Genomic DNA, 55,675 nt, shown 5'->3' on the forward strand with positions numbered 1-55,675 from the left:
TCCTGCGCGTGGTCGTGGGCCTCGACGCCAAGACCGCCGCCGAGACCCTCGGCAAGCGCGCCGGCGCCGTCCGCACGGCCGCCCACCGCGGTCTGAAGCGGCTCGCGGAGCTGATCGGCGCGGATCCGGAATCGGCGGGCGGACTCCAGGCGCTGCCGCCCCAGCGAGAACCGCGCGGACGCGCGGTGACGTCCGGCACTGTGACGCATACGCGGGCGCGGACGCAGAAGGACATGTGATGGCCGACGAGCACTACAGGTGGCTGAACCGCCGAACGGCGGAGCGTCTACTGCGCGGTGAGCCGCTCGAAGCCGTCGACCCCGCCGCCCGCGAGCGGGCAGAACGGCTCGCCGAGGCCCTCGGCGCCCTGTCCGCCGAGGCGGCGCGGGACGAAACGGAACTCCCCGGCGAGGAAGCCGCGCTGGCCGCCTTCCGCAAGGCGCGCGAGGCCCGTGCGGACGCCGCCGCGCAGCTCGCCGCCGGTCACGCGGCCGACGGGTCCGCCGACGTCGGGCTGGTCCGCATCGGCGCCCGGTCCCACGCCGTACGCCGCCCCGGCTGGATCCGCCCCGCGCGCTTGGCGGTCACCGCCGCGCTGGCCGCGGGCGCCCTCGGCGGGGTCGCCATGGCCGCGGGCAGCGGGGTGCTGCCGACGCCGTTCCGCGACCACACCCCCGGCCCCGGCCCCGGTGCCTCGGTGTCGGCCGACCCGAGCCCGCGGGGCCCGGCGGCCTCGCCCTCCCGGGAGGAGACCGGGGACGGAACGAGCGGGCTGCTGCCGCCGGGCGGCGGTGCGAGCGGCACCCCCGGCGGCACCTCCTCGCCCGGGGCGGAACCCGAGAAGTCCGCGGGCGGTGCCACCGGCTCGCCGAACGCGTCCCACGGCGCCGGGACCGTGTGGAGCGGAGCCCCCTCGGCCTGCCGCGACATCCGGGCCGGCAAGGAACTGACGCCCGGCCGCAAGCGCGCCCTGGACGGGGTGGCGGGCGGCTCCGCGCTCGTGTGGAAGTACTGCAAGGGCGTCCTCGGGGCGGCCGGGAACACGAGCGGCGGCGAGGACGGCCACGGCAGGGCCGACCACGGCACCCGCGACGGCGGGGACGGGAAGAAGGGCAACGGCGGTCAGGGCGGTGACGACGACGGCCACGGAGGCCGGGGCGGCGACCACCACCGCGACGGCGGCCTCGGCACGCCCACCCCGCCGACCTTCGCCCCGCTGGTGCCGCAGCACACGGCGGCCACTCCGCTCCCGTCGCCGAGCCCGACGTACACCGCGCTCTGACTCGCTCCGGCGATCACACGCCGCTGACCTGCGCTTTCGTAGGTGGAGAAACTTTTTTGCGGTAACGCGTAACGTTTTCGGGCCCGGGTACGCAGAAGAGAGTGAGCCGACTGGTCATCGGCCGTCGCACTGAGCCGGGGTTCCCCCCGTACCCACGGCTCGTGCACCTGGCGCGGGCGGGACACGTTCCCCCGGTCCCGCCCGCGCCCCGCAACTTCCCACTGCCGCCAGCGCCCCCCTCGCGCTCACCAGTAGACGACGACCTTGTCGCCGTTCCGCACCTGCGCGAACAGAGCCGCGATCGCCGCCTCGTCCCGCACGTTGACGCAGCCGTGGGAGCCGCCGGCGTAGCCGCGCGCGGCGAAGTCGTACGAGTAGTGCACCGCCTGGCCCCCGCTGAAGAACATCGCGTAGGGCATGGGGGAGTCGTAGAGCGTCGACACATGGTGCCGTGACTTCCAGTAGACGTGGTACACCCCCTCCCTCGTGGGGGTGCGCTGCGAGCCGAACCGCACCGCCATCGTGGACACCGTCCGCCCGTCGATCATCCAGCGCAGCGTCCGGCTGGTCTTGCTGATGCACAGCACCCGGCCGGTCAGACAGCGCGGATCGGGTGCGGCGGCCGGCTGACCGCCCATCAGGTACAGCTCCCACTGGCCCGGTTGGCGCGTCATGCCGAGCAGCCGCCGCCAGGTGGCGGCGTCGGTCTCGCCGGTCTGCGGCAGCCCGCGCTTGCGCTGGAAGCCCTTGACCGCCTGCTCGGTCAGGTCGTCGTACGTTCCCGTGGGCCCGTCGAAGAGCCAGCCGATCTGCCGCAGCCGGGCCTGCAGCTCGCGGACCCCCGTACCGCTGTCGCCGCGGGACCACAGGGCCTGGGGCGGTACTGCGGGGGCGGGGCCCGACCCGGGGGCGCGCGGGGTGTCCGAGGCGGGCGTCCGGCTGCCGGGGAGCTCGATGTGCACCGGCGAGCGCTGCTTGCCGTCGGTGTCCGGGACCTGCGCCGTGCAGCCGCAGAGGAGGGCGAGTGCGACGGCGGGGACGAGTGCGGCGGTGACGCGTCCGATGCGACTCATGCCGGAGATGCTTCCCAGCGTGACCGCCGCCGAACAACGGGGCATGGTGAGGAGTACCGAACGCAACTCGGAAGGCACACACCATGGCGCGTGAGTCGGAGTCGGGACTGCCGATCGAGCCGGTCTACGGGCCGGGTGACCTGGCCGGCTGGGACCCCGCCCGGAAACTGGGCGACCCCGGCGCATACCCCTTCACCCGGGGCGTGTACCCCAGCATGTACACCGGCCGGCCCTGGACGATGCGCCAGTACGCGGGTTTCGGCACGGCGGCCGAGTCCAACGCCCGCTACCGCCGGTTGATCGAACACGGCACCACGGGTCTGTCCGTCGCCTTCGACCTGCCGACCCAGATGGGCCACGACTCCGACGCGCCCCTCGCCCACGGCGAGGTCGGCAAGGTGGGCGTGGCCGTCGACTCGATCGACGACATGCGGGTGCTGTTCGGCGGGATCCCGCTGGACCAGGTCTCGACCTCGATGACGATCAACGCGCCGGCGGCGCTGCTGCTGCTCCTCTACCAGCTGGTGGCGGAGGAACAGGGCGTGTCCCCCGGACAGCTCACCGGCACGATCCAGAACGACGTGCTGAAGGAGTACATCGCGCGCGGGACGTACATCTTCCCGCCGAAGCCCTCCCTGCGTCTGACCGCGGACATCTTCCGGTACTGCAAGGCCGAGATGCCCCGGTGGAACACCATCTCGATCTCCGGCTACCACATGGCCGAGGCGGGTGCCTCACCCGCGCAGGAGATCGCCTTCACCCTCGCCGACGGCATCGAGTACGTCCGTACGGCGGTCGCGGCCGGCATGGACGTCGACGACTTCGCGCCCCGGCTGTCCTTCTTCTTCGTCGCCCGTACGACCCTCCTGGAGGAGGTCGCCAAGTTCCGTGCCGCGCGCCGGATCTGGGCGCGGGTGATGCGGGAGGAGTTCGGCGCGCGGGACCCCAAGTCGCTGATGCTGCGCTTCCACACCCAGACGGCGGGGGTCCAGCTGACGGCCCAGCAGCCCGAGGTGAACCTGGTCCGGGTCGCCGTGCAGGCCCTGGCGGCGGTGCTCGGCGGCACGCAGTCCCTGCACACCAACTCCTTCGACGAGGCGATCGCCCTGCCCACGGACAAGTCCGCCCGGCTCGCCCTGCGCACCCAGCAGGTGCTCGCCCATGAGACGGACGTGACCGCGACCGTCGACCCCTTCGCCGGCTCCTACGCGGTGGAGCGGATGACGGACGACGTGGAGACGGCGGCCCTCGACCTGATGCGGAGGGTCGAGGACCTCGGCGGCGCGGTCGCGGCGATCGAGCGGGGCTTCCAGAAGGAGGAGATCGAGCGCAACGCCTACCGCATCGCCCAGGAGACCGACGCGGGCGAACGGGTCGTCGTCGGCGTCAACCGCTTCCAGCTCGACGAGGAGGAACCGTACGAGCCGCTCCGCGTGGACCCGGCGATCGAGGCCCGGCAGGCGCAGCGGCTCGCCCGGCTGCGGGCGGAACGGGACCAGGGCGCGGTGGACTCGGCGCTGGCCGCGCTGAAGAAGGCCGCCGAGGGGGAGGACAACGTGCTGTACCCGATGAAGGAGGCGCTGCGGGGGCGGGCGACGGTGGGGGAGGTGTGCGACGCCCTCCGGGGGGTTTGGGGGAGTTATGTGCCGAGCGATGTGTTCTGAGCTGGGCGGTTACCTCATTTGAGTGATCAGGAGCGGAAATCGTCCGCTCGCGGTTAGTCTCGTGAAGAGTGGCCCCGAAAAGGAGGACGCCATGGCCGTACTGCAGCAAGAACTGCAGCAGGAGCTGACTGTCGGCGAAGTTGCCGACATGCTTGCCCGTGCACTGCCCGGCCGCCGCGTAGAGATCCTCCAGGGGAGGCTCATCGTGACACCGCCGCCGGACGGTTCGCATGCACTGTCGTTGACCTGGCTGGTTGAAGCATTCGGAGGGGCCGGGGCCAGAAAGGTCGGGCTCCGCTACGTTCAAGGCATTGGACTGTGGCTGCCTGCGCTGCCGGACGATTTCGCAGTCCCGGACTTCTCGGTCGTGGACGAGGACTTCCGAGATGCCCTTGTCCGAAAGAACTCCTACGCCCCGAATGTCTTTCGCATGGTCGTGGAGGTCACCTCCCCCTCGAACTGGTCCGATGACCTTCACACCAAGGTCGAGTGCTACGCCCAGGCTGGCATCCCCGCGTATCTCATCGTCAACCGCAAACACGACGAGGTCCTGCTCTACGCCGATCCGGCCGACGGCAAGTACGCCGCCCCCACCCGCTACAAGCGAGGCCAGACCGTCCCCGTCCCCGAGTCCGTAGGCGTCACCCTCGACCTCTCCGTCGACATCCTCCTCGACGGCGACGACTAGCTACCGGCACCCCACCCCCGCCAGGTACTCCCCGACCCCCACCTCAGAATCCCCCGCCCACCCCACGTAACCGTCCGGCCGGACCAGGAACACCCCCGGGCCGTACGACTTCGGGGCCGCCGGGAGCGCCCGCACCCCCGCCACAGGCGCCGCCTCCGCACCGAGCAGGGTCCAGTGCGGCCCCCGGAACGCGTCGAACAGCCGCACCCCGCCCACCGTGCCGTCCGGCGCCCGGTCGCCCGCGCGTACACCGGACGGGGTGGCCCGCCTCTCCTCGCTCAGTGACGACTCCGGGTAGCCCAGCCCGAGCTGGACCGTCGCCTTCCCCCGGCGCACCTCGCCGCGGTGCACGCCCGTCGACAGGCCCAGCATGGCCGCGGCATTGGGGCGGCGCTCCTCCTCGTAGGTGTCCAGCAGTGCCTCGGACGCCCCGTCCCGCAGCACCGCGCCCAGCTTCCAGCCCAGGTTGTAGGCGTCCTGGACGCTGGTGTTCAGTCCCTGCCCGCCCGCCGGCGAGTGCACGTGCGCCGCGTCGCCCGCGAGGAACACGCGGCCCACCCGGAAACGGTCCGCGAGCCCCGTCCGGGGCCGGAACTCCGAGGCCCAGCGCAGCTCGGTGACGTCCCCGGCGTCCAGGTGGGTGTATCCGGCGACCAGCTCGCGGATGCCGTCCAGGGACAGCTCGGGCTCGGTACCCTGCGGCAACCGCCCCGACAGCTGGAAGTCGTCCGTGCCGGCCAGCGGGCACAGCGCGAGGCCGGTGCCGTCGGGCCCGGGGAACGTGTGCCAGTAGTCCCTGTCGAGCCCCTTCAGCCGCACGTCGGCCACCAGGAACGGATGCGGGTCGACCGTCTCGCCGGCCATCCCCACACCCACCGCCCGCCGTACCGCCGAACGTCCGCCGTCGGCCGCGACGACGTACCGCGCGCGCAGGGCCGTACCGTCGGCGAACCGCACGCCCACGCCTTCGGCGTCCTGCTCCAGCCCCGTCACCTCGCGCCCGAAGGCCACCTGCCCGCCCAGCTCCACCAGCCGCGCGTACAGGACCTCCTGGGTGCGCCACTGCGGAACCATCCACGGCTCGGTGTACGGCGCACCCTCCTCCGCCTCCAGCGCCTCGAACAGCGACTCCTCGCCGACCCGTGCACCGTCCTTCCAGACCGTCCGCTCCGGGTAGGGGCCGCCCGCCGCGCGGATCGCGTCGAGGACGCCGAGGTCCTCGAAGACCTCCTGGGTGCGCGGCTGGATCCCCTTCCCGCGCGATCCCGGGAACAGCCGGTCCCCGCGCTCCACGACCAGTGCGTCCACCCCGCGCCGGACCAGGTCGATGCCCAGCGCCAGCCCGGTGGGACCCGCCCCCACGATCAGAACATCCATCACCCATCTCCTTAACACCGTTAAGTGCCGTCGCCGGCAAGAGTGCCCTTAACGCTGTTAAGCTGTCAAGCGTGAGTACGGAACGACGCGCGCCCCTGGACCGCCGACGGGTCGCGGACACGGCGCTGCGGCTGCTGAACGAGGTCGGCCTCGACGGTCTGACCCTGCGGGCCATCGCCAAGGAGCTGGACGTCAAGGCGCCCGCGCTCTACTGGCACTTCAAGGACAAGCAGGCGCTGCTGGACGAGATGGCGACGCAGATGTACCGCCGGATGGCCGCCGGTACCGCGCTCGACCCCGCCGACACCTGGCAGGAGCGGCTGCTCAAGGAGAACCGGGGGCTGCGCACCGCCCTGCTCGGCTACCGCGACGGCGCCAAGGTCTTCAGCGGCTCACGTTTCACCGGCGCCGACCACGGGCGCGAGATGGAGGCGGCCCTGCGCGTCCTCACGTCCGCCGGCTTCACCCTGGCGCAGGCGGTGCGGGCGGCGCGGACCGCGAACGCGTACACCATCGGCTTCGTCACCGAGGAGCAGGGCGTGCGGCCCCTCCCGGGCGAACGCCGGGAGGGCTACGACATCGGGGAGCGCGCCCGCCGCCTGGCCGACTACCCGCTGGCGGCCGAGGCCGGGAAGCTGCTCTTCGACGACTACGACGAGCAGTTCGAGGAAGGCCTGGCCCTGGTCGTGGCGGGAATCGAGGCCCGCTACGGCATCACGTGAGGGCCTCACCGGACACTCCGGGCCTGGCGCAGCGCCCGGGTGAGGACCGGCGGCAGCAGGTCCGCGGCGATGCGGCGGGCGTGGCGCCCGCGCGGTGGGGCGGCGTGGGCGGCCGGCCGGGGCTGCGCGGGGACCGCGGCCGCGGCGGGGGCGGGCTCCTCGGCGTGGTGCCGGGAGAGCGGCAGCACCGGAGCCCGCATGCCCTTGGACTTGAGGCGGACGATGCGGTGCCCGGCGGCCTCCTGCACGCTGAGGTGGCAGTCCGTGCGGGCCCGGACCATGGCCAGCAGCTCCTCCTGCACCGGGCCGGGGTCGCCCCAGGTGCCGTACAGCTTCTGGGTGCTCAGGCAGATCGGCCGCAGTCCCCTGTTGAGCACCGCCTCCCAGGCGGCTATGGAGACGCCCGGCGTGTGCTCGGAGCGGAAGTCGTCCAGGACCACCAGCCCGCCGTCCACCAGCAGATCGCGGGCGGCGCCGATGTCGCCGTACACGTGCTCGTACAGGTGCGAGGCGTCCACGTGCACGAACCGGCAGGAGCGCGGCGCCACCTCGGCCGGCACCAGGGAGCTCGGGCCGTGCAGGACGCGGGGCAGCTCGTCGTGGAAGGCGAGGTAGTTCTCCTCGAAGGCCCGCCGGGTCAGGGTGCCGTACGACTTCGTCGACTCCGCCCGGTTGGCGTCGTCCGGCGCGTCGCCCTCGAAGAGGTCGCACACGGTGAACCGCTCGCCCTCGCGCAGCCGGCGCCCGGTGAAGATCGCGCTCTTGCCGAGGTACACCCCGATCTCCACCAGGTCGCCCCGCAACCCGGTGCGCTCCTGCCGGTCGAGGAACCAGTCGAAGAGCACCTGGTCGAGAACGGGGAACCAGCCGGGGACGTCGTCGAACGTGCGGGGCGGTCGGACCGGTCGTGAGGTGGCGGGCATGGGCACTCCCTGGTTGAGCCGTGAACTGCCACACGCCTGCCCAAGGAGGGATTTCCATGCCCGGCCCCCGGTGAATTCGGGGCCAATTCCAGCGGTGTTCGCGGTTAATGCCGGACCGGCGGACGGGACAGCGCCGCACGTATGCGCGGGGTCAGCGGCTTCTCCACGTACCGATTCAGCAGCCAGGCGAGGACCAGCATGAAGAGGACCGTCAGCAGGAAGGTCCCGTAGGAGGGGATGTGCAGGTTCCGGTGCAGGACCTTGATGACCACCCAGCCCAGGTGCTCGTGCACCAGGTAGAAGGGGTACGTCAGGGCCCCGGCCACCGTCAGCCAGCGCCAGTTCGCCCACCCCAGCCAGCCGAGCGCTATCGCCGCGACCGCGATGAAGCCCAGCGTCACCACCAGGATGATGCCGAACGAGGTGCGGTGGGCGAAGGCGTGCGGGTTCGCGGCGTTCCACAGGCTCTTCACCGCGTAGTGCTGCCCGATCAGCCAGCTCACCGCCACGATGCCCCACGCGTAGACGTCACGCCGGTCGCGGTGGACCAGGTAGAGCCCGACGCCGCCCACGAAGAACGGCGCGTACTCCGGCATCAGCACGATGTCCAGCAGCGGCTGGTGCGCGCCCTGTGCGATCGCCGCCGCCAGCGTCCAGCCCGCGCAGAAGAGGATGACGCGCCGGCGGCTCGCGCCGGGCAGCACGATCAGCAGCGCGAACAGCGCGTAGAAGCGGACCTCCGCCCACAGCGTCCAGCACACGCCCAGCACCCGCTCCGCGCCCAGCGGCTGCTGCAGCATGGTCAGGTTCACCAGGAAGTCGCTCGGCGACACCGTCTTGTAGGCGACCGCGGGCAGTGCGAACACGCCCGTGACGAGGATGACCGCCACCCAGTAGGCGGGCAGCAGCCGGGACGCGCGGGAGGCGAAGAACGACTTGAGGGGCCGCCCCCAGCCGCTCATGCAGATCACGAATCCGCTGATCACGAAAAAGACCTGGACACCGAGGCAGCCGTACGCGAAATACGTGTGCAGGGCGGGGAACTGGTGCTGCGGGCTGCTTCCCCAGGCCTTGGTGACATCGCCGTCCCGGCCGCCGTAGTGGTACGCGGCCACCATCAGCGCAGCGACCAGCCGCAACCCGTCCAGGGCCCGTAGCCGGCCTCCGCCGGCCGGCACCACCGGGGGTGGTCCGGGCGGAGTGCCTTCCTGAACGGGTGCTGCCGAGGCGGGTTGCGACCTCGCCGTCGTCACGACCGTTTCGGTCATGCTGGTATCCCTCGCAATGCACTGAGGATCGTCAATCAAGACCATATGAGTTCACCCTGTGGTCCTCTGTTCGACCGCCACACACTTCGCTGAGCGGTCGCCAGCGGTTCACCTGGGCGTCGCATTGGTTTCCTTCCGTTCGCCCGCGCGGCCGTCGCCGCACCAGGCCTGTCTCACCCGGACCGCGGCAACCGGGCCGAGCGATCGGCGAGTTCGTGAGCGTGCTCGTCGAGTCCGGCGGAGCTGCAGAAACAGAAAAGCTCCTCGCCGTCGTGCGGTGCTGAGCACTTCACACAACGGCAAGGAGCTTCTCCGCCGGGATCCGGTGGCTGTGCGTTCTCCCTGCCCTCAGCGGCGTACCGCCTTCTGCAGGGCCTTCGCCCGGCGTACCACCCGGCGGGCCGTGGCGTTGCGGGGGATGAAGGCCAGCCGGTCGGGGATGCCGCCGGGCAGGCCGAGGGCGGTGAGGCGCCTGCGCTTGAAGTAACGCTTGGTGCGCGGGCCGAGGTGCGTCGACAGGTAGCGTTCCGCCGCCGGTCGCAGCCCCGGGTAGATCTGCGGCTGCATGGCGAAGGAGACCGCGGTGACCAGGGCGCCCAGGGTGTCGGCGGCGACCGGTGCCTCGCCCTTGCCGCCCGACAGGTCCGGCACCAGCGCGTCGGCGAGGACCGCGGGCACCCGGTTGCTGTTCTGGTAGGGCGCGAGACGGTCCAGCAGCCGCTCGGTGCCGAGGCGGGCGACGGGCAGGCCGTAGAACGCGGAAGCGGTGAACAGCGCGGTGGAGAAGCAGCCGACGACCAGTGCGGGCGGGGTCCGCTCGAACAGCACCTCGGCGAGCACGGGCACGTCCAGCACGGTGAGGTCCACGCCCAGCTTCGCGGCCTCGTCCTCCAGGGCACGGCTGTAACGGGCCGGCGCGGTCGGGTGCGGCTTGAAGACGATGCTGCGGTGGCCGCGCTCGACCGCCCCGCGCATCATCCGCACATGCAGGTCCTCCTCCTCGTCGGGGGTGAGGATGTCCAGCGCGGACAGGTACTGGCCGAGCAGCAGCGCCGCGCCCTCGGGCAGCGCGGGCAGGTCCGTGACCGTCGCCGCGAGCTCGCCCATCACCTTCAGGAACGCGGCCGTCGGCACGACCTGCGCGCGCACGTCGAACTCGGTGAGCAGCATGGGCGTCAGCCCCGGCACCAGGTCCAGGTGCAGCAGGCGGCGCACCCGCGTGCCGACCAGGGGGTCGATCTTGTTGCGGGTGGGGCCGTAGCTCATCAGACCGTCGGCGTAGACGTCGACGACGGCCTCGGTGAACAGCTGGGCCACGGTCAGCGCGGGGGTGACCTGGATGGACTCCAGGACCAGTTCCACGTCGTCGTCGCCGAGGTCCCACAGCAGCCGCAGATAACGCTCGAACAGGGGGATGTCGTCCGAGCGCGGCGTCCAGCCGCCGGGATGGAAGGGGCGGATGGCCTCGTTCCAGGACAGCACCGCGTCGAAGTGGTCGCGCAGCGGCTCGAAGCCCGGCATGGCGTCGACCGCCGGGGTGATCTCCGGGGTCGTGGAGTTGTTGAAGACCAGCAGGAGGCTGCGGTCCACCTCCTCGAAGCAGCCCGAGTCGAGCGCGGCGGCCAGGGTGGCGGCGCCGTACAGGGTGGAGACGCAGAAGATGCGGGTGGTACGGGGCATCAGGCAGCCGCCTTCGCTGTGGTGATCCGGCGCCGCAGCCGCCGCAGCTTGGAGGAGCGGTCGAAGTCCATGGTGTCGAGCACGTCGCCGAGCGCGTCCTGGGGCATGCGCTGGATGGCCGCCGCGCTCATCGACCGCAGCTGCCTGGCCACGGCCGGCTCCCACTTGCTCTGGTCGGAGAGGTGGTGGGCGATGATCGCGCAGTAGGTGCGGACCGCCTTCGGCAGCAGCCGGTCGGCGTCCGGGTCCGCGGCCGTCTCCTCGATGACCTGGTCGAACGCGCGGATGAAGTCCAGCTGGCGGACATCACCGATCTGGGTGAGGGAGGATGCGACACCGCGCCGGTAGAACACGCCCAGCAGGCTCACCACCGCGAACGACTCCGCCTCGCGGTGCAGCTTCCAGATCCACGGCCGGTCCTCGGCGGTGCGCAGCCCGTCGGTGAAGTGCAGCAGGCGCTTGTCCAGCAGCCGGCGGTGGTAGATCCCGGCCCAGGCGTAGGCGTAGTCCACCGAGGTCGACCGGTCGGCGGGCAGTATCGCGTCGCGCGGGTTCATGACGTGGCGGCGCCGCCCGTGCGGCACCCGGTGCACCGTCCGTGCGCGGGCCGTGGCCTGGACATGGTCGGTGCGGAGGAAGTCGCACCCCAAATCCTCGATGGCGGCCACCAGCTGGGCGTAGTAGCCCGGGGCCAGCCAGTCGTCGCCGTCCAGGAACGTGAGGTACTCGCCCTGCGCCGCGTCCAGGCCGGTGTTGCGCGCGGTGGCGAGTCCTCCGTTCTTCTCATGGCGGATGTAACGCACCTGCGCCACGTCGGAAAGCTCTTCGGCAGCGCGTTCGAGAATCGCCGGCGTCCCATCCTTCGAATGATCATCCACCAGGACGAACTCGAAGTCGGAACGGGCGTTCAGGCGAAGGCTTCGGAGGGTGTCAAGGGCGTATTGCTGCACGTTGTAGAACGGCACGATCACGGAAAGCTTTGGCACTCGCGAAACACTAGAAGGCCGCCCGGCTGAGCAACTTTCGGGTATTCGTACAGAGGGTGAACTCCATGTGTCGGATCGGTGCATCCCGTGTACTTCTCGGGCTCCAGCAGGCCAGTTGGGCCCACGGCGATGTGTTGTTAACTTTTTGTTGAGATGCGGTTGGGCTTTACCTAGGAATTGCTTCCTAGCGTCTTCGTCGTGCCACCAAGTACACCGAAGCCCACGCGAATCGCGGTACTCGCGGACTCCGACACCCGATGGAAATGGGGTGCGCTGACCGCGGCTCGTATCGCGCCGGGCCCGTCCATGGAATCCGCAGCGCACGAGGCCGCGCAAGGGGGCCCCGAGCTCAGCGGGTTCCTGCTGCGCGGCCGGGCGACGCCGACCCCGCGCCAGCTGGCCGAGGTGGGCGTCACCGCCGACTCGCTGCGCGAGGTCACGGCGGTCGAGTTCCTGCGCGCCATGGCCGAGGAGTCGTACGACATCGTCGTGCTCGCCCTCGTCGGTGGCGGTGTGCAGGCGGTGCTGCACGGCCTCAAGCGGGTCTGGGAGGGCCGTTCGAAGCGTCCCGTCGTCGTCACCGGCTACGTCGGTGTCGTCTACGAGAAGCTCGCCGACGGCCTGCTGCTCCGGCACGGCGCGGACCTCGTCCTCGCCAACTCCCGCCAGGACGCGGACCGTTTCCGGGACGTGTACGAGGGCGTGGGCGCCGACGCCTCGGCGGTCACCGAGGTGGCACTGCCGTTCCTCGGCGGCACCCCGTACGAGGGCGAACACGACCTCTCTGCGGAGCAAGGGCGCAGGCCCTACACCGTGGTGTTCGCGGCCCAGCCCTCCGTGCCGGACAGCCGCAGGGACCGTATCTACCTGCTGGAGCGCCTGGTCAAGCACGCGCGCCTGCACCCCAACCGCGAAGTGCTGCTCAAACTGCGCTCCAAGCCGGGCGAGCACACCACGCACATCGAGGAGCTGCCCTACCAGAAGCTGGTGCAGCGGCTGGACCCGCCCGCCAACTTCCGCCTCGTGTACGGGAACATGGGCGAGGTCCTCGACCGCACCGACCTGCTGGTGACGATCAGCTCCACCGCCGCGCTGGAGTCCCTGCACCGCCGTATCCCGACCGTCGTCCTCACCGACCTCGGCGTCCGCGAGACCCTCGGCAACCACCACTTCGTCGGCTCCGGCTGCCTGGCCTCCTGGGACCAGCTCGACGCCGGGCACCGGCCGGCACCCGAGCCCGCATGGGTGGCCCGGCAGGGCGTCGCCGCCGACGGCGACTACGCCACCGCCTTCGACGCGGCGCGCGAGCGGATCGCCAAGCTGCTCGCCCAGCCCGGCGGCCTCGCGCCGCTGACCCCGTACTACACACCCGCGACCGCGCCCGGCTACCTGCCCGGCATCCTCGCCCGCCACCACCTCGGCCCGGACGGCAGCCCGCTGCCCGGCGCGCCCGCCGCCGACAAGGAGCCCGGACCCGTCCGGCAGATCGTCCGCCGGGCGGCGCGCGGCGCCTACCGGCACGGAGTGCAGCGGGTGGCGCCCGTCATCCGGCGGATGGGGGAGCTGTGAGTCCTCAAGGAGAAACACCCATGTCCGACACGTCAGCCGGGGTGCGCCGCGTCCTCGCGGTGATCCCCGCGCGGGGCGGCTCCAAGGGAGTGCCCGCCAAGAACCTGGCCCCCGTCGGCGGCGTCCCGCTCGTCGCCCGGGCCGTCCGCGAGTGCCTGGCCAGCCGCCTCGTCACGGACGTGGTCGTCTCCACCGACGACCAGGCCATCGCCGCCGTGGCACGCGAGGCGGGCGCCGAGGTCGTGCTGCGCCCGGCCGCCATCGCCGGGGACACCGCCACCTCCGAAGCGGCCGTCCTGCACGCGGTGGACGCCCACGAGGCCCTGCACGGCGCCTCCGTCGACGTGGTCCTCCTGGTGCAGTGCACCAGCCCGTTCATCGTCCGCGAGGACATCGACGGGGTGGCGGGCGCGGTCGTGGAGAACGGCGCGGACACCGCGGTGACCGTGGCCCCGTTCCACGGTTTCGTCTGGCGTGAGGCGGCCGGTGAACCCGCCGCGGACGGCGGGACCGGGACCGCCTCAGGCCACGGCGTCAACCACGACAAGTCCTTCCGCCCGCGCCGCCAGGACCGCCCCCAGGACTTCCTGGAGACCGGCGCCGCCTACGCCATGGACGCGGCCGGCTTCCGCGAGCACCAGCACCGCTTCTTCGGCCGCACCGAACTCGTGCGCACCGACCCCGCGCGCGTGCTGGAGATCGACGACCCGCACGACCTGGCCCGCGCCCGCGCGCTGGCCCCCCTCTTCGACGCGGACCGCCCCGGTTCGCTGCCGACCGCCGACGACATCGACGCGGTCGTACTGGACTTCGACGGCACCCAGACCGACGACCGGGTGCTGGTCGACTCCGACGGACGGGAGTTCGTCTCCGTGCACCGCGGCGACGGCCTCGGCATCGCCGCCCTGCGCAGGAGCGGACTGAAGATGCTGATCCTGTCCACGGAACAGAACCCGGTCGTCGCCGCCCGCGCCCGGAAGCTCAAGCTCCCGGTGCTGCACGGCATCGACCGCAAGGACCTCGCCCTCAAGCAGTGGTGCGAGGAGCAGGGCATCGCGCCGGAGCGCGTGCTCTACGTCGGCAACGACGTCAATGACCTCCCGTGCTTCGCCCTCGTCGGCTGGCCCGTGGCGGTCGCGAGCGCCCACGACGTCGTGCGCGGCGCCGCACGCGCGGTCACCACCGTCCCCGGTGGCGACGGCGCGATCCGAGAGATCGCCAGCTGGATCCTCGGCCCCTCTCTCGATTCCCTCACCAAGTAAGGACATCTCCACCATGAGCACCAACTCCCGTATCCGTAACCTCGGTCCGCGTCAGGCCGGCCCCGGCCGCCCCGTCTACATCTGCGGCGAGATCGGCATCAACCACAACGGTGAGCTGGAGAACGCCTTCAAGCTGATCGACGTGGCCGCCGAAGCCGGCTGTGACGCCGTCAAGTTCCAGAAGCGCACCCCGGAGATCTGCACCCCGCGCGACCAGTGGGACATCGAGCGCGACACCCCCTGGGGCCGGATGACCTACATCGACTACCGCCACCGCGTGGAGTTCGGCGAGGACGAGTACCGCAAGATCGACGCGTACTGCAAGGAGAAGGGCATCGCCTGGTTCGCCTCCCCGTGGGACACCGAGGCCGTCGCCTTCCTCGAGAAGTTCGACGTCCCGGCCCACAAGGTGGCCTCCGCCTCCCTGACGGACGACGAGCTGCTGCGGGCCCTGCGCGCCACCGGCCGCACGATCATCCTCTCCACCGGCATGTCGACCCCGAAGCAGATCCGCCACGCCGTCGAGGTCCTGGGCAGCGACAACATCCTGCTCTGCCACGCCACCTCGACCTACCCGGCCAAGGCCGAGGAGCTCAACCTCCGCGTGATCAACACGCTGGAGAAGGAGTACCCGAACGTTCCGATCGGCTACTCCGGCCACGAGACCGGTCTGCAGACCACGCTGGCCGCCGTCGCCCTCGGCGCCGCCTTCGTCGAGCGCCACATCACCCTCGACCGCGCGATGTGGGGCTCCGACCAGGCCGCCTCCGTCGAGCCCCAGGGCCTGCAGCGCCTGGTCCGCGACATCCGCACCATCGAGGCCTCCCTCGGTGACGGCGTCAAGAAGGTCTACGACTCCGAGCTCGGCCCCATGAAGAAGCTGCGCCGTGTCAGCGGCGTCGTCGCCGAGGCGGAGATCGCCGCGGCGGCGGGCGAGCCGGTCACGGTGTGAGAACGGGCCCCACCAGCCCCTTACGACGGGACGGTCGTACGTCGATGAGCCCCCGCGCCGGGAACACCGGCCCCCGCACTCTCGCCTTCGTGGAGAGTCCGGTGCAGTTGCTGAACGTGCTGGAGTGGGCGCATGTCCACGGCCTGCGCGGGACGGACACGTCCGGCGCGGGCCGGGTGGTGCCCCTGCCCGCGCAGGTGCGGCGCCCCGTGGACGGCGAGCAGCCGGCGCAGACGCGGTCCGGCGCGGAGCTCACCGTCGTCGTCCTGTCCCCGACCGACCCCATGACCCGGGGCCAGCTCCGCCGCATGGCCGACCTGGCCCGGGACGAGGGGTACCGGGTCCGCTGGGAGGAGGCCCGGGGCGGCCCGGCCGCACCCTTCCAGACGATCGGCGGACTCACCGGCCGGCTGCGCCGGGCGGACCGGATCGTCATGGGCGACCCCTTCTCCCGCTATGTGCAGCTGCTGCTGACGATCACCCGGGCCAAGGACCTCGTGGTGGTCGACGACGGCACGGCGACGATGGAGTTCGTCGCCCAGCTCGCCCGCGGTGAGCGCCTGGTGCGCTGGCACCGCAAGGGCGGCCGTCCCGGCGCGCGCGACCTGCTGTTCGCGCCGGTGTCCTCCTCCGCGCGGCGCCGGCTGACCCCGAACGCCGACCGCCGGGTGGAGGTCTTCTCCTCCATGCCGGTGCAGGAGAGACCCGACGGGGTGACGGTCACCGCCAACGACTTCGGCTGGACCCGCGCCCGCTTCGGCCCGCCCCGCATCACCGGCGGCGCGGACATGGTCGGCACCTCGCTGGTCGAGACCGGCGTCGTCGACGGGGACCGGTACCTGGAGGCGGTCCGCAACCTGGCCAAGGCCCACGGGGCCACCCGCTACTTCGCCCACCGCCGGGAGAGCGCCGAGAAGCTCCACCGGCTCGCCGCGGAGACCGGCCTGGAGATCGTCCGCCCCGACCTGCCGCTGGAGCTGATCGCCCGGCGCGGTCCGATCGGGCGGACGATCCTGAGCTTCCCCTCGACGGTCGTGCACACCCTGCCCCTGGCCCTGGCGGGTACCGGTGTACGGGTCGCCGTGTGCGACATCGACCCCGGCTGGCTGACGGAACACGCCTCCCCCCGGGCCCAGGGCTTCCTGTCCGGCGTCACCGGCACCGCCCGCGACGTCCACCGGCTGGCGGCGGTGAGCCCGGCCTAGAGGGTCACGTCCCCATGGTCCGCGCTGCCGGTGCTGCCCGGCTTGCGGGCCAGCAGGAAGGCCCGGGGGCGCTTCTCGTCGGCGACGGGTTCGCGGACGGTCGTGGCCACGGGCTCCAGGCCCGCTTCGGCGAGCAGGGCGGAGACGGTGTCCGGTGTGCGCCAGTAGTAGTGCAGGTCGATCTCGTGCCCGAACCGCTCCGTGAGGCGCATCCGGCCGGCGTCGTCGCCCGACTGGAAGCACAGCAGCACGTGCCCGCCCGGGACGAGGGTGCGGTGGAACTCCGCGAACGCCGCCGGCAGGTGGTCGTCCGGGACATGGATGACCGAGTAGAGCGCCATGATCCCGCCCAGTGTGCCGTCCGGCAGGTCCAGCGAGGTCATGGAGCCCACGTGGAACCGCAGGTGCGGATGCGCCTCGCGGGCCAGCGTGACCATCCGGGGGGAGAGGTCGACCCCGAAGACCGGCACCCCGAGCCCGTGCAGATGGGCGGTGACATGACCGGGCCCGCTGCCGAGGTCGGCGACCGGCGCCGAGCCGCCCGCCCTGACCAGCTCGGCGAAGGCGGCGATCAGGGCCAGGTCCACGGGGCCGATGTCCAGATCGGCGGGGAAGCGCTCCGCGTACTCCTTGGCGATCGCGTCGTAGGACGAGCGGGTGGCGGCCATGAAGTCCGCGTTGAGGTCCGTGCCGAGGTCCGCGTTGAGGTCCGCGTTGAGGTCCGCGTTCGGTTGGCTCACGGGGGCGCAGATTACCCTGCTCCGCCCGCACCGCTCCGACCTGCGGCTTTCCTTCCGGCGGTTCCGGTACGTGGACCGCACCAGCGTGGCTTTGGCGCCGCGTGGTATCCGTGGAGGAAAGGATGGATGGGTGATCCAGATGCGGCGAAACCGCGAAAGTTTACCCATCCGATACATCGGCTATGCGTCGGGCGGTCGGATTTTCTTCCCCTAACAGGTTGAAGTTTTGTTGATCGAGGGTCAGTTGACCGGTCCGGCGTCCTACCCTTCAGAGGGTGAACCAATTGATGTCCCCAGAGTCCGAGGCCGACCTTCCTGGCGATGCCGTGCTCCCCGGCCTGCTGAGCGAGTCGCTGTACGCGGAGCTCGTCGCGTTCCGGCGTGACTTGCACATGCACCCCGAGCTGGGCAACCAGGAGTTCCGTACCACCGCCGCGATCAAGGGGCGGCTCGAGAAGGCGGGGCTCAGGCCCCAGGTCCTCCCCGCCGGGACCGGGCTCGTCTGCGACATCGGGGCGGACCCCGATCAGGGGGCTGGCCGGATGCCCATACTGGCGCTGCGGGCCGACATCGACGGACTGCCCATCCCGGACACGAAGACCGAGTCCCCGTACCGGTCGACCGTGCCGGACCGCGCGCACGCCTGCGGTCACGACGTGCACACGACCGTGGTGCTGGGCGCCGGCCTGGTCCTCGCCGCACTGCACGAGAAGGGGCTGCTGCCCCGTCCCGTGCGGCTGATCTTCCAGCCCGCCGAGGAGGTGCTGCCCGGAGGCGCCGCCGACGTCATCGCGTACGGGGCGCTGGACGGAGTGGGGCGGATCATCGCCGTGCACTGCGACCCCCGGGTGGACGCCGGGAGGATCGGGCTGCGGCACGGGCCCATCACCAGCGCCTGCGACCGGCTGGAGATCGCCCTGGACGGGCCCGGCGGGCACACCGCCCGGCCGCATCTGACCACCGACCTGGTGACCGCCGCGGCCCGGGTCGCCACCGACGTGCCGGCGATCGTCGCCCGGCGGGTGGACAGCCGTAGCGGCCTCGCGGTGACCTGGGGGCGGATCGAGTCGGGGCACGCGCCGAACGTGATCCCGCAGCACGCCGAGCTCTCGGGGACCGTGCGGTGCCTCGACATCGACGCCTGGCGGCTGGCGCCCGACGTGCTGCACGCCGCGATCGACGAGGTCGCCACCCTGCACCGGGCCAAGTCCGAGATCAACTACGTGCGCGGGGTGCCGCCGGTCGTCAACGACCCCGAGGTGACCGAACTGCTGCGGGAGGCCATGGTCGCGCGGCGCGGGATCGAGTCCGTCGAGAGCACCGAGCAGAGCCTCGGCGGGGAGGACTTCTCCTGGTACCTGGAGCACGTGCCGGGGGCCATGGCCCGACTCGGGGTGCGCACCCCGGGTGAGCGCACGGTGCGCGATCTGCACCAGGGCGACTTCGACGCCGACGAGCGGGCCATCACGGTCGGCGTGGAGCTGTTCACCGCCGCGGCACTGCTGGACGCCGTGCAGTAGGGCACGCGTGGGGTCGGGGGAGGGGTGTCCGGTCGGCGCCCCTTCGTCCCCTTGCGTCATCCGGGTGTAACCGGCGGTAGACCGTTGTAACCGGGGGGCGGCACGAATCGGTAACGGCCCGGGAAAACCCCGTTCCCCTCCTCTTCTACGCGCGTTACTGTGCGCCGGAATCGCCACCACCGGCGGCACCCTCGCCACCGGCGGCACATTGGGGAAGAGCGGACCGTGTGACGGGGCCGTGGGGACGAAGGGGTGCTTGCTGTGCGTCTGATCTCTCGGAGGACGAGATTCTCCCAAGCTGCGGTGACCGTCGCGGTCGTCGCCCTCGCGGCCGCCGGGTGCGGCAAGTCCAGCACGGAGTCCACCGGGACGTCCTCCAAGGACGGCAAGTACTCCGGCAAGGGGATCGGCCTGGCGTACGACATCGGTGGGAAGGGTGACCAGTCGTTCAACGACGCCGCCTACGCCGGTCTCCAGAAGGCGGAGGGCGAGTTCAAGATCGGTGGCCGGGATGTCGAGCCGACGGACAACGAGTCGGACGCGGACAAGACGCAGCGTCTGGTGACCCTGGCGAAGGCGGGTTACAACCCGGTCATCGGTGTCGGTTTCGCCTATGCGCCGGCGGTGAAGGAGGCCGCGGCGAAGTTCCCGAAGGTGACCTTCGGCATCATCGATGACGACAAGGTGCAGGCGAAGAACGTCGCCGACATGCTGTTCCACGAGGAGCAGTCCTCGTATCTCGCCGGTGTCGCGGCCGCGAAGGCGACGAAGAAGAACCACATCGGCTTCATCGGCGGCGTGGACGTTCCGCTGATCCACAAGTTCGAGGCGGGCTTCAAGCAGGGTGCCCAGTCGGTCAACCCGAAGATCAAGATCGAGTCGCAGTATCTGACTCAGACGCCTCAGGAGGGCGGCTTCTCCAGCCCCGACAAGGGTGAGAACGCGGCCAACGGTCAGATCGACGCGGGCGCCGACGTGCTCTACGCCGCCGCCGGCCTCTCCGGTCAGGGCGTGATCAAGTCCGCCGCCGAGCACAAGGTGTGGGCCATCGGCGTCGACTCCGACCAGTACAAGCAGGCCGCGCTGGCCAAGTACAAGGACTACATCCTCGGCTCCGCCCTGAAGAACGTCGGTGGCGCCGTCTACGACCTCGTCAAGTCCGTCTACGAGGGCAAGCCGCTCAGCGGCGACGTCCGAGGTGACCTGAAGTCCGGCGCCGTCGGCTTCGCCGACTCCAACCCGAAGTACAAGGCACTGACCGCCGTGGTCTCGGCCGTGGACAAGGCCAAGCAGAACATCATCGACGGCAAGGTCACCGTCAACACGCAGTGAGGGGGCATCGCCCCTGAAGCGTCGTCCCAGGCAGTTGAAGAAGGAGCCCCGGACCGAAATCGATCGGCCGGGGCTCCCTCTTTACGCGCTGTGCGGGGCGCGGCTCGCTCTAGTCGAACGGGTCCGTCTCAACACTGATCCTGTACACCTCGATACCGGTGTGCCCCGGGTCGGTGCTGCAGACGGCCTTCGAAGTCTCACCATCGCGGGTGTTGACCCAGGGGCCGTTGACGTTGTGCGTGTGGCCGGCGGAGTTCATGCAGACGACCTTCACCCGGTGGGTGTCGAAGCGGGTGCCGCCCCCGGTGCACTTGGCGTAGCCGGTCCCCTGGTCGTGGGAGATCCAGGTGGTGCAATTGGCCGAGGCGAGCGCGGGCGTGGCGACGCCGACGACGGTCGCCGACACGGCAAGGCCGACGCCGACTGCCGCGGCGCCGATCCTGGTCAGTTTCATGATCCTCCCCGAAGATCGAAAGAGATGCCGCAGGTTGGTCGGACCTGCGGAGGTTGCACGTCCGGGATTCTGCCGGTGTGGGGCACGAGGAAGATCACCCTCGGGAGGGATCTTGTATTCCCTTCGAACTGATAGGTGTCCCTTGCCACCCGCAAGGGGCACATCGCTGTCCGTAACCTGGAGCCGTGACTGTGGCCACAGCTGGATAACGGACCGGACATTGGGGGTTTTCCGCCAGGTCTACGCGCGTTACGCTGCCGCGGAACCAGCGCCTGGGTTGGGCGCTTGCACAAAGGAGTCACGTTCCATGCGCCGGGTGTCCCGTATCACGATTGCAGGCGTTGCGACCGCAGCGCTCGCCGTCACCGTCTCTGCCTGTGGCAGCTCGTCCACGTCCTCCGCCTCCGGTGGGGGCAAGTCCAAGGGCATCGGCCTGGCGTACGACGTCGGCGGCAAGGGCGACCAGTCCTTCAACGACGCCGCCTACGCCGGCTTCGAGAAGGCCCAGAAGGACTTCGGCGTCAGCGGGCGGGATGTCGAGCCACAGGACGGCGAGTCGGACGCGGACAAGACGCAGCGTCTGGTGACCCTGGCGAAGGCGGGTTACAACCCGGTCATCGGTGTCGGTTTCGCCTATGCGCCGGCGGTGAAGGAGGCCGCGGCGAAGTTCCCGAAGGTGACCTTCGGCATCATCGATGACGACAAGGTGCAGGCGAAGAACGTCGCCGACATGCTGTTCCACGAGGAGCAGTCCTCGTATCTCGCCGGTGTCGCGGCCGCGAAGGCGACGAAGAAGAACCACATCGGCTTCATCGGCGGCGTGGACGTTCCGCTGATCCACAAGTTCGAGGCGGGCTTCAAGCAGGGTGCCCAGTCGGTCAACCCGAAGATCAAGATCGAGTCGCAGTATCTGACTCAGACGCCTCAGGAGGGCGGCTTCTCCAGCCCCGACAAGGGCGAGAACGCGGCCAACGGCCAGATCGACGCGGGCGCCGACGTGCTCTACGCCGCCGCCGGCCTCTCCGGTCAGGGCGTGATCAAGTCCGCCGCCGAGCACAAGGTGTGGGCCATCGGCGTCGACTCCGACCAGTACAAGCAGGCCGCCCTGGCGAAGTACAAGAACTACATCCTGACGTCGGCCCTGAAGAACGTCGAGGGCGCGGTCTATGAGCTCTCCAAGTCCGTCATCAAGGACAAGAAGCCGCTCTCCGGTGACGTCCGCGGCTCGCTGGACAACGGTGGCGTCGGTCTGTCCGACTCCAACCCGGCCTTCAAGAACAACGCCGGCATGCAGGCCGCGATCAAGAAGGCCGAGGCCGGTATCAAGGACGGCAGCATCAAGGTGAAGACCTCCTGACGTTCTCGGTCGGAGGCCTTGGCCGGAAGGCGCTGCAATGGCAGCGTTACGGCCGCGCAACGGGGCACGGGCAGGATGCAGTCCGCGCCCCGTTCGCGCGGCAGAATGCTCGGAACGGATCGGGTACTTGAACAACTTGGACAAGGCCGGTCAGGTCCGAGCACTATTTAAAGCAGGGGCGCTACGCGCGTAGAGTGGCCCCTTTCCCGAGGAGAGTGCGCCATCGACGCGTCCAGCAGCCCTCCGCTCACCGCTCAGTCGACAGTCGCGGTAGAGCTCGCGGGCATCACCAAGCGATTCCCGGGTGTCGTGGCCAACCACGACATCCACCTCACGGTCCGCAAGGGCACCGTGCACGCCCTGGTCGGCGAGAACGGCGCCGGCAAGTCGACCCTGATGAAGATCCTCTACGGCATGCAGAAGCCGGACGAGGGCACCATCGCGGTCGACGGCGAGCAGGTGAGCTTCGCCAGCCCCGCGGACGCCATCGCCCGCGGCATCGGCATGGTCCACCAGCACTTCATGCTGGCCGACAACCTGACCGTGCTGGAGAACGTGGTGCTCGGCAGCGAGAAGCTGCACGGCATCGGCGGCGGCGCACGCAAGAAGATCAAAGAGATCTCCGACCGTTACGGTCTCGGTGTCCGCCCGGACGTCCTCGTGGAGGACCTCGGCGTCGCCGACCGCCAGCGCGTGGAGATCCTCAAGGTCCTCTTCCGCGGCGCACGCACCCTGATCCTCGACGAGCCGACCGCCGTCCTCGTCCCGCAGGAGGTCGACGCGCTCTTCGCCAACCTGCGCGAGCTGAAGTCCGAGGGCCTCTCCGTCATCTTCATCTCCCACAAGCTGGGCGAGGTGCTCTCCGTCGCCGACGACATCACCGTCATCCGGCGCGGTACGACGGTCGGGACCGCGATCCCGTCCGAGACCACCCCGCGCCAGCTGGCCGAGCTGATGGTCGGCAGCGAGCTGCCCACGCCGGAGACCGCCGAGTCCACGGTCACCGACCGGGCCGTGCTGGAGGTCAGGAACCTCACCGTCCACGCCCGCGGCGCCGTCTCCATGGGCACGGAGGAGGAGCCCTCCGCCGGGGGTCTCACCGAGTTCGCGCCCGCCGGCGAGGTCAAGAAGGTCCTCGACGACGTCACCTTCACCATCCACGCCGGCGAGGTCATGGGCATCGCGGGTGTCGAGGGCAACGGCCAGACCGAGCTGATCGACGCGCTGATCGGCACCAAGCACGCCGACTCCGGCTCGATCCACTTCCTCGGCGAGGACATCACCCCCTGGGCCACCCGCAAGCGTCGTGAGCGGGGCGTCGGCTACATCCCCGAGGACCGCCACCGCCAGGGCCTGCTGCTGGAGTCCCCGCTCTGGGAGAACCGCATCCTCGGTCATGTCACCGAGAAGCCCAACGCCAGGGGCTTCTGGCTGGACCCCAAGGGCGCCCAGGCCGACACCCGCCGGATCGTCGAGGAGTACGACGTCCGCACCCCGGGCATCGACGTCACGGCGGCCTCCCTCTCCGGCGGCAACCAGCAGAAGCTGATCGTCGGCCGCGAGATGAGCCACGATCCCAAGTTCCTGATCGCCGCCCACCCCACCCGCGGTGTGGACGTCGGCGCCCAGGCGCAGATCTGGGACCGCATCCGGGAGGCCCGCCGCGAGGGCCTGGCCGTGCTGCTGATCTCCGCCGACCTGGACGAGCTGATCGGTCTGTCGGACACCCTGCGCGTCATCTACGACGGCAGGCTGGTCGCCGACGCAGACCCGGCCACCATCACGCCGGAGGAGCTGGGCTCGGCCATGACGGGTGCCGCGTCCGGTCACCTGGAGCACGAAGAGACCGCCCCCCAGGGCGACGACAACGCCGGTCCGGAGGACGAGGCCCGATGAAGAAGTTCGACAAGGAGCGGGTGCTCGTCGCGGTGGCCGGACCGGTCATCGCACTGGTCCTGGCGATCCTGCTGACCTCCGTGGTCCTGCTCGCCTCGGGCAAGAACCCGATCGAGCCGTACACGCTGATGCTCCAGCAGCTGCCGTACTCGGACATCCAGGTCCTGATCATCAACCAGGCGTCGCTGTACTACATCGCCGCCATCGCGGTCGCCCTCGGCTTCCGCATGAACCTGTTCAACATCGGCGTCGACGGCCAGTACCGCCTGGCCGCGGTGATGACCGCCGTCGTCGGCGCGCACGTGGCGCTGCCTGCCGCGCTGCAGATCCCGCTGCTGCTCCTGGTCGCCATGTGCACCGGTGCCTTCTGGGCCGGCATCGCCGGTGTCCTGAAGGTCACCCGCGGTGTCAGCGAGGTCGTCGCGACGATCATGCTGAACTCGATCGCCACCGCCGTCATCGGCTACGTCACCCTCACCGACGTGTGGGGCGTGCAGGTCGGCGACAACGTGACGACCGGCGTGATGAAGAAGTCCGGCTGGTTCCCTGGCATCGACCTGGGCCCGGACGTCGGCTCGATCTACGGTCTGGTCTTCCTCGCCGTCCTGCTCGGCGTCGGCTACTGGGTCGTCCTCAACCGCACCCGCTTCGGCTTCGACCTGCGCGCCACCGGCGCCTCGGAGACCGCCGCCGCGGCCTCCGGCGTCGACGCCAAGCGCATGGTGCTGACCTCCATGCTCATCTCCGGCGCCATCGCGGGCCTGGCCGGACTGCCGCTGCTGCTCGGCGACACCCACACCTACAGCCTGAGCTTCCCCGCGGGCCTCGGCTTCACCGCCATCGGCATCGCCCTGCTCGGCCGCAACAACCCCGGCGGCATCGCCCTCGCCGCCCTGCTGTGGGCCTTCCTCGACAAGGCCTCGCCCGCCCTCGACTACGCGACCCCCGTGGCGTACGACAAGGAGATCGCCACGATCATGCAGGGCCTGATCGTGTTCGCGGTCGTCATCTCGTACGCGGCCGTCCAGCAGTGGGCCCTGCGCCGCCAGCAGCGCCGGGTCGGCGCCGAGCTGGCCGCGGCCGCCGTCCAGAACACCAAGAAGGAGGTGGCTGCCTGATGTCCACCGCGACCATCGCCAAGCCGCAGGCGAAGCAGCCCCGCAAGGGTGGCCGCCGTATGTCGCTCCCGGTACTCCTGCTGGTCATCGCGGGTGTGCTGGTGCTGACCTCGATCGTCCGGCTGATCACGGGCGCGGACGGCATCACCTCGGTCGGACAGATGTCCACCGCGCTGCAGCTCGCCGTGCCGATCGGTCTCGCGGGCCTCGGCGGCCTGTGGGCCGAGCGCGCGGGCGTCGTCAACATCGGCCTCGAGGGCATGATGATCCTCGGCACCTGGTTCGGTGCCTGGGCCGGCTACCAGTGGGGCCCGTGGACCGGTGTCGTCTTCGGCATCATCGGCGGCGCGCTCGGCGCCGTCCTGCACGCCATCGCCACCGTCACGTTCAACGTCAACCACATCGTCTCCGGTGTGGCGCTGAACATCCTGGCCCTCGGCGTGACCCGCTACCTGTCGAAGTTCACCTTCGCCGACGCCCCGCAGGGCTCCACCAAGCAGTCCCCGCCGATCGACTCCCTCGGCGACTTCAGCATCCCCGGCCTGGCGGACTGGCTGAACACGCTCAACGGGAAGCACTGGTTCCTGGTCTCGGACCTCGCCGGCCTGCTCGGCGGCCTGGTCACCGACCTGTCGCCGCTGACCGTCGTCGCTGTCGCCCTGGTCCCGGCGACCTGGTGGGTGCTGTGGCGGACCGCCTTCGGTCTGCGTCTGCGCTCCTGCGGTGAGAACCCGGTGGCGGCCGAGTCCCTCGGCGTCAACGTGTACAAGTACAAGTACATCGCGGTGATCATCTCCGGCGGCTTCGCCGGCCTCGGCGGCGCGTTCCTGTCGATCGTGGCGTCCAACGTGTACCTCGACGGCCAGACCGCCGGCCGCGGCTACATCGGTCTCGCCGCGATGATCTTCGGCAACTGGATGCCGGGCGGCCTGGCGCTCGGTGCGGGCCTGTTCGGCTACACCGACAGCCTCAACCTGCGCGGCGGCACGGTGAACGTCCACGCGCTGATCCTGCTGCTGGCGATCCTGCTGGTGTTCGGGGCGGCGTACCTGGCGTGGCGCAAGAAGTACGTCCCCGCCGTCGTCACGTTCGTCATCGCGGCCCTGATGTTCGTCTGGTACACCTCCACGAACGAGGTCCCGCGACAGCTGGTGACGGCCACCCCGTACATCGTCACGCTGCTCGTCCTCTCGCTGTCCGCGCAGAAGCTGCGCATGCCGAAGGCGGACGGTCTGCCCTACCGGAAGGGACAGGGCAAGTGACGTCGACCCCGTCGGCCGCCGGCTTCGACTGGGAGCCGCTGCGGGCCGAGGCGCGGGAGGCCATGTCCCACGCCTACGCCCCCTACTCGGGCTACCCGGTCGGGGTCGCCGCCCTGGTCGACGACGGGCGCACGGTCACCGGCTGCAACGTCGAGAACGCCTCCTACGGGCTCGGGCTGTGCGCCGAGTGCGGGCTGGTCTCCCAGCTGCAGCGCACCGGGGGCGGCCGGCTGACGCACTTCACGTGCGTGGACGGCACCGGCGGCCTGCTGGTGCCGTGCGGCCGCTGCCGCCAGCTGCTGTACGAGTTCGGCGGGCCGGACCTGCTCCTGGACACCCCCGCGGGCGTCCTGCCGCTCTCCGAGATGCTGCCCCAGGCCTTCGGCCCGGACCATCTCACCAAGTAAGTCCCGTACGGCCCCCCTCGACGCGTTCAGGGGGGCCGTGCACCTTCGCAACCCCGGAAGGGAAACCCATGGCCATGGACGCCATCTCCGTCATCCGCACCAAGCGGGACCGCGGTGAACTCAGCGACGAGCAGATCGACTGGGTCATCGACGCGTACACGCGCGGGGAGGTCGCCGACGAGCAGATGTCGGCGCTCGCGATGGCCATCCTGCTCAACGGCATGAACCGCCGCGAGATCGCCCGCTGGACCGCCGCGATGATCGCCTCCGGCGAGCGCATGGACTTCTCGGCGCTGTCCCGTCCGACGGCCGACAAGCACTCCACGGGCGGCGTCGGCGACAAGATCACCCTGCCGCTGGCCCCGCTGGTCGCCGCCTGCGGCGCGGCCGTCCCGCAGCTCTCCGGCCGTGGCCTCGGCCACACCGGCGGCACCCTCGACAAGCTGGAGTCGGTCCCCGGCTGGCGCGCGCTGCTCTCCAACGAGGAGATGCTGCACGTCCTGGACACCACCGGCGCGGTGATCTGCGCGGCGGGCGACGGACTGGCCCCGGCGGACAAGAAGCTGTACGCGCTGCGGGACGTGACCGGCACGGTGGAGGCGATCCCGCTGATCGCCTCGTCGATCATGTCGAAGAAGATCGCGGAGGGCACGGGGTCGCTGGTCCTGGACGTGAAGGTGGGCACGGGCGCCTTCATGAAGACCATCGAGGACGCCCGGGAGCTGGCCTCCACGATGGTCGGCCTCGGCACCGACCACGGCGTCAAGACGGTCGCGCTCCTGACCGACATGTCGACCCCGCTCGGCCTGACGGCCGGCAACGCCCTGGAGGTCCGCGAGTCGGTCGAGGTCCTCGCGGGCGGCGGCCCGGCGGACGTGGTCGAGCTGACCGTCGCCCTGGCCCGCGAGATGCTCGACGCGGCCGGTGTCAAGGACGCCGACCCGGCGAAGGCCCTGGCCGACGGTTCGGCCATGGACGTGTGGCGCCGCATGATCGCGGCCCAGGGCGGCGACCCGGACGCTCCGCTCCCCACGTCGAGGGAACAGCACGTGGTCAAGGCCCCGGCCTCCGGCGTCCTCACCCGCCTCGACGCCTACGACATCGGTGTCGCCGCCTGGCGCCTCGGCGCGGGCCGCGCCCGCAAGGAGGACCCGGTGCAGGCGGGCGCGGGCGTCGAGATCCACGCCAAGCCGGGCGAGCCGGTCCGTGCGGGCGAGCCCCTGCTGACCCTGCACACCGACACCCCCGAGCGCTTCGAGTACGCGCTGCAGTCGGTGGAGGGTTCCTTCGACATCGCGCCCGAGGGCACGGAGTTCTCGGCGTCGCCGGTGGTGCTGGAACGTATCGCCTGACCAGGCCATTGCCCTTTCGGGTGAACGGGATCGGTGGACCTTTGCCGGTCCCGTTCGGCATGCTGGGATCGGTGACGCACCGATTGGAGAACGGCCATGAGCGCACTCACCGTGAGCCAGGAGCCCGAGCAGAGCTGGGACGACCTCGTCCGGTTCTGGGAGGAGATGGAATGGCCTGAGGGCAGCACGGTGGAGATCATCGAGGGGATCGTCACCGTGTCGCCTGCTCCCGCCTTTCGCCACAACGTGATCGTGGCGCGCATTCACCGGCGCCTGGTCCCGGTGATTCCCGAAGGCTGCGAGATCTTCCAGACCCAGTCCATTGCCGTGCCCTCGCGCTTCGGCATGTTCACCCCCGACCTCATGGTGGCGCCCGTTCCGGAAGACGACGACATGGCTACGTACATGCCGGCCGGCATGGCGGAGCTGGTCGTTGAAGTCACGTCGAAGTCCAATGCCCGCCACGACCGCGTCAGCAAACTGGCTGGGTATGCGGCTGCTGGTATCCCCCTGTACCTCCTCGTTGACCGCTGGGCCCCCAACGGGCCCACGGTGACGCTATACGGAGAGCCCAAGGACGACGTCTACCGACCGCTGAGCGCCGCAAAGTTCGGCGAGGCCGTCAGGCTTCCCGCTCCGTTCGACCTTGTGATCGACACCAGCGATTTCCCGACCACGTAGGGCCCGGCCTCGACGCCCGATGAATTAGTCCCCCTCGCCGGGTCTACAGCACGTGGACCCCAACACACCCCCCGTACTCGTCCTCCCCGGCCCCGTCACCGGAGGCGACGTGCCGGGGCTCTGCGACGACCTACGGGCGCTGCTGGACGCGACCGGAGGAAGAGTCGTCGTCTGCGATGTCGCCGGGCTAGGGCCTCCCGGACTCGGCGTCGTCGATCTGCTCGCCCGCCTCGCCCTCACCGCCCGCCGGGCCGGAGGCCGCATACGCCTGCGGGACCCCACTCCCGCGCTACGCGCCCTGCTCGACCTGGTCGGCCTCCGCTTCCAGGTGGAGGGGCAGGTCGAAGAGCGGGAACCAGCGCTGGGTGTCGAGGAAGCAGTGGAACCCGGTGATCCGGCCCTCTGATATCTCCAGCACCTGCACCGCCCACGCGGTGAACCCACCGGCTTCCGGGTCCGGCTTGTACTGGGCGAAGCCCGGCAGCCCGTTGACCTGGACCGGCAGCAGCCGGGAGCCCGCGCAGGCCGCGCCGAGGGTCGTCATGAAGCCCGTGATGTCGTCGTGGCCGGTCAGCCACAGGTCGAACGGCGGCATCGTCATGACGGCGTCCTCGTGCAGCAGGGCCGTCAGCGCCGTCATGTCGTACCCCTCGAACGCCTTCACATAGCGCTCCAGGAGCTTCTGCTGCTGCTCGTCCAGCGGATCGGACACCGCCGCCCCGGCGCCCTTGTCGTCCCGCTCGGCGAGCGTGGCCCGCGCCCGCTGCAGCGCGCTGTTGACCGAGGCGACCGTGGTGCCGAGCAGCTCGGCGACCTCGCTCGCCCGCCAGGCCAGCACCTCGCGCAGGATCAGCACGGCCCGCTGCTTGGGCGGAAGCTGCTGCAGCGCCGCCATGAAGGCGAGCCGGACCGACTCCTTGGCGACGGCGGCCTCCGCCGGGTCCTCGACCATCGGCAGCACACGAGCGTCCGGCATCGGCTCCAGCCAGGTGTGGTCCGGGCGGGGGGAAAGGGCCGCCCGGGCGAGCGGCGTGGACTCCGTGAGGTCCATCGGCCGGGCCCGCTTGTTGCCCGCGGACAGCATGTCCAGGCAGACGTTCGTCGCGATCCGGTACAGCCAGGAGCGCAGGCTGGAGCGGCCCTCGAACTTGTCGTAGCTCCGCCAGGCGCGGACCAGGGTGTCCTGTACCGCGTCCTCCGCCTCGAAGGACGAACCCAGCATGCGGTAGCAGTAACCGGTCAGCTCGGTCCGGTGCTTCTCCAGTGCGACGTCGAGGTCCGTCGTCGTCGCGGTGCTGCTGTTTCCCATCGTCCACCCACCCCTGTGCCCGATCCTGTGGCGCGCCTTCACGCCCAGTACTCCGGAAGCTACCGCAGCCCACTGACAACGGCCCCCGGAGCGCTCGAAAGGGCAGGTCAGCGCCATGACGGGGCACGGTCAGAACGGGGCACGGTCAGACGAGTTGCTTCACGGACATCAGCAGATGCCGGTGCGCCTCGAACGGCTCCCCGCCCCCGCCGCCCTCATGACCATCCCCGCCCGAGCTCAGCAGCGCCCGCTGCCCCGTCCCCAGCATCTCCAGCCGCAGCCGCGGCCCCTCGAAGGAGTTCACCGCGTCCACCAGGTACGCCGGGTTGAAGGCCACCGAGGCCTCCGCACCGCCGTTCAGCGAGGCGGGCAGCCGCTGCGCCGCCACGTCGTCCCCGTACCCGGCCCGCACCAGCACCGACCCGCCCCCCTCGGCCGAGAAGTCCAGCCGTACCGGACTGTTCGCCTCCGCCACCACCGCGACCCGCCGCACCGTCTCCGCCAGCGCCTCGCGCTCCACCTCGGCGACCACGGCGCCCGCCATGTCGAACAGCGCCCCGTACCCCGGCAGCCGCCCGTCCAGCCGCCGGACGACCGTCCGCATCCGCGCGCCCTCGAAACCGGCCGACCCCGCGTCCAGCCCGAGGCGTACGGTCCCGGACCGCGCCAGCGACCGGGCGGCGTCGAGCAGCCGCCGCGCGGGCAGCAGCACCGCCACCGCCTCCTCGGCGGCGGCCCCCTCCGGCTTCCACTCCAGCCGGCGTACGGCGTACCGGTAGCGGTCCGACGCGGACAGCGTCATCTCGCCGGCCTCCATGCGCAGTTGGACGCCGGTCAGCACCGGCAGCGTGTCGTCCCGGCCCGCCGCCACGGCCACCTGCCCGACCGCCGTCGCGAACGCCGCCGCGTCCACCCCGCCGTACAGCGGAGGCGGCGCCGGAACCGCCGGGTACTCCTCGCGCGGCAGCGTCGACAACCCGAACCGCGTGCCGCCCGCCTCCACCGTGAACCGCGTGCCCTCCAGCGCGCAGCTCACCGGCCCGTCCGGCAGCACCCGGCAGATGTCCAACAGTCTGCGCCCCAGGACGAGCACCTCACCGGCCGTCTCCGTCTCGGCGTCCACCTCGATGCGCGCCGCGGTCTCGAAGTCGAAGCCCGACACCGTCAGCCGCCCGGCCCCGGCCGCCAGCAGCAGCCCGCCCAGCACCGGTACGGGCGTACGCGCGGGCAGCGCGCGTGCCGCCCACCCGACGGCCTCGGCGAGATCCACGCGCGCGATCCGGAACTCCATACGACGAACCCCCTGCTCGATCCAGCTGACGGGCGGACGCTACTGGCGACCACTGACAACCGGCCCCGAGCAGGGGGTACGCCGTAAGGGCTCAGTGCGCGCCGACCGGCTCCCGCCGGGCCGCGACCCGGGCCGCGTGCGAGCCGAACACCGTGATCGCCACGACGCCGAGGACCGCCAGCAGGCCGACCCCGACCGTGCCGGCCCAGCCGCCCGCGTGGAAGGCCGTCGCGCCGAGCGTGCTGCCCACGCTGGAGCCGATGTAGTACGTCGACTGGTACAGCGCCGCCGCCTGGGCCCGGCCGGTCGTCGCCGTCTTGCTGACCGCCGAGGACGCGACCGCGTGGCCCGCGAAGAACCCCCCGGTGATCAGCACCAGGCCCAGCAGGACCAGGGGGAGCCAGACCGTCAGGGACAGCAGCAGGCCCGTCGCCGTCGTGCCGCCGGCCAGGTACAGCGCGCCGCGTCGGCCGAGGCGGCCCACCAGCCGGCCCGCCGCCGACGCCGAGGCCGTACCGACCAGGTACACCAGGAAGATCGAACCGATGATGCCCTGCGGCAGCCCGAACGGCTCCTCCGTCAGGCGGTAGCCGATCACCGTGTACACGCCGCCGAAGACGGTCATGAAGAGCGCGCCGATCGCGTACAGGCGGCCCAGCAGCGGGTTCGCGAGGTGGTCGCGGACCGCGCGGGCCAGCACCCGCGGGCGCAGCGAGCCCGGGGTGAAGTGCTTCGGGGCCGGCAGCAGCAGCCGGAACGCCACCGCGCAGGCCACCGCGACCGCGCCGACCACGCCGACCGCGACGCGCCAGCCCCACTCCTGGGCCACCCAGCCGGTGATCACCCGGCCGCTCATACCGCCGACGCTGTTGCCCGCGACGAACAGGCCGATCGCCGTGACCAGCGCCCTCGGCCGGACCTCCTCCGCGAGGTACGCCGTCGCGGAGGCGGGCACCCCGGCCACGGCCGCGCCCTGGAGCGCCCGCAGCACCACCAGGACACCCAGTGACGGCGCGAACGGCACCAGCATCCCCACGGTCACCGCCACCGCCAGCGAGGCCGTCATCACCGTACGGCGGCCGAAGCGCTCCGACAGCGCGCTCATCGGCAGCACGAACAGCGCCAGCCCGCCGGTCGCCGCCGCCACCGTCCAGCTGGCCTCGCTCGCCGCCACCCCGAAGTCGTCCGAGATCAGCGGCAGCAGGGCCTGGGTGGAGTACAGCAGGGCGAAGGTCGCGACACCGGCCAGGAAGAGGGCGAGCCTCATCCGGCCGTAGCCGGGGCCGCCGGGGGCCATGCGCGAGTCCGAGGAATCGGAGGAAGAAGACGTTGCGGCGCCCACGACGGTGGACGCCCCGGTATCGGCGGGAGACATGCTTCGAACCTACGGACGAGCCCTTTCATCCGTCCAATGCACGGACTCGCCATAATCGTTCCCATGGTGCATCAGCCGAGGTCACAGGAGCGTCTGTCACGATCCAGTGACACAGAAGACATCGTCACGTTGCTCGCGCCACGCCTGGCGTACTTCGCCGGCGTCGCCCGCACCGAGCACGTGACCCGTGCCGCCCAGGAGATGAGCGTCCCGCAGTCCACGCTTTCGCGGGCCATGGTCCGCCTGGAACAGGACCTGGGCGTCGACCTCTTCGCCCGCCACGGCCGCACCGTGTCCCTCACCCCCGCGGGGCGCACCTTCCTCGGCTCCGTCGAACGCGCCCTCGCCGACATCGGGCGGGCCGCCGAGGAGGTACGCGCCGACGCCGACGCGACCACCGGCAAGGTCGCCTTCGGCTTCCTGCACACCATGGGCGCCGAGACGGTCCCCGGTCTGCTGCAGGCCTTCCGCGCCGACCACCCCCGCGTCCGCTTCAGCCTCGTCCAGAACTACGGCGAGGCCATGCTGGAGCGGCTGCGCGCCGGGGAACTCGACCTCTGCCTGACCTCCCCGGTCCCTGACGCCCCCGACCTGGTCGCCCGCCGCCTCGACGAGCAGAAGCTGCGCCTGGTCGTCCCCGCCGACCACCGCCTCGCCGGCCGCAGGCGCGTCCGGCTCGCCGAGGCCGCCGACGAAACCTTCGTCACCCTGGAACCCGGCTACGGTCTGCGCCGCATCACCGACGACCTCTGCAGCGAGGCGGGCTTCAAACCCCGCGTCGCCTTCGAGGGCGAGGAGGCGGAGACCCTGCGGGGCCTGGTCGCGGCGGGGTTGGGCGTGGCCCTCCTGCCACCGCCGGTGTTCCCCCGGCCGGGCGTGGTGGAACTGACGGTCACCGCACCACGAGCGGCACGCGAGATCGGCGTGGCCTGGCTGGCGGGCCACCCGGACACGCCTCCGGTGGCCGCCTTCAAGAGGTTCCTGCTCTCACGCCGCGGGAATCTGCTGCCCTGAGGGGGCGGCCCCGGTGGGGCCCTGTGCCGGTCCCTGTGCCGGTCCCTGTGCCGGTTCCTGTGCCGGCTCCTGCGTCAGCCCCTGCGGATCGACCGCCCGAACCCCGCGGCCAGCGGCATCCGCAGCCCGATCGGCGGCGGCGCGGCCAACGCGTCCTCCAGCGGGCGGGCCAGCGTGTGCCCGAACAGCGTCCCCATCGTGAAGTCCTCGACCAGTGCCTGCACTTCACTGCGGTACTGGTGCAACCCGTGTCCGTCCGAGTGCACTTCGAACCGGCACACCTCGCGGTTCGCCTTCTTCGCCCGGACCGCCAGCCGGAACGACAGCTCGGGGTCGCTGCGCCCGTCGTTGGTGCCGTGCACGACCAGGACGCGCCGTCCGGCCAGCTGCTTCACCGGTTCCGCGGGGGCGGCCATGTCGTCCTCGGGCAGCCAGGGCGCGACGGCCACCACGGAGTTCACGGCCTCGTGCCCGGCCGCCCGCAGTGCCGCCCGCCCGCCCATCCCGACCCCCACCAGGCAGACCGGGACGTCGCCGTAGCGCCGTACGACCTCGTCCGCCGCCCAGGAGGCGTCGCCCGCCAGATGGGCCGCGCCGCCGTTCCAGCCGCGGTAGCGGTAGTGCACGACATGGGTGGCGAGCCCCTCGTCGCGGCCCGCGCGTGCGAGCCGGCGCCCGAGGGCGCGGACGAAGGCCGTCGCCCAGACGGGGGACGGCCTGCGGTCGGATACCTCCTCGCCGCCGGGCAGCAGCAGGACCGCGCCGCTCACCGCCGACGGCACTGGCCCGACTGCCCTGCCCAGCCGGGCCGTTCGGGCCGGCGTCACTTCCTGTGCCATGACAGAACAGTGTCAGAAGTGCCGGTGTACGCCACCCGTCCGTGCGGTCACTGTTACGTATCGGCGAAAACGTAAACCGGGTGATCTACGCGCGTAGGAGGTAGAGTGCGGAAATGACGAGCCAGAGCACCGCGAACACCCCGACGCCGGACCGGATCCGCCGGGCGCCCAAGGTTCTGCTGCACGACCACCTCGACGGCGGCCTCCGCCCGGGGACGATCGTCCAACTCGCCCGCGAGTCGGGATACTCCCAGCTTCCCGAGACCGATCCCGACAAGCTCGGCACCTGGTTCGCCGAGGCCGCCGACTCCGGTTCCCTGGAGCGGTACCTGGAGACGTTCTCGCACACCGTCGGCGTGATGCAGACCCGCGATGCGCTCGTCCGGGTGGCCCGGGAGTGCGCCGAGGACCTGGCCGAGGACGGGGTGGTGTACGCCGAGGTGCGGTACGCGCCCGAGCAGCACCTGGAGGGCGGACTCGGCCTGGAGGAGGTCGTCGAGGCCGTCAACGAGGGCTTCCGGGAGGGAGAGGCGATCGCCCGCCGCAGCGGTCACCGCATCCGGGTCGGCGCCCTGCTGACCGCCATGCGGCACGCGGCCCGCGCCCTGGAGATCGCCGAACTCGCCAACCGCTACCGCGACCTGGGCGTCGTCGGCTTCGACATCGCGGGCGCCGAGGCCGGCTACCCGCCCACCCGGCACCTGGACGCCTTCGAGTACCTCAAGCGCGAGAACAACCACTTCACCATCCACGCCGGCGAGGCCTTCGGGCTGCCGTCCATCTGGCAGGCGCTGCAGTGGTGCGGCGCCGACCGGCTCGGGCACGGCGTACGGATCATCGACGACATCCAGGTCCACGAGGACGGCTCGGTCGAGCTCGGCCGGCTCGCGTCCTACGTCCGGGACAAGCGCATCCCGCTGGAGCTGTGCCCGAGCTCCAACCTCCAGACCGGGGCCGCCGCCTCCTACGCCGAGCATCCGATCGGGCTGCTGCGGCGCCTGCATTTCAGGGCCACCGTGAACACGGACAACCGTCTCATGTCCCACACCAGCATGAGCCGGGAATTCGAGCATCTCGTCGACGCGTTCGGCTACACGCTCGACGACATGCAGTGGTTCACCGTCAATGCGATGAAATCGGCGTTCATCCCTTTCGATGAACGACTGGCGATGATCAATGACGTCATCAAGCCCGGATATGCCGAACTGAAATCCGAATGGCTTTTTCGGCAGACCGCCTCTACCAGCGGTTCTGTGGATCCGGAGAGCTGACCGGAGGGCGAGAGGCGGTACGGAATGCGGACGGGTTCCCACCAGTCGTCCGCATTTCAATGTTTGCGGGGGTGGCTTCGCGTGTTTACGGTCGTGGACCGCTCAGTCCCCCGTCATCCAGTCAAGGACGAATTCAAGATGAAGCAGTCTGCTGTCAAGACCCTCGGTGTCGCCGCGCTCGGTGTCGCCATCGCCGCCGTCGGCGCGGGCACGGCCGACGCGGCCGCGGGCCCGAACGCCGGAAAGACGCTGGACGGTGTCACCAAGACGCTGCCGACCAAGAACGTCGAGAAGGCCCTGCCGGGTGCCGGTCAGGCGCTCTCCAAGGGCCGGCCCGCGGTCCTGGCGGGCACCACCGCCGCCCGGCCGGTCGCCGACCAGGCGCTCCGGCAGGGCCCGACCTCGCCGGTCAGCGGGTTGCTCGGCGGTCTGCCGGTGGCGGGGGGCCTGGCGAAGGGTCTTCCGCTCGTCTGACCCGGATCACCGCACCTGCCGTCGGGGCGCGGCCGTCACATGCGGCGCGCCCCGACGGCGAACGGTGCGGGGCACCGCCCGGACCTGTCAGGCCCTACCAGGCCGTGCGCGCCTTGTCCTCCGCGGGCAGCAGGATCCACAGCGCTATGTAGAGCAGGAACTGCGGCCCGGGCAGTAGGCAGGAGACCAGGAAGATCACCCGCATCGTCGTCGCGGAGGTGCCGAAGCGCCGCGCCAGCGCTGCGCACACTCCGCCGATCATGCGGCCATGGGTGGGGCGGGCAAGGGCGGTCATGGTCGGCTCCTTCGTGAGCGTCTGTGGCGAGGCCACCCGGTCGGCTGCCTCGACTGACATCCACGCTACGCGGACGAAGCGGACGAAGCGTCGCTCTGCGGTGCGATGCCGACCCTGGGAATCGTCGGGGTCCGACCCTGAGAGGCCTCCTCCTGCGGCCGGCGGACACGCTCGTTCCTGCGGCGGAGCCAGGACCGGCCCGCCGGGACGAGGGCGAGGTGGGCCAGCACCACACCGGCCGTGTTCAGCAGCAGGGAGTCGACGTCGACGACCCGCCCGGGCACCCCCGTCTGCAACAGCGCTATGCCCAGGGAGATCAGGGCGGCCGCCGTGGCCGTACGGATCAGGGAGGCGAGCGGGGACACGGCGAGCCTGCCGTGCGCCATCGGCAGCAGTACGCCCAGCGGTGCCAGTAGCGCGAGGCCCGCACCGATCCGGCGGGCCGCCTCGGCCCAGCCCAGCGCCAGGTCGGCCCGGATCCCGGCCAGCGGACGCAGGTTGGCGGGCATCATCCAGGGCACGTCCAGGGGCCGCAGCGTGAGCCAGGCGACGAGCGCGAGGTGTGCGACCAGGAGGGCACCCCCTGTCACACGGACGCGGATCGCGGCGCTGCCGCCGATGGAGCCTTGACGCTGCACGCCCCCGTAGACGCGCGCGCGTGCACGATCGGTTCCGGATCCGCCCCACGCGGGTACACAAGGCTTCCGGCGCACCCGGCGCCGCACGGACGGCGCCCGCCGGTCAGCCGGCGGTCACCTCACTGGACGTCGGTTTCCTACTGCCCGGCCGGTTCCGCACCTCGTCGGTGCACTCGTAGCGGCGCAGCGGCCCGCTGCCCGGCCCGCCCAGGACCACCGAGCCGTCCCCCTCGGCCGCGGCCGAGTCGGAGAACGTGCACACGATCTGGGCGAGGGCGTAGGGGGTGAGCTGGTCGGGGGCGGTGCTCAGCCGCAGCGCGTCCTCCGGGTCCTTCGGGCGCGGCCCGGTCACGGCCATGCCCCCGCGCACGTACGTCGTGTAGCCGGCGTTCTTCTCCCCGGCGGACGGCGTCTGGGCGAGCTGGTCCAGCAGCCCCTGGGCCACGAGCACCCGGCGCTTGGCGTCCGCCGTGCCGTCCGGGACGCGCACCGACCGGTCCACGGTGACCAGCGACGAGCCGCACAGCAGGAACACCTGCACGGGCACCCCGTGCGAGGACTGCGTGGTGAGGTCCGGCTCGGTCAGCGAGCACGGCACCCGGGAGGGCGCCGCGCCGAAGTCCGTGGGCACCTGGGTGGCCCTGATCCCGCAGCCGGTCAGCAGCGCGGCGAGTATGGGGAGCGCCAGCAGGCGTCGTGCGTTCATGACGCCTCTTCCTTCGAACCCTTCGAACCCGTGGGGCCCTTCGAACCCTTCGTACCGTCGCCCTTGCCGTCGCTCCCCTCCGCCAGCGCGGAGGCGTCCTTCGGCAGCCGCAGTGTGAACACCGCGCCGCCCTCGGGCGAGTTGGCGGCGGTGATCCGGCCGCCGTGGATGCCCGCGTTCTCCATCGCGATGGACAGGCCCAGGCCGCTGCCCTCGGAACGCGGCCGGGAGGCGCTGGCCTTGTAGAAGCGGTCGAAGACGTGCGGCAGGACGTCCTCGGGGATACCGGGACCGTGGTCGCGCACGGCGACGACCAGGTCCTCGCCTTCGATGCGCACGGAGACCCGCACCGGAGACCCGCCGTGCTTGAGCGCGTTGCCGATCAGGTTGGCGAGGATGACGTCCAGGCGGCGCGGGTCGAGCCGGCAGTGGATGCCGCGCTCGGCGTCCAGCTCCACGGCGTCCAGCCAGGCGCGGGCGTCGATGCAGGCGGTGATCTGGTCGGCGATGTCGACGTCGTCCAGGACCAGGCGGGCGGTGCCCGCGTCGAAGCGGGTGACCTCCATCAGGTTCTCGACGAGGTCGTTCAGCCGCCGGGTCTCGCTCACCACCAGCCGCACGGCCGGCTCGATCATCGGGTCGATGCTCCCGGACTCCGCCTCCAGCTCCTCCTCCAGCACCTCCGTCACGGCGGTGATGGCGGTCAGCGGAGTGCGCAGCTCGTGGGACATGTCGGCCACGAACCGCCGGGACGCCTCGTCCCGCGCGGCCATCTCCGCGACCCGCTGCTCCAGTGCCTCGGCCGCGTTGTTGAACGTCCGGGACAGATCGGCGAGTTCATCGGTGCCCGAGACCCGCAACCGGGTGTCCAGTCTGCCCTCGCCGAGCCGGCGTGCGGCGACGCCGAGCCGGTGCACCGGCTTCAGCACGGTCCCCGCCGCGGCCTGCGCGAGCAGCGCCGAGCCGATCAGCGCCAGCCCGGTCGCGATGCCCAGCGACCAGGCGAGGGAGTTGAGGTCCTTGGCCTCCGGCTCCAGCGACTTGACCATGTAGCCGGTCGGTCCGCCGCCGATCACCTTCGTGCCGGCGACCAGGTACGGGGTGCCGTGGTCGACGACCCGCTGCCAGTACAGGTGGTACGGCGACTTGTTGCCGTCGGCCACCTTCTGCTGCTTGTTCACCGCGGCCCGCAGCGATCCGGGCACGTCGTCCAGCGCGAACCCGTTCAGACCGCCGGAGTTGCCGTACACCGCCTTGCCGTCGGCGTCCGTCGCGACCAGCAGCACGCTGAAGCGCTGACTGCTGGCCGCCATCTGCCCGGCGGTGCGCTGCAGTTCGTCCTGGGTGGGCGGCACGGGCAGCGCACCGGCCCGGTTCTGCATCTCCTGCTGGAAGTCGCGCAGTACCGCGTCCTGGGCGCGGGTCAGCACCGCCTCACGGTTCAGCCAGTACGCGATGCCGGACGCCGACACGGCGGCGGTGAGGGCGACCAGCCCGAAGACCAGGACCAGCCGCAGCCGCAGACTGGTGAAACGCAGCCGCGACACGGCTCCCTTACGCCCCGCGGACCAGCCGCGGAACCCCCCTTGTTCCTTGGTCACTGAGGCGTGTCCAGCCGGTAGCCCACACCACGGACGGTACGGATCAGCGTCGGGGACGACGGGACGTCCTCGACCTTGGCCCGCAGCCGCTGCACACAGGCGTCCACCAGCCGCGAGTCACCCAGGTAGTCGTGCTCCCACACCAGCCGCAGCAGCTGCTGCCGGGACAGCGCCTGCCCGGGCCGCCGGCTCAGCTCCAGCAGCAGCCTCAGCTCGGTCGGCGTCAGCTGGAGGTCCTCGCCGTTCTTCGTCACCGTCATCGCCGAGCGGTCGATGACGAGACTGCCGAACGTCGCCGAGTCGCTGGACTCCCGCTCGCCGCGCCGCAGCACGGCTCGGATCCGGGCGTCGAGAACCCGGCCCTGCACCGGCTTGACGACGTAGTCGTCCGCCCCCGACTCCAGCCCGACCACCACGTCGATGTCGTCGTTGCGGGCGGTCAGCAGGATGATCGGCAGCTGGTCCGTGCGCCGGATGCGCCGGCACACCTCGAACCCGTCGATGCCGGGCAGCATCACGTCCAGCACGATCAGGTCCGGCCGCTGCTCGCGCAGCAGCTTCAGGCCGTCCTCGCCGGTGGCAGCGGTGGCAACCCGGTGACCCTGGCGCGTCAGAGACAGCTCCAGGGCCGTACGGATGGCGTCGTCGTCCTCGATCAGCAACAGGGAAGGCACGGGCTCATTCTGGCCTATGGAGAGGCTCCTGGACGACCTGTGGGCCGGGGTGCCCTCCCGGCACCCCGTACCGCCACCACCTGTGCGCACGGTGTGACAGCCGTGTGACCGACCCCTGTGACAGGTCTGTGACAGTCGGCGGACATGGCCATGAAGTGCCGTCGGCAAGCTTTTCGGCACAGGCAAGCCAGACCGCCTGAGCGAGACGAACACCGGAAAGTCCACGACGGGGGGCGCGAGATGAACACGCTGCACGGCACCAGCACCAGCGCAGTGGTCACGCGGCTGCACGGCGTGAACCGGGGTTCCGAGAGGTCCGGAGCGGATGGGGGCACCTCCCGCGCGAGCATGTCCGAGCGTGGGGGAGTGCGGGGGTGCGCTCGCGGCGCCGGGCGTCAGCTTCCGGCCTACATGTCGGTGGTTGACGCGCACACGGGGGAATCGCACGGGGGAGCCGCGTACGGGGAGGACTCGGGGGAGCGCCGCTCGCCGACGGAGACCGTGGATGCCGAAGCGGCGTTCACCGCCTACGTCCAGGAGCGCCGCGCCTCCCTGTACGCAACCGCCTACCACCTCACCGGTGACCGCTTCGAGGCCGAGGACCTGCTGCAGAGCGCGCTGTTCTCGACGTACCGGGCCTGGGACCGGATCAGCGACAAGGCCGCGGTCGGCGGATACCTCCGCCGCACCATGACCAACCTGCACATCAGCGCCTGGCGGCGCCGCAAGCTCAACGAGTACCCGACCGAGGAACTGCCGGAGACGCCCGGCGACACGGACGCCATGCGCGGCACCGAGCTGCGCGCGGTGCTGTGGCAGGCGCTGTCCCGGCTGCCCGAACTCCAGCGCACCATGCTGGTCCTGCGCTACTACGAGGGCCGCACGGACCCGGAGATCGCGGAGATCCTCGACATCAGTGTCGGCACGGTCAAGTCCAGCATCTGGCGGTCGCTCCGCCGGCTGCGCGAGGACGAGGTCCTCAGCTTCGGCCGTGACGAGGAATACGCCTTCGGGGAGCTGGTCGCCTGAAGGTAGGGGCCCGCGGCCGTAGGCCGCTGATGGGCTCGGCGGGGGAGTACCACCCGGGGGGAAGTACACGGGGGAAGCAAGGGGGATCGCGGGGAACTCCGTCACGGGGGACGTGGACGGAGTGCGGGACTGGAGGGCCGGGGGGTCCGTCCAGTCCCGCTTTTTTACGCCCGCTTTTTGCGGCTGCCTCTCTTCGGCGTACGTCCGCCGATCAGGCCGCCGTACGCGTGCCCCGGGTCTGCCGGCCCACCGCCGCGGCCGCCAGCCTGCCCAGGGCCTCGTCCCGGTCACAGGCGTGCGCGCCCAGCGAGACCTGGCGGGTGACGATCGACCGTTCCGCGCGCATCAGCCGCCAGCCGCGGCGCAGCAGGAACGGTACCGACTTGCGGCCCTCCTGCAGATCCCGCAGGAAACGCCGGCGGAAGGTGGTGACCGGCCCGCGGGTCAGGCACAGCGCGTCCGCCAGCACCCCGAGCTCACGGCAGCGCTCGACGATCTCGGCGGCGAAGATGCCCTCCGCGATGAACAGCGGGGCACGGCCGATGCGCAGCGTCTCCTCGCCCGTACGGGCGCTCAGCGCGATGTCGTACACCGGTACGGGCGTCGATCCCGTGGCGCACAGCCGGGTGATGGCCTCGACCGCGACGTCCGCGTCCCACGACCGCGGATGGTCCCAGTCGATGTCGGAACTTCCCTCCACCAGAGGCAGCGTCGGGTCGTCGCCCTCCTTGTAGAAGTCGTCGAGGCGCAGGACAGGGAGCCCGGAACGGGCGGCGACGAGTGACTTGCCCGAGCCCGAGGGGCCGCACAGCAGCACGACACGGGCGGGGGGCGGGGGATGAATGCTCACGGAACACCAGTTTGACGCATGGTGAGCCCTCTGCCGACCCCGCGGGTCGGCTTTGGAGTGTGCGTCACACCTCAATCACGCTCGGTCGAGAACTCGTCACCGAGTGCGCCGGAAGGTGGCGTGCCGCGCTTCCCCCCCGGACGGAGGGGGAAGCGCGGCTCCCGGCCGGAACGGCCGCCGGTCAGTACGACGAGCCCGACGCGCCCAGCGAACCCGTCGGATGCCAGACGGTCTTCGTCTCCAGGAACGCCGTCATGCGGTCGATGCCCGGAGCCGCCGACCAGTCGGTCGTGTCCACAGGCTGTGGACGAAGGACCCGCTTCAGGTTGTCCGCCGCCGCGATCTCCAGCTCCTTCGCCAGCACCTCGTCGGCGCCCGCCAGGTCGATCGCGTTGACGTCCTGGTGCGCGGCCAGCGGCGTCGCGATCTCCGCCGTACGGCCGGACAGGACGTTGACGACTCCGCCGGGCAGGTCGGAGGTGGCCAGCACCTCGCCCAGCGACAGAGCCGGGAGCGGGGCCTTCTCGGACGCCACCACGACCGCCGTGTTGCCCGTCGCGATCACCGGGGCGATCACCGAGACCAGGCCCAGGAAGGACGACTCCTGCGGGGCCAGCACGGCCACCACGCCCGTCGGTTCGGGCGAGGAGAGGTTGAAGAACGGGCCCGCGACCGGGTTGCCGCCGCCGACCACCTGGGCGATCTTGTCGGTCCAGCCCGCGTACCAGACCCAGCGGTCGATCGTCGCGTCGACCTGGGCGGCGGCCTTGGACTTCGACAGGCCCTCGGCGTCGGCGACCTCGCGCACGAACTGGTCCCGGCGCCCCTCCAGCATCTCGGCGACGCGGTAGAGGATCTGGCCGCGGTTGTAGGCGGTCGCGCCAGCCCAGCCGCCGAACGCCTTGCGGGCGGCGACCACCGCGTCACGGGCGTCCTTGCGGGAGGAGAGAGGTGCGTTCGCCAGCCACTTGCCCTTTGCGTCGATCACCTCGTACACCCGGCCGCTCTCGGAACGCGGGAACTTCCCGCCGACGTACAGCTTGTAGGTCTTGAAGACGGAAAGTCGCTCATCAGACATCGAGGTACGCCTCCAGGCCGTGACGGCCGCCCTCGCGGCCGAAGCCCGACTCCTTGTAACCGCCGAACGGCGAGGTCGGGTCGAACTTGTTGAACGTGTTGGACCAGACGACACCGGCGCGCAGCTTGTTCGCGACGGCCAGGATGCGGGAGCCCTTCTCGGTCCAGATGCCCGCCGACAGTCCGTACTGCGTGTTGTTCGCCTTGGCGACCGCCTCGTCCGGCGTACGGAAGGTCAGCACCGACAGCACCGGGCCGAAGATCTCGTCGCGGGCGATGGTGTGCGCCTGGGTGACATTGGTGAAGAGCGTCGGCGCGAACCAGTAACCCGACGTGGGCAGTTCGCAGGCCGGCGACCAGCGCTCGGCGCCCTCCGCCTCGCCCTGGTCGGCGAGCGCGGTGATCCGGGCGAGCTGCTCGGCGGAGTTGATCGCGCCGATGTCGGTGTTCTTGTCGAGCGGATCGCCCAGCCGGAGGGTGGAGAGCCGGCGCTTGAGGGAGTCGAGCAGCTCGTCGTGGACCGACTCCTGGACCAGCAGGCGCGAGCCCGCGCAGCAGACCTGGCCCTGGTTGAAGAAGATGCCGGTGACGATGCCCTCGACGGCCTGGTCGATCGGAGCGTCGTCGAAGACGATGTTGGCGCCCTTGCCGCCCAGCTCCAGGGTGAGCTTCTTGCGGGTGCCGGCGACCGTGCGGGCGATCTCCTTGCCGACGGCGGTCGAGCCGGTGAAGGCGACCTTGTTCACGTCGGGGTGCGCGACGAGCGCGGCGCCCGCGTCACCGTAGCCCGGGAGGATGTTGACGACACCCTTGGGCAGGCCCGCCTGACGGCAGATGTCCGCGAAGAACAGCGCCGACAGGGGAGTGGTCTCCGCCGGCTTCAGGACCACCGTGTTGCCGGTCGCCAGCGCCGGGGCGATCTTCCACGCCAGCATCAGCAGCGGGAAGTTCCACGGGATGACCTGGCCGGCCACGCCCAGCGGACGCGGGTTCACACCGAACCCGGCGTGCTCCAGCTTGTCCGCCCAGCCCGCGTAGTAGAAGAAGTGGGCGGCGACCAGGGGGAGGTCGGCGTCGCGGGTCTCCTTGATGGGCTTGCCGTTGTCCAGCGTCTCCAGGACGGCCAGCTCGCGGCTGCGCTCCTGGATGATGCGGGCGATGCGGAACAGGTACTTGGCGCGCTCGGAGCCGGGCAGCGCCGACCACTTCTCGAAGGCCTTGCGGGCTGCCTTCACCGCACGGTCGACGTCCTCGGGGCCGGCCTGCGCCACCTCGGAGAGGACCTCCTCGGTGGACGGCGAGACCGTCTTGAAGACCTTGCCGTCGGCCGCCTCGGTGAACTCGCCGTCGACGAACAGGCCGTACGAGGGCGCGATGTCGACGACTGAGCGGGACTCGGGCGCGGGCGCGTATTCGAATACCGATGTCTGCAATTCCATGTCCATGGGGTCTCAGTCCACCGTCACGTAGTCGGGGCCGGAGTAGCGGCCGGTGGCCAGCTTCTGACGCTGCATCAGCAGGTCGTTCAGGAGTGAGGAGGCGCCGAAGCGGAACCAGTGGTTGTCCAGCCAGTCCTCGCCGACGGTCTCGTTGACCAGGACGAGGAACTTGATCGCGTCCTTGGCTGTCCGGATGCCGCCGGCCGGCTTCACGCCGACCTGCACCCCGGTCTGCGCGCGGAAGTCCCGCACGGCCTCCAGCATGAGCAGGGTGTTGGCGGGCGTGGCGTTCACCCCGACCTTGCCGGTGGAGGTCTTGATGAAGTCGGCCCCGGCCAGCATGCCGAGCCAGCTCGCACGCCGGATGTTGTCGTACGTCGAGAGCTCGCCGGTCTCGAAGATGACCTTCAGGCGGGCGGAGGTCCCGCAGGCCTCCTTCACCGCGACGATCTCGTCGTACACCTTCAGGTACTTGCCCGCGAGGAAGGCCCCGCGGTCGATGACCATGTCGATCTCGTCGGCCCCGGCGAGCACGGCCTCGCGGACGTCGGCCAGCTTCACGTCGAGGGCGGCGCGCCCGGCCGGGAAGGCGGTGGCGACCGAGGCGACCTTCACGCCCGAGCCGGCGACGGCCTCCTTGGCGGCGGCCACCATGTCGGGGTAGACGCAGACGGCCGCGGTCGCGGGGGTCGTGCGGTCGGTCGGGTCGGGGTGGACGGCCTTGGCGCCGAGCGCCCGGACCTTGCCCCGGGTGTCCGCGCCCTCCAGCGTCGTCAGGTCGACCATCGAGATGGCGAGGTCGATGGCGTACGCCTTCGCGGTGGTCTTGATGGAACGGGTGCCGAGAGAGGCGGCGCGCGCCTCCAGGCCGACCGCGTCGACGCCGGGCAGCCCGTGGAGGAAGCGGCGCAGCGTGCTGTCGGACGCGGTGACGTCAGCGAGAACAGCGGGTGCAGTACTGGGCATGGTCACCAGCCGAGCATATCTACGCGCGTAGCGGCTGTACACCCCCGGGTACTCGTCCCCTGGCCGGTGCCGTGGCCGGTGCCGTGGCCGGGGGCCCGTCCGGGACCGCGTACGTGGGCTGCCGGGGGTGTCGGGCAGAATCGGGAGCATGACGACCCCGGACCACCAGTCACCCGCGCCGCAGTCCCCGGTGCCCGCCGCCAAGGACCGGATCTACCGTTCCCCGATGGCGCTCCTGGGCGGTGTCCTGCTGCTCGCCATCGTCGGGTGGCTCGGCGTCGACGCGCTGATCAAGGGGCACGACCGCACCCCGTGGCTGGCGCTCGCCGGTCTCATCCTCGTCGTTCCGCTGGTGACCGCCTTCACCCTGCGCCCGGCGGTCTTCGCGGGCGACGACCGGCTGCGCGTGCGCAACCCCTTCCGGGTGATCACGCTGCCCTGGGGCCAGATCGCCTCCCTGCGCTCCGGCTACTCGAACGAGGTCGTCACCAAGTCCGGCGCCAAGTACCAGCTGTGGGCCATCCCCGTCTCGCTCCGCGCGCGCAAGAAGGCCACCCGGCAGCAGACCCGCGCCGATGCGCAGGCCCGTGCGGGCGGCGCGACCGGCGGCCCGGGCAACCACCTCGGCGTCGGCGGCCTGCGGGGCTCCGCCGTGCCGGACGGTCCGCCCCGTGCCGAGACCGACAAGATCATGGACGAGCTGCGCGGGCTCCTGGAGGACCGCGAGCAGGCGGAGACGGCGCAGGGCGAGGTCACCGTCCGCTGGGCGTACGAGATCGCGGCGCCCGCGGTGGCCGGGGCGATCCTGCTGGCGATCCTGCGGGCGACGGGCTGACGGCCGGTGGGCTGCCGGACCGGCGCCCGCGACGGGCCGACGGCCACGCGCTGCGCACCCTGGTGATCGTCGGGCACGACTACTGCCGGGGCTTCGACCGGTTCGCCACCCTGCCGGTGGGGCAGCCGGGTCGCGCTGAGCACCGTACGGGGCACGGGGACGTACGAGGTCCACGCCCACTACCTCACCCCGGGCCGGGGCATCCCCGCCGCCGGGCTGTACCGGGGCGATCTCACCCTGCAGTCCTGCGTGGGCCCGGACACCGGCTTCAGCCACCTCGTACGGGTCTGAAGCCGGCGCCCGGCGCCCGGTCGTACGGCTCAGATGCCGGCGGCCGCCGACAGATCGCTCCTGACCGCCGCGAGCAGCTCGGCGGCCCGGGTGCGGGCGGCCGGCAGCCCCTCGTGCGAGGCGACCGGCACGACGACCTCCAGGTAGCACTTCAGCTTCGGCTCGGTGCCGCTGGGCCGGACGATGACGCGTGCCCCGTCGAGGGTGTAGCGCAGGCCGTCGGTGGGCGGCAGCCTGTCCGTCCCCTCGGTGAGGTCCTCCGCCCTGGTGACGGCGAGCCCGGCCAGCGCGGTCGGCGGCTGCTCGCGCAGGCGCCGCATGGCCTCGGAGATGACCGACAGGTCCTGGACGCGCACCGAGAGCTGGTCGGTGGCGTGCAGCCCGTGCTCCACGGCGAGGTCGTCGAGCAGGTCGAGCAGGTTCCGCCCCTGCTCCTTGAGCTCGGAGGCCAGCTCGGTGACGAGCAGGGCGGCGGTGATGCCGTCCTTGTCCCGCACGCCGTCCGGGTCAACGCAGTAGCCGAGGGCCTCCTCGTACCCGTACCGCAGCCCGTCCACCCGGGCGATCCACTTGAAGCCCGTGAGGGTCTCCTCGTACGGCAGCCCCGCCTTCTCGGCGATCCGCCCGAGCAGCGACGACGACACGATGGACTCGGCGAAGGTGCCCCGCGCCCCGCGCCGCACCAGATGGGCGGCGAGCAGGGCACCCACCTCGTCCCCGCGCAGCATCCGCCACTCGCCCCGGTCCCGCACGGCGACGGCGCACCGGTCCGCGTCCGGGTCGTTGGCGATGACCAGGTCGGGCTCCGCCTCCCGCGCCTTCGCGAAGGCCAGGTCCATCGCCCCCGGCTCCTCCGGGTTGGGGAAGGCGACGGTCGGGAAGTCCGGGTCGGGCTCGGCCTGCTCGGCGACGAGGACGGGCTCCGGGAACCCGGCCCGCGCGAACGCGGCCAGCAGGACGTCCTTGCCGACGCCATGCATCGCCGTGTAGACGGCACGGGCGGTACGCGGGGAGCCCTCGGCCAGAACCGCCTCGGTACGGGCGAGATAGGCGTCGAGGACCGAGTCGTCGAGGGTCTCCCAGCCGGCGTCGGGACGCGGGACGTCGTCGAGGGAGACGATCCCGTCGATCTCCGCGGCGATCTCCGCGTCGGCGGGCGGGACGATCTGGGAACCGTCGCCCAGGTACACCTTGTAGCCGTTGTCCCGGGGCGGGTTGTGGCTGGCGGTGACCTCGACGCCGGCGACCGCGCCGAGGTGCCTGATGGCGAAGGCCAGCACGGGCGTCGGCAGCGGCCGGGGCAGCACGGCCGCGCGCAGCCCCGCGCCCGTCATCACGGCGGCGGTGTCGCGGGCGAAGTCCTCGGACTTGTGCCGGGCGTCGTAGCCGATGACGACGAGCCCGTCGGCCTGCCCCTTCTTCTTCAGATACGCGGCGAGCCCGGCGGCGGCCCGGATGACCACGGCACGGTTCATCCGCATCGGCCCCGCCCCCAGCTCGCCCCGCAGCCCCGCGGTACCGAACTGCAGCGTCCCGCCGAACCGCGCGGCGAGCTCCTCGACGTCCCCGGCGTCGATCAGCGCGGCGAGTTCCTCGCGGGTCTCCACATCGGGGTCCTCGGCGAGCCACGTCTTGGCCCGTGCGATGAGATCGTCGTGCACGTCGGGTCAACCTCTCGTTCGTGTCGCTTACTGCTTGCCGTCTGCTGGGGGCTGCCGCCCCCAGACCTCCGCTTCGGCCTGAACGGCCTCGTCCTCGAACTCCCCCAGAGGGGGCACCCCCAGACGGGCTGGATGATGTTGATCGCCGCCGGGGGGGCAGGGGGCGAAGCCCCCGCTGGGGTCTGGGGCGGAGCCCCAGGTGGGGCACTGTTCAGTGGGCTGTCACGGGTGGGTGGGTGGGTGGGGAACCCCGGGGTCCAGGCGCGGAGCCCCTGGCGGGGTCTGGGGCGGAGCCCCGGCCGAGCCCCGCCGGAGCCCACCCGCGCCTACAACCGGCCAAGCACGCGCGCGAGCAGCGCCCCCATCCGCGCCGCCGAGTCCCGCCCGGCCTGCAGGACCTCCTCGTGGTTCAGCGGCTCCCCGGTCATACCGGCGGCGAGATTCGTCACGAGGGAGATGCCCAGCACCTCCGCCCCCGCCTCCCGCGCCGCGATGGCCTCGAGCACCGTCGACATGCCCACCAGGTCCGCCCCGATCACCCGGGCCATCCGGATCTCGGCCGGCGTCTCGTAGTGCGGGCCGGGGAACTGGGCGTAGACGCCCTCCTCCAGCGAGGGGTCGATCTCCTTGCACAGTGCCCGCAGCCGCGGCGAGTACAGGTCGGTCAGGTCGACGAAGTTCGCCCCGACGATCGGCGAGGTCGCCGTCAGGTTGATGTGGTCGCTGATCAGCACCGGCTGCCCCGGCCGCATGCCCTGGCGCAGCCCCCCGCACCCGTTGGTGAGCACCACCGTCTTGCAGCCCGCGGCCACCGCCGTACGCACCCCGTGCGCCACGGCGGCGACACCGCGGCCCTCGTAGTAGTGCGTGCGTCCCAGGAAGACCAGCGCGCGCTTGTCACCGATGACGTACGAGCGGACCTTGCCCCCGTGGCCCTCGACGGCCGGCGCCGGGAACCCGGGCAGCTCGGTGACCTGGAACTCCGCGTCGGGGGCTCCCAGGGCGTCGACGGCGGGAGCCCAGCCGGAGCCCATCACGAGGGCGACGTCGTGGGTCTCGGCGCCCGTGAGCTCGCGCAGGCGGGCGGCGGCCGTGTCGGCGGCGGCGTATGGGTCGCCCTGGATGTCGTCCGGAAGAAGAGATGCGTTCACGCGGACGAGGGTAGCCGCTCCGAGCCTACGCGCGTAGATGTCGGAGCTCACGGGAATGCGATCGTTGTCTTGTCGTTTCCGGGCGAGCCGCGCGACGGGCGTCCGGACCGGGTCAGCCCTCGCCCGGGATGAGGACGTCCTTGTCGTTGAAGACCTCGACGATGAAGATCAGCAGACGCCCCCGGCTGACCGTGTACTCCACCAGGATGTTCTGCGTGAGCCGGATCGTGCGGTCGTCGCCGGTGGAGCTTATGGGGCGGGACACCGGGAGGAAGGGGTCGCGGGACAGGAGCGCGATGCCCTTGTCGAAGGCGTTGCGCTGCAGGTCGTCGAGCCGGTCGCGGGCCGCGGCGGCCTGCTCGGTGTAGTACACGTCGTACGTGGTGATGGGGGCCATGGTGGGGTGCCCTCCCGTTCCTGCTCCGGTCGACCTGATTTTAGGGGCGCACCACGTCAGCAGGGCCGTTTCCGCAGCTCCATCACATAGTCGTGCGGTGCCCCCGCCGACTCCGCCGCGTCCGCGATCTCCCCCAGGTACCGGGCCGACGGCAGCCCGCCCTCGTACCCGTTCAGCACGTACACCCACGACGGCTCCGACCCGTCCAGCGTGTGCACCCGGACGCGCATCCGCCGGTAGATGCCGAGGCCGACACCCTCCCACCGGTCGATGGACTCCTCGTCCATCGGAGCGATGTCGTACAGCGCCACGAACACCTGGGAGAGGGGGTCCTCGACGAGTGTGGCCAGCGCACCCTCCCAGCCCAGCTGCTCACCGCCGAAGGTCAGCCGCCACCCGTTCAGCCAGCCGGTGGCGCGCAGCGGCGAGTGCGGGGCGCGGCGGGACATCAGCCGCGCGTCGAGATTGCCGGCGTACGCGGCGTAGAGCGACGACATGGATCGAGGGTACGGCAGTCGGAACGCCCGGCCCCGTCGGCCCGGTACCACCCCGCGACCCCGGCATGATCCACCAGACACCCCCTGGGCCCGGCGCCCCCGGACGGAAGCACTTCGAGGCGTGCGGGACAATGGAGTACGTGACTCGGATCGTGATCATCGGTGGCGGACCCGGCGGCTACGAAGCGGCCCTGGTGGCCGCGCAGCTCGGCGCGGAGGTGACCGTCGTCGACTGCGACGGTCTGGGCGGAGCGTCGGTGCTGACCGACTGCGTGCCGTCGAAGACGCTCATCGCGACGGCGGAGGTGATGACCACCTTCGACTCGTCGTACGAGGAGCTGGGCATCATCGTCGCGGACGACACCCCGCCGCTGGAGCAGGCGGCCCGGGTCGTCGGGGTGGACCTGGGGAAGGTCAACCGCCGTGTGAAGCGGCTCGCCCTCGCCCAGTCCCACGACATCACCGCCTCGGTCACACGGGCCGGCGCCCGGGTCCTGCGCGGCCGCGGCCGGCTGGAGGGCATGCAGGCCCTCGACGGCTCCCGCAAGGTCGTCGTCCGCGCCGCCGACGGCACCGAGGAGACGCTCACCGCCGACGCCGTCCTCATAGCCACCGGCGGTCACCCGCGCGAGCTGCCCGACGCCCAGCCCGACGGCGAGCGCATCCTGAACTGGACCCAGGTCTACGACCTCACCGAGCTCCCCGAGGAGCTCATCGTGGTCGGTTCCGGTGTCACGGGCGCCGAGTTCGCCGGCGCCTACCAGGCCCTCGGCTCCAAGGTCACCCTCGTCTCCTCCCGCGACCGCGTGCTCCCCGGGGAGGACCCGGACGCCGCCGCCGTCCTCGAGGACGTCTTCCGCCGCCGCGGCATGAACGTCATGGCCCGCTCCCGCGCCCAGTCCGCCAAACGGGTCGGCGACCGGGTGGAGGTCACCCTCGCCGACGGCCGCGTCATCTCCGGTTCGCACTGCCTGATGGCCGTCGGCGCCGTCCCGAACAGCGCGGGCCTCGGCCTGGAGGAGGCGGGCGTACGGCTGCGCGACTCCGGGCACATCTGGACCGACCGGGTGTCGCGGACCAGCGCGCCCGGTGTGTACGCGGCGGGCGACGTGACCGGGATCTTCGCCCTCGCCTCCGTCGCCGCGATGCAGGGACGTATCGCCATGTACCACTTCCTCGGCGACGCGGTGACCCCGCTCAACCTCAAGACCGTCTCCTCGAACGTCTTCACCGACCCCGAGATCGCCACCGTCGGCTACTCCCAGGCCGACGTCGACGCGGGCAAGATCGACGCGCGGGTCGTCAAGCTCCCGCTGCTGCGCAACCCGCGCGCGAAGATGCAGGGCATCCGGGACGGCTTCGTCAAGATCTTCTGCCGTCCGGGTACCGGGATCGTCGTCGGCGGCGTGGTCGTGGCGCCGCGCGCCTCGGAACTCATCCACCCGATCTCGATCGCCGTCGACAACAATCTGACGGTCGAGCAGATCGCGAACGCCTTCACCGTGTACCCGTCGCTTTCGGGCTCGATCGCCGAAGTGGCACGACAGTTGCACACGCGCAAGACGGGTGCCGAGATCTGACGGTGATGCGAACTCCCCGCTGGTCACGGGGGGTTGCCGGATCATGCGTGCGGCATAGGCGGGATGGATAGGCCCTATACCACTTCGCACCCTGCCGTGCGAACAACTTCTGTTATTCGGCGCAAACCGCTGAAAGCAGACGGTCACCCGCGTTACTGTCAGTTTCGTGTTCGCTGCAGAACGTCGCCAATTGATCCTCGAAATGGTGCGAGCGAACGGGGCCGTGTCGCTCCGTGAGCTCGCCCGTGTCGTCCAGACCTCCGAAGTGACCGTACGACGGGACGTGCGGGCACTGGAGGCAGAAGGACTCCTCGACCGCCGGCACGGCGGTGCGGTACTGCCGGGCGGGTTCACGCGGGAGTCCGGCTTTCCGCAGAAGTCCCATCTCGCGACCGCCGAGAAGACGGCCATCGCCGATCTCGCCGCGGGACTCGTCGAAGAGGGCGAGGCCATCGTGGTGGGGGCGGGGACCACCACGCAGGAGCTGGCCCGCCGGCTCGCCCGGGTGCCCGGGCTGACCGTCGTCACCAACTCCCTGCTCGTCGCCCAGGCGCTCGCCCACGCCAACCGCGTGGAGGTCGTGATGACCGGCGGGACCCTGCGCGGCTCCAACTACGCGCTCGTCGGCTCCGGCGCGGAGCAGTCCCTGCAGGGGCTCAGGGTCTCCAAGGCCTTCCTCTCCGGGAGCGGCCTCACCGCGGAGCGCGGGCTGTCCACGTCCAACATGCTGTCGGCGTCCGTCGACCGCGCCCTGGTGCAGGCGGCCGCGGAGGTCGTGGTCCTCGCCGACCACACCAAGCTGGGCACGGACACGATGTTCCAGACCGTCCCCACGGACCTCATCACCCGTCTGGTCACCGACGACCCGCCCGCCCACGACGACCGTGCCGTCACCGAGCTCCAGGCCCTGGCCGACCAGGGGGTGCAGATCGCCGTGGCCGGGGCGACGGGAAGCCTGGGGGGTGACCACGTCCCGGCGCGTCAGCAGCGCCGGGACGTGCCCCTGCCCGGCCCCCGTCGCGGCCAGGTCCCCGGTACGGGCCTGCGCTCGGCCCCCGTCCTGGGCACCGAACAGCCCACGACCGCGGACCGCCCCCGCGTGGCGGACATGCGCCGCCGCTGAGCGCTCCGCGGGGCGGGGCAGTGGGGGTGCGGTGCCGCCGGGGCTGCCTCTGCGCCTGCGGCGCCGCCAGGGGCCGTGGGGGTTTCCCACCCACCCACCCGTGACGGCCGGCTGATCAGTCACCCCACCCTGGGGCTCCGCCCCAGACCCCGGCGGGGCTTCGCCCCTGCACCCCGGTGGAGCTTCGGCCCCCGACCCGGCGGGGCTTTTGCCCCCGACCCCGGCGGGGGTTCATCCCTGCACCCCGGTGGGGCTTCGCCTCTGCACCCCGGTGGGGCTTCGCCTCTGCACCCCGGCGGGGCTTCCGCCCCTGCACCCCGGTGGGGCTTCGGCCCTGCACCCCGGTGGGGCTTCGGCCCTGCACCCTGGCGGGGCTTCGGCCCCCGACTCCGGCGGGGGTTCATCCCTGCACCCCGGTGGGGCTTCGCCTCTGCACCCCGGCGGGGCTTCCGCCCCTGCACCCCGGTGGGGCTTCGGCCCTGCACCCTGGCGGGGCTTCGGCCCCCGACTCCGGCGGGGGTTCATCCCTGCACCCCGGCGGGGCTTCCGCCTCAGACCCCGGCGGGGCTTCACACCCGCACCCCTGTGGGACTTCGCCTCTATACCCGGGGGCCCGGCGGGGCTTCGCCCCTGCACCCCGGTGGGGCTTCGCCCCTGCACCCCGGTGGGGCTTCGCCTCTACACCCCGGCGGGGCTTCCGCCCCAGACCCCGGTGGGGCTTCGGCCCCCGACCCGATGGGGCTTCCGCCCGTGCACCCTGGTGGGGGCTTCCGTCCCTGCACCCCGGCGGGGCTCCCGCCCCCGGCCCCGGTGGGGCTCCGGCGCCTGCTGGTTCGGGAAGTGCCGGTAGAGCGTGCCGATGTCGACGCCCGCGCGCCGCGTCGCGTCCTCCAGGGAGGCGTCGGTGCCGTACGCGGCGAACGCGGGGCGGGTTTCGGCGAGCAGCCGGTCGTGGTACCGGCGGGCGTCGGCGCGTATGGCCCGAGGGGGGCCGGGCGACGCCGTCGCGCTCCCCGGCGGGCATGGCCTCGCGCCGCCCCGACAACAAGGCGCCCGGCGGACGGATACTTCGTCCGCCGGGCGCCAGGAGTCCCGTACAGCTACCGGAAGATCAGTCCTTGATCTCGCAGATCGCCGCGCCGGAGCTGATGGACGCCCCGATCTCCGCGCTGAGACCCTTGATCGTGCCGGCCTTGTGCGCGTTCAGCGGCTGCTCCATCTTCATGGCCTCCAGGACGACGACCAGGTCGCCCTCCTTGACCTCCTGGCCCTCCTCGACGGCGACCTTCACGATCGTGCCCTGCATCGGAGAGGCGAGGGTGTCGCCGGAAGCCACCGGGCCGGACTTCTTCGCCGCGCGCCGCTTGGGCTTGGCGCCCGCGGCCAGCCCGGTGCGGGCCAGCGACATGCCCAGCGAGGAGGGCAGCGAGACCTCGAGCCGCTTGCCCCCGACCTCGACGACGACCGTCTCACGGCCCGGCTCCTCGTCCGTCTCGCCGTCGGCCGGAGCGGTGAAGGGCTTGATCTCGTTGACGAACTCGGTCTCGATCCACCGGGTGTGGACCTTGAACGGTTCCGCCGAGCCGGTCAGCTCGGGGGCGAACGCGGCGTCCCTGACCACCGTGCGGTGGAACGGGATGGCCGTGGCCATGCCCTCGACCTGGAACTCGTCCAGCGCACGCGCGGCCCGCTCCAGGGCCTCCTTGCGGGTGCGGCCGGTGACGATCAGCTTGGCCAGCAGCGAGTCCCACGCCGGGCCGATCACACTGCCGGCCTCCACACCCGCGTCCAGCCGGACACCCGGACCCGAGGGCCCGTCGAAACGGGTGACCGTGCCGGGGGCGGGCAGGAAGTTGCGGCCCGGGTCCTCACCGTTGATACGGAACTCGAACGAGTGACCGCGCAGCGGCGGGTCGTCGTAGCCGAGCTCCTCGCCGTCGGCGACGCGGAACATCTCGCGCACCAGGTCGATGCCGGCGACCTCCTCGGTCACCGGGTGCTCGACCTGCAGACGCGTGTTGACCTCCAGGAAGGAGATCGTGCCGTCCTGGCCCACCAGGAACTCACAGGTGCCGGCACCGACGTACCCGGCCTCCTTCAGGATCGCCTTCGACGCCCGGTAGAGCTCCGCGACCTGCTCCTCGGACAGGAACGGCGCCGGAGCCTCCTCCACCAGCTTCTGGTGCCGCCGCTGGAGGGAGCAGTCACGGGTCGACACCACGACCACGTTGCCGTGCTGGTCGGCCAGGCACTGCGTCTCCACGTGCCGCGGCCGGTCGAGGTAACGCTCGACGAAGCACTCGCCCCGGCCGAACGCGGCCACGGCCTCACGGACCGCCGAGTCGTACAGCTCGGGGACCTCCTCCAGCGTCCGGGCGACCTTCAGACCCCGGCCGCCGCCACCGAACGCCGCCTTGATCGCGATCGGCAGCCCGTGTTCCTTGGCGAACTCGACGACCTCCTCCGCACCCGAGACCGGGTCCGGCGTACCCGCCACCAGCGGGGCGCCCGCACGCTGGGCG

52 protein-coding genes and 1 pseudogene (2 of these 53 running past the window's edge) are annotated in these 55,675 nt (G+C 71.4%); 26 read left to right on the forward strand and 27 right to left on the reverse strand.

Translation table 11 applies throughout. The features are described 5' to 3' along the window. Positions 1–239, forward strand: partial view of an RNA polymerase sigma factor gene (locus ACFY0F_RS11205; RefSeq protein ID WP_388791857.1) — the 3' portion only. It extends 424 nt beyond the left edge of the window; only the last 239 of its 663 coding nucleotides appear in the window; its start codon lies beyond the left edge, outside the window; the stop codon is at positions 237–239. Further along, complete coding sequence (locus tag ACFY0F_RS11210; RefSeq protein ID WP_388791859.1) at positions 239–1,282, forward strand: hypothetical protein; 1,044 nt, start codon at positions 239–241, stop codon at positions 1,280–1,282. Before ACFY0F_RS11205 ends, ACFY0F_RS11210 begins: the two co-directional genes overlap by 1 nt. A 245-nt stretch (positions 1,283–1,527) precedes the next feature. Here ACFY0F_RS11210 and ACFY0F_RS11215 read toward each other — a convergent pair whose 3' ends face one another. Continuing rightward, positions 1,528–2,355, reverse strand: a complete 828-nt coding sequence (locus ACFY0F_RS11215; protein ID WP_388791861.1) for a L,D-transpeptidase family protein — start codon at positions 2,353–2,355, stop codon at positions 1,528–1,530. An 83-nt stretch (positions 2,356–2,438) separates the two neighbouring features. Between ACFY0F_RS11215 and ACFY0F_RS11220 the strand changes: the two genes are divergently transcribed. Together ACFY0F_RS11220 and ACFY0F_RS11225 are read left to right on the forward strand one after the other, a co-directional pair. Further along, on the forward strand, positions 2,439–4,019 hold the full coding sequence (locus ACFY0F_RS11220; RefSeq protein ID WP_388791863.1) for a methylmalonyl-CoA mutase: 1,581 nt from the start codon (positions 2,439–2,441) through the stop codon (positions 4,017–4,019). A 91-nt stretch (positions 4,020–4,110) separates the two neighbouring features. Beyond that, complete coding sequence (locus ACFY0F_RS11225) at positions 4,111–4,707, forward strand: Uma2 family endonuclease (protein WP_388791865.1); 597 nt, start codon at positions 4,111–4,113, stop codon at positions 4,705–4,707. Here the strand turns inward: ACFY0F_RS11225 and ACFY0F_RS11230 are convergent, their stop codons facing one another. Beyond that, positions 4,708–6,084, reverse strand: a complete 1,377-nt coding sequence (locus tag ACFY0F_RS11230) for an FAD-dependent monooxygenase (protein WP_388791867.1) — start codon at positions 6,082–6,084, stop codon at positions 4,708–4,710. Between the two features lie 71 nt (positions 6,085–6,155). Here ACFY0F_RS11230 and ACFY0F_RS11235 point away from each other — a divergent pair, with 71 nt between their 5' ends. After that, positions 6,156–6,806 (forward strand): TetR/AcrR family transcriptional regulator C-terminal domain-containing protein, encoded by a 651-nt coding sequence (locus ACFY0F_RS11235; protein ID WP_388791869.1) that lies wholly within the window; start codon positions 6,156–6,158, stop codon positions 6,804–6,806. Between the two features lie 5 nt (positions 6,807–6,811). Here ACFY0F_RS11235 and ACFY0F_RS11240 read toward each other — a convergent pair whose 3' ends face one another. The 4 genes from ACFY0F_RS11240 to ACFY0F_RS11255 form a co-directional block, all read right to left on the reverse strand. After that, positions 6,812–7,729, reverse strand: a complete 918-nt coding sequence (locus ACFY0F_RS11240; RefSeq protein WP_388791871.1) for a class I SAM-dependent methyltransferase — start codon at positions 7,727–7,729, stop codon at positions 6,812–6,814. Positions 7,730–7,833: 104 nt separating this feature from the next. After that, the gene (locus tag ACFY0F_RS11245; protein ID WP_388791873.1) at positions 7,834–8,997 is read right to left on the reverse strand and encodes an acyltransferase family protein; all 1,164 of its coding nucleotides are present in this window, start codon (positions 8,995–8,997) and stop codon (positions 7,834–7,836) included. A 348-nt stretch (positions 8,998–9,345) separates the two neighbouring features. Further along, on the reverse strand, positions 9,346–10,677 hold the full coding sequence (locus tag ACFY0F_RS11250; RefSeq protein ID WP_388791875.1) for an alpha-2,8-polysialyltransferase family protein: 1,332 nt from the start codon (positions 10,675–10,677) through the stop codon (positions 9,346–9,348). After that, on the reverse strand, positions 10,677–11,663 hold the full coding sequence (locus ACFY0F_RS11255) for a glycosyltransferase family 2 protein (RefSeq protein WP_388791877.1): 987 nt from the start codon (positions 11,661–11,663) through the stop codon (positions 10,677–10,679). Before ACFY0F_RS11255 ends, ACFY0F_RS11250 begins: the two co-directional genes overlap by 1 nt. Before the next feature lie 198 nt (positions 11,664–11,861). On the opposite strand from ACFY0F_RS11255, the gene ACFY0F_RS11260 reads away from it, so the two are divergent. From ACFY0F_RS11260 to ACFY0F_RS11275, 4 genes are read left to right on the forward strand one after another with little or no spacing between them, the layout of a single operon-like run. Further along, complete coding sequence (locus tag ACFY0F_RS11260) at positions 11,862–13,232, forward strand: DUF6716 putative glycosyltransferase (RefSeq protein ID WP_388791879.1); 1,371 nt, start codon at positions 11,862–11,864, stop codon at positions 13,230–13,232. Between the two features lie 20 nt (positions 13,233–13,252). Further along, positions 13,253–14,494, forward strand: a complete 1,242-nt coding sequence (locus ACFY0F_RS11265) for a cytidylyltransferase domain-containing protein (protein ID WP_388791881.1) — start codon at positions 13,253–13,255, stop codon at positions 14,492–14,494. A 13-nt stretch (positions 14,495–14,507) separates the two neighbouring features. Continuing rightward, complete coding sequence (locus ACFY0F_RS11270; RefSeq protein ID WP_388791883.1) at positions 14,508–15,446, forward strand: N-acetylneuraminate synthase family protein; 939 nt, start codon at positions 14,508–14,510, stop codon at positions 15,444–15,446. Positions 15,447–15,490: 44 nt separating this feature from the next. Continuing rightward, positions 15,491–16,651 (forward strand): hypothetical protein, encoded by a 1,161-nt coding sequence (locus tag ACFY0F_RS11275; protein WP_388791885.1) that lies wholly within the window; start codon positions 15,491–15,493, stop codon positions 16,649–16,651. Here the strand turns inward: ACFY0F_RS11275 and ACFY0F_RS11280 are convergent. Next, entirely contained in the window at positions 16,648–17,319 is a 672-nt protein-coding gene (locus tag ACFY0F_RS11280) for a class I SAM-dependent DNA methyltransferase (protein WP_388792406.1), read from the reverse strand. The two genes, ACFY0F_RS11275 and ACFY0F_RS11280, sit on opposite strands and share 4 nt — an antisense overlap. 359 nt (positions 17,320–17,678) lie before the next feature. Here ACFY0F_RS11280 and ACFY0F_RS11285 point away from each other — a divergent pair, with 359 nt between their 5' ends. Together ACFY0F_RS11285 and ACFY0F_RS11290 are read left to right on the forward strand one after the other, a co-directional pair. Next, positions 17,679–18,911 (forward strand): M20 family metallopeptidase, encoded by a 1,233-nt coding sequence (locus ACFY0F_RS11285; protein ID WP_388791887.1) that lies wholly within the window; start codon positions 17,679–17,681, stop codon positions 18,909–18,911. 303 nt (positions 18,912–19,214) lie between these two features. Continuing rightward, complete coding sequence (locus ACFY0F_RS11290) at positions 19,215–20,243, forward strand: BMP family protein (protein WP_388791889.1); 1,029 nt, start codon at positions 19,215–19,217, stop codon at positions 20,241–20,243. 109 nt (positions 20,244–20,352) lie between these two features. Here the strand turns inward: ACFY0F_RS11290 and ACFY0F_RS11295 are convergent, their stop codons facing one another. Then, a complete protein-coding gene (locus tag ACFY0F_RS11295; RefSeq protein WP_388791891.1) occupies positions 20,353–20,697 on the reverse strand; it encodes a hypothetical protein in 345 nt (114 codons plus the stop codon). Between the two features lie 307 nt (positions 20,698–21,004). On the opposite strand from ACFY0F_RS11295, the gene ACFY0F_RS11300 reads away from it, so the two are divergent. From ACFY0F_RS11300 to ACFY0F_RS11335, 8 genes are all read left to right on the forward strand, one after another. Continuing rightward, positions 21,005–22,054, forward strand: coding sequence for a BMP family protein (locus ACFY0F_RS11300; RefSeq protein WP_388791893.1), 1,050 nt, complete (start codon positions 21,005–21,007; stop codon positions 22,052–22,054). A gap of 222 nt (positions 22,055–22,276) precedes the next feature. Continuing rightward, positions 22,277–23,950 carry an ABC transporter ATP-binding protein gene (locus ACFY0F_RS11305; protein ID WP_388792408.1) on the forward strand — a complete coding sequence of 558 codons (1,674 nt, stop codon included), beginning with the start codon at positions 22,277–22,279 and terminating at the stop codon, positions 23,948–23,950. Continuing rightward, the gene (locus ACFY0F_RS11310) at positions 23,947–25,068 is read left to right on the forward strand and encodes an ABC transporter permease (RefSeq protein ID WP_388791895.1); all 1,122 of its coding nucleotides are present in this window, start codon (positions 23,947–23,949) and stop codon (positions 25,066–25,068) included. The genes ACFY0F_RS11305 and ACFY0F_RS11310 overlap by 4 nt, the downstream gene beginning before the upstream one ends. Then, the gene (locus ACFY0F_RS11315) at positions 25,068–26,330 is read left to right on the forward strand and encodes an ABC transporter permease (RefSeq protein WP_388791897.1); all 1,263 of its coding nucleotides are present in this window, start codon (positions 25,068–25,070) and stop codon (positions 26,328–26,330) included. The genes ACFY0F_RS11310 and ACFY0F_RS11315 overlap by 1 nt, the downstream gene beginning before the upstream one ends. Further along, positions 26,327–26,737, forward strand: a complete 411-nt coding sequence (locus ACFY0F_RS11320; RefSeq protein ID WP_388791899.1) for a cytidine deaminase — start codon at positions 26,327–26,329, stop codon at positions 26,735–26,737. Before ACFY0F_RS11315 ends, ACFY0F_RS11320 begins: the two co-directional genes overlap by 4 nt. Positions 26,738–26,805: 68 nt before the next feature. Next, positions 26,806–28,089 (forward strand): thymidine phosphorylase, encoded by a 1,284-nt coding sequence (locus ACFY0F_RS11325; protein ID WP_388791901.1) that lies wholly within the window; start codon positions 26,806–26,808, stop codon positions 28,087–28,089. A gap of 96 nt (positions 28,090–28,185) precedes the next feature. Beyond that, positions 28,186–28,770 (forward strand): Uma2 family endonuclease, encoded by a 585-nt coding sequence (locus ACFY0F_RS11330; protein WP_388791903.1) that lies wholly within the window; start codon positions 28,186–28,188, stop codon positions 28,768–28,770. 52 nt (positions 28,771–28,822) lie between these two features. After that, positions 28,823–29,176, forward strand: coding sequence for an STAS domain-containing protein (locus ACFY0F_RS11335; RefSeq protein ID WP_388791905.1), 354 nt, complete (start codon positions 28,823–28,825; stop codon positions 29,174–29,176). Here the strand turns inward: ACFY0F_RS11335 and ACFY0F_RS11340 are convergent. The 3 genes from ACFY0F_RS11340 to ACFY0F_RS11350 form a co-directional block, all read right to left on the reverse strand. After that, the gene (locus ACFY0F_RS11340) at positions 29,060–30,079 is read right to left on the reverse strand and encodes a sigma-70 family RNA polymerase sigma factor (RefSeq protein WP_388791907.1); all 1,020 of its coding nucleotides are present in this window, start codon (positions 30,077–30,079) and stop codon (positions 29,060–29,062) included. The genes ACFY0F_RS11335 and ACFY0F_RS11340 overlap by 117 nt on opposite strands. 145 nt (positions 30,080–30,224) lie before the next feature. Further along, positions 30,225–31,370 carry a DNA polymerase III subunit beta gene (gene dnaN, locus ACFY0F_RS11345; RefSeq protein ID WP_388791909.1) on the reverse strand — a complete coding sequence of 382 codons (1,146 nt, stop codon included), beginning with the start codon at positions 31,368–31,370 and terminating at the stop codon, positions 30,225–30,227. 91 nt (positions 31,371–31,461) lie between these two features. After that, complete coding sequence (locus ACFY0F_RS11350) at positions 31,462–32,745, reverse strand: MFS transporter (protein ID WP_388791911.1); 1,284 nt, start codon at positions 32,743–32,745, stop codon at positions 31,462–31,464. A 63-nt stretch (positions 32,746–32,808) separates the two neighbouring features. On the opposite strand from ACFY0F_RS11350, the gene ACFY0F_RS11355 reads away from it, so the two are divergent. After that, a complete protein-coding gene (locus ACFY0F_RS11355) occupies positions 32,809–33,759 on the forward strand; it encodes a LysR family transcriptional regulator (RefSeq protein WP_388791913.1) in 951 nt (316 codons plus the stop codon). 74 nt (positions 33,760–33,833) lie between these two features. Here the strand turns inward: ACFY0F_RS11355 and ACFY0F_RS11360 are convergent, their stop codons facing one another. Further along, positions 33,834–34,598, reverse strand: coding sequence for an alpha/beta hydrolase family protein (locus ACFY0F_RS11360; RefSeq protein ID WP_388791915.1), 765 nt, complete (start codon positions 34,596–34,598; stop codon positions 33,834–33,836). Between the two features lie 113 nt (positions 34,599–34,711). Between ACFY0F_RS11360 and ACFY0F_RS11365 the strand changes: the two genes are divergently transcribed. Together ACFY0F_RS11365 and ACFY0F_RS11370 are read left to right on the forward strand one after the other, a co-directional pair. After that, complete coding sequence (locus ACFY0F_RS11365; RefSeq protein WP_388791917.1) at positions 34,712–35,869, forward strand: adenosine deaminase; 1,158 nt, start codon at positions 34,712–34,714, stop codon at positions 35,867–35,869. Between the two features lie 138 nt (positions 35,870–36,007). Next, positions 36,008–36,343, forward strand: a complete 336-nt coding sequence (locus ACFY0F_RS11370; RefSeq protein WP_388791919.1) for an ATP-binding protein — start codon at positions 36,008–36,010, stop codon at positions 36,341–36,343. A gap of 94 nt (positions 36,344–36,437) precedes the next feature. Here ACFY0F_RS11370 and ACFY0F_RS11375 read toward each other — a convergent pair whose 3' ends face one another. The 5 genes from ACFY0F_RS11375 to afsQ1 all read right to left on the reverse strand — a co-directional run bounded on the left by ACFY0F_RS11375 (position 36,438) and on the right by afsQ1 (position 40,257). After that, positions 36,438–36,638, reverse strand: coding sequence for a PspC domain-containing protein (locus ACFY0F_RS11375; protein WP_388791921.1), 201 nt, complete (start codon positions 36,636–36,638; stop codon positions 36,438–36,440). Between the two features lie 65 nt (positions 36,639–36,703). Next, entirely contained in the window at positions 36,704–37,276 is a 573-nt protein-coding gene (locus tag ACFY0F_RS11380) for a VanZ family protein (protein ID WP_388791923.1), read from the reverse strand. A gap of 103 nt (positions 37,277–37,379) precedes the next feature. After that, the gene (locus ACFY0F_RS11385; RefSeq protein WP_388791925.1) at positions 37,380–37,982 is read right to left on the reverse strand and encodes a hypothetical protein; all 603 of its coding nucleotides are present in this window, start codon (positions 37,980–37,982) and stop codon (positions 37,380–37,382) included. Continuing rightward, positions 37,979–39,583: an ATP-binding protein gene (locus ACFY0F_RS11390; RefSeq protein WP_388791927.1), complete on the reverse strand. Its 1,605-nt coding sequence runs from the start codon at positions 39,581–39,583 to the stop codon at positions 37,979–37,981. The genes ACFY0F_RS11385 and ACFY0F_RS11390 overlap by 4 nt, the downstream gene beginning before the upstream one ends. Then, positions 39,580–40,257 carry a two-component system response regulator AfsQ1 gene (gene afsQ1, locus ACFY0F_RS11395; protein ID WP_388791929.1) on the reverse strand — a complete coding sequence of 226 codons (678 nt, stop codon included), beginning with the start codon at positions 40,255–40,257 and terminating at the stop codon, positions 39,580–39,582. The genes ACFY0F_RS11390 and afsQ1 overlap by 4 nt, the downstream gene beginning before the upstream one ends. Positions 40,258–40,497: 240 nt before the next feature. Here afsQ1 and ACFY0F_RS11400 point away from each other — a divergent pair, with 240 nt between their 5' ends. After that, positions 40,498–41,286, forward strand: a complete 789-nt coding sequence (locus ACFY0F_RS11400; RefSeq protein ID WP_388791931.1) for a SigE family RNA polymerase sigma factor — start codon at positions 40,498–40,500, stop codon at positions 41,284–41,286. Between the two features lie 211 nt (positions 41,287–41,497). Here ACFY0F_RS11400 and ACFY0F_RS11405 read toward each other — a convergent pair whose 3' ends face one another. The 4 genes from ACFY0F_RS11405 to deoC all read right to left on the reverse strand — a co-directional run bounded on the left by ACFY0F_RS11405 (position 41,498) and on the right by deoC (position 45,618). Beyond that, positions 41,498–42,103, reverse strand: coding sequence for a uridine kinase (locus ACFY0F_RS11405; RefSeq protein ID WP_388792410.1), 606 nt, complete (start codon positions 42,101–42,103; stop codon positions 41,498–41,500). Between the two features lie 214 nt (positions 42,104–42,317). After that, positions 42,318–43,214 (reverse strand): aldehyde dehydrogenase family protein, encoded by an 897-nt coding sequence (locus ACFY0F_RS11410; RefSeq protein WP_388791933.1) that lies wholly within the window; start codon positions 43,212–43,214, stop codon positions 42,318–42,320. Further along, on the reverse strand, positions 43,207–44,652 hold the full coding sequence (locus ACFY0F_RS11415) for an aldehyde dehydrogenase family protein (protein ID WP_388791935.1): 1,446 nt from the start codon (positions 44,650–44,652) through the stop codon (positions 43,207–43,209). Before ACFY0F_RS11415 ends, ACFY0F_RS11410 begins: the two co-directional genes overlap by 8 nt. 12 nt (positions 44,653–44,664) lie before the next feature. Next, positions 44,665–45,618 carry a deoxyribose-phosphate aldolase gene (gene deoC, locus ACFY0F_RS11420; RefSeq protein WP_388791937.1) on the reverse strand — a complete coding sequence of 318 codons (954 nt, stop codon included), beginning with the start codon at positions 45,616–45,618 and terminating at the stop codon, positions 44,665–44,667. Between the two features lie 148 nt (positions 45,619–45,766). Here deoC and ACFY0F_RS11425 point away from each other — a divergent pair, with 148 nt between their 5' ends. Then, positions 45,767–46,453, forward strand: a complete 687-nt coding sequence (locus ACFY0F_RS11425) for a PH domain-containing protein (RefSeq protein ID WP_388791939.1) — start codon at positions 45,767–45,769, stop codon at positions 46,451–46,453. 320 nt (positions 46,454–46,773) lie between these two features. On the opposite strand, the gene ACFY0F_RS11430 is transcribed toward ACFY0F_RS11425, so the two are convergent. The 4 genes from ACFY0F_RS11430 to ACFY0F_RS11445 form a co-directional block, all read right to left on the reverse strand. Beyond that, a complete protein-coding gene (locus tag ACFY0F_RS11430) occupies positions 46,774–48,405 on the reverse strand; it encodes a phospho-sugar mutase (protein WP_388791941.1) in 1,632 nt (543 codons plus the stop codon). Positions 48,406–48,731: 326 nt separating this feature from the next. Further along, positions 48,732–49,556: a purine-nucleoside phosphorylase gene (locus ACFY0F_RS11435; protein WP_388791943.1), complete on the reverse strand. Its 825-nt coding sequence runs from the start codon at positions 49,554–49,556 to the stop codon at positions 48,732–48,734. A 112-nt stretch (positions 49,557–49,668) separates the two neighbouring features. Beyond that, positions 49,669–49,953: a type II toxin-antitoxin system RelE/ParE family toxin gene (locus ACFY0F_RS11440; protein ID WP_388791945.1), complete on the reverse strand. Its 285-nt coding sequence runs from the start codon at positions 49,951–49,953 to the stop codon at positions 49,669–49,671. A gap of 56 nt (positions 49,954–50,009) precedes the next feature. Continuing rightward, complete coding sequence (locus ACFY0F_RS11445; protein ID WP_388791947.1) at positions 50,010–50,450, reverse strand: gamma-glutamylcyclotransferase; 441 nt, start codon at positions 50,448–50,450, stop codon at positions 50,010–50,012. Positions 50,451–50,581: 131 nt separating this feature from the next. Between ACFY0F_RS11445 and ACFY0F_RS11450 the strand changes: the two genes are divergently transcribed. Further along, positions 50,582–52,030, forward strand: a complete 1,449-nt coding sequence (locus ACFY0F_RS11450; RefSeq protein WP_388791949.1) for an NAD(P)H-quinone dehydrogenase — start codon at positions 50,582–50,584, stop codon at positions 52,028–52,030. Between the two features lie 166 nt (positions 52,031–52,196). Continuing rightward, a complete protein-coding gene (locus ACFY0F_RS11455; protein ID WP_388791951.1) occupies positions 52,197–53,153 on the forward strand; it encodes a DeoR/GlpR family DNA-binding transcription regulator in 957 nt (318 codons plus the stop codon). Positions 53,154–53,975: 822 nt separating this feature from the next. On the opposite strand, the pseudogene ACFY0F_RS11460 reads toward ACFY0F_RS11455, so the two are convergent. Both ACFY0F_RS11460 and ACFY0F_RS11465 read right to left on the reverse strand, forming a co-directional pair. Next, positions 53,976–54,131, reverse strand: a pseudogene (locus ACFY0F_RS11460) (TetR family transcriptional regulator); the annotation flags it as partial. A 133-nt stretch (positions 54,132–54,264) separates the two neighbouring features. Beyond that, positions 54,265–55,675, reverse strand: partial view of an acetyl/propionyl/methylcrotonyl-CoA carboxylase subunit alpha gene (locus ACFY0F_RS11465; protein ID WP_388791953.1) — the 3' portion only. The gene runs 362 nt beyond the window's last position; only the last 1,411 of its 1,773 coding nucleotides appear in the window; its start codon lies off the right edge, out of view — the gene reads right to left on this strand; its stop codon occupies positions 54,265–54,267.

It is taken from the genome of Streptomyces sp. NPDC001544, from assembly GCF_042894285.1.
Taxonomy (GTDB): Bacteria; Actinomycetota; Actinomycetes; order Streptomycetales; family Streptomycetaceae; genus Streptomyces.

Coding starts and splice junctions, on each gene's coding strand:
- dnaN (WP_388791909.1), bottom strand. CDS start 31,370: ATGGAGTTCCGGATCGCGCGCGTGGATCTCGCCGAGGCCGTCGGGTGG.
- ACFY0F_RS11310 (WP_388791895.1), top strand. CDS start 23,947: ATGAAGAAGTTCGACAAGGAGCGGGTGCTCGTCGCGGTGGCCGGACCG.
- ACFY0F_RS11440 (WP_388791945.1), bottom strand. CDS start 49,953: ATGGCCCCCATCACCACGTACGACGTGTACTACACCGAGCAGGCCGCC.
- deoC (WP_388791937.1), bottom strand. CDS start 45,618: ATGCCCAGTACTGCACCCGCTGTTCTCGCTGACGTCACCGCGTCCGAC.
- ACFY0F_RS11410 (WP_388791933.1), bottom strand. CDS start 43,214: ATGTCTGATGAGCGACTTTCCGTCTTCAAGACCTACAAGCTGTACGTC.
- ACFY0F_RS11400 (WP_388791931.1), top strand. CDS start 40,498: ATGAACACGCTGCACGGCACCAGCACCAGCGCAGTGGTCACGCGGCTG.
- ACFY0F_RS11450 (WP_388791949.1), top strand. CDS start 50,582: ATGGAGTACGTGACTCGGATCGTGATCATCGGTGGCGGACCCGGCGGC.
- ACFY0F_RS11300 (WP_388791893.1), top strand. CDS start 21,005: ATGCGCCGGGTGTCCCGTATCACGATTGCAGGCGTTGCGACCGCAGCG.
- ACFY0F_RS11425 (WP_388791939.1), top strand. CDS start 45,767: ATGACGACCCCGGACCACCAGTCACCCGCGCCGCAGTCCCCGGTGCCC.
- ACFY0F_RS11280 (WP_388792406.1), bottom strand. CDS start 17,319: ATGGCCGCCACCCGCTCGTCCTACGACGCGATCGCCAAGGAGTACGCG.
- ACFY0F_RS11445 (WP_388791947.1), bottom strand. CDS start 50,450: ATGTCGTCGCTCTACGCCGCGTACGCCGGCAATCTCGACGCGCGGCTG.
- ACFY0F_RS11415 (WP_388791935.1), bottom strand. CDS start 44,652: ATGGAATTGCAGACATCGGTATTCGAATACGCGCCCGCGCCCGAGTCC.
- ACFY0F_RS11295 (WP_388791891.1), bottom strand. CDS start 20,697: ATGAAACTGACCAGGATCGGCGCCGCGGCAGTCGGCGTCGGCCTTGCC.
- ACFY0F_RS11355 (WP_388791913.1), top strand. CDS start 32,809: ATGGTGCATCAGCCGAGGTCACAGGAGCGTCTGTCACGATCCAGTGAC.
- ACFY0F_RS11385 (WP_388791925.1), bottom strand. CDS start 37,982: ATGAACGCACGACGCCTGCTGGCGCTCCCCATACTCGCCGCGCTGCTG.
- ACFY0F_RS11275 (WP_388791885.1), top strand. CDS start 15,491: ATGAGCCCCCGCGCCGGGAACACCGGCCCCCGCACTCTCGCCTTCGTG.
- ACFY0F_RS11225 (WP_388791865.1), top strand. CDS start 4,111: ATGGCCGTACTGCAGCAAGAACTGCAGCAGGAGCTGACTGTCGGCGAA.
- ACFY0F_RS11245 (WP_388791873.1), bottom strand. CDS start 8,997: ATGACCGAAACGGTCGTGACGACGGCGAGGTCGCAACCCGCCTCGGCA.
- ACFY0F_RS11340 (WP_388791907.1), bottom strand. CDS start 30,079: ATGGGAAACAGCAGCACCGCGACGACGACGGACCTCGACGTCGCACTG.
- ACFY0F_RS11370 (WP_388791919.1), top strand. CDS start 36,008: ATGAAGCAGTCTGCTGTCAAGACCCTCGGTGTCGCCGCGCTCGGTGTC.
- ACFY0F_RS11230 (WP_388791867.1), bottom strand. CDS start 6,084: ATGGATGTTCTGATCGTGGGGGCGGGTCCCACCGGGCTGGCGCTGGGC.
- ACFY0F_RS11360 (WP_388791915.1), bottom strand. CDS start 34,598: ATGGCACAGGAAGTGACGCCGGCCCGAACGGCCCGGCTGGGCAGGGCA.
- ACFY0F_RS11285 (WP_388791887.1), top strand. CDS start 17,679: ATGTCCCCAGAGTCCGAGGCCGACCTTCCTGGCGATGCCGTGCTCCCC.
- ACFY0F_RS11220 (WP_388791863.1), top strand. CDS start 2,439: ATGGCGCGTGAGTCGGAGTCGGGACTGCCGATCGAGCCGGTCTACGGG.
- ACFY0F_RS11350 (WP_388791911.1), bottom strand. CDS start 32,745: ATGTCTCCCGCCGATACCGGGGCGTCCACCGTCGTGGGCGCCGCAACG.
- ACFY0F_RS11240 (WP_388791871.1), bottom strand. CDS start 7,729: ATGCCCGCCACCTCACGACCGGTCCGACCGCCCCGCACGTTCGACGAC.
- ACFY0F_RS11325 (WP_388791901.1), top strand. CDS start 26,806: ATGGCCATGGACGCCATCTCCGTCATCCGCACCAAGCGGGACCGCGGT.
- ACFY0F_RS11265 (WP_388791881.1), top strand. CDS start 13,253: ATGTCCGACACGTCAGCCGGGGTGCGCCGCGTCCTCGCGGTGATCCCC.
- ACFY0F_RS11375 (WP_388791921.1), bottom strand. CDS start 36,638: ATGACCGCCCTTGCCCGCCCCACCCATGGCCGCATGATCGGCGGAGTG.
- ACFY0F_RS11270 (WP_388791883.1), top strand. CDS start 14,508: ATGAGCACCAACTCCCGTATCCGTAACCTCGGTCCGCGTCAGGCCGGC.
- ACFY0F_RS11315 (WP_388791897.1), top strand. CDS start 25,068: ATGTCCACCGCGACCATCGCCAAGCCGCAGGCGAAGCAGCCCCGCAAG.
- ACFY0F_RS11365 (WP_388791917.1), top strand. CDS start 34,712: ATGACGAGCCAGAGCACCGCGAACACCCCGACGCCGGACCGGATCCGC.
- ACFY0F_RS11330 (WP_388791903.1), top strand. CDS start 28,186: ATGAGCGCACTCACCGTGAGCCAGGAGCCCGAGCAGAGCTGGGACGAC.
- ACFY0F_RS11250 (WP_388791875.1), bottom strand. CDS start 10,677: ATGCCCCGTACCACCCGCATCTTCTGCGTCTCCACCCTGTACGGCGCC.
- ACFY0F_RS11210 (WP_388791859.1), top strand. CDS start 239: ATGGCCGACGAGCACTACAGGTGGCTGAACCGCCGAACGGCGGAGCGT.
- ACFY0F_RS11215 (WP_388791861.1), bottom strand. CDS start 2,355: ATGAGTCGCATCGGACGCGTCACCGCCGCACTCGTCCCCGCCGTCGCA.